At 41.9% G+C, this 55,820-nt stretch carries 64 protein-coding genes and 1 pseudogene (2 of these 65 cut by a window edge); 32 read left to right on the forward strand and 33 right to left on the reverse strand.

The window, feature by feature from the left end:
• Positions 1–433 carry the 5' portion of a YwqG family protein gene (locus tag AVJ20_RS02740; protein ID WP_162689717.1) on the reverse strand. Its footprint begins 401 nt before the window's first position, so the window shows 433 of its 834 coding nt (coding positions 1–433); the start codon lies at positions 431–433; its stop codon lies off the left edge, out of view.
• A 100-nt stretch (positions 434–533) separates the two neighbouring features.
• Here AVJ20_RS02740 and AVJ20_RS02745 point away from each other — a divergent pair, with 100 nt between their 5' ends.
• Positions 534–926, forward strand: a complete 393-nt coding sequence (locus tag AVJ20_RS02745; protein ID WP_111884057.1) for a hypothetical protein — start codon at positions 534–536, stop codon at positions 924–926.
• Positions 927–1,295: a hypothetical protein gene (locus tag AVJ20_RS02750; RefSeq protein WP_111884058.1), complete on the forward strand. Its 369-nt coding sequence runs from the start codon at positions 927–929 to the stop codon at positions 1,293–1,295.
• A 21-nt stretch (positions 1,296–1,316) separates the two neighbouring features.
• Here the strand turns inward: AVJ20_RS02750 and AVJ20_RS02755 are convergent, their stop codons facing one another.
• Entirely contained in the window at positions 1,317–1,829 is a 513-nt protein-coding gene (locus tag AVJ20_RS02755; protein ID WP_111884059.1) for a peptidoglycan amidohydrolase family protein, read from the reverse strand.
• A gap of 562 nt (positions 1,830–2,391) precedes the next feature.
• On the opposite strand from AVJ20_RS02755, the gene thyA reads away from it, so the two are divergent.
• From thyA to msrA, 5 genes are all read left to right on the forward strand, one after another.
• Positions 2,392–3,234, forward strand: a complete 843-nt coding sequence (gene thyA, locus AVJ20_RS02760; protein ID WP_111884060.1) for a thymidylate synthase — start codon at positions 2,392–2,394, stop codon at positions 3,232–3,234.
• Between the two features lie 100 nt (positions 3,235–3,334).
• Positions 3,335–3,847, forward strand: coding sequence for a dihydrofolate reductase (locus AVJ20_RS02765; RefSeq protein ID WP_111884061.1), 513 nt, complete (start codon positions 3,335–3,337; stop codon positions 3,845–3,847).
• 27 nt (positions 3,848–3,874) lie between these two features.
• Positions 3,875–4,945 carry a DUF4105 domain-containing protein gene (locus AVJ20_RS02770; RefSeq protein WP_111884062.1) on the forward strand — a complete coding sequence of 357 codons (1,071 nt, stop codon included), beginning with the start codon at positions 3,875–3,877 and terminating at the stop codon, positions 4,943–4,945.
• A gap of 84 nt (positions 4,946–5,029) precedes the next feature.
• Positions 5,030–5,488 carry an META domain-containing protein gene (locus AVJ20_RS02775; protein WP_111884063.1) on the forward strand — a complete coding sequence of 153 codons (459 nt, stop codon included), beginning with the start codon at positions 5,030–5,032 and terminating at the stop codon, positions 5,486–5,488.
• A 159-nt stretch (positions 5,489–5,647) separates the two neighbouring features.
• Positions 5,648–6,172, forward strand: coding sequence for a peptide-methionine (S)-S-oxide reductase MsrA (msrA, locus tag AVJ20_RS02780; RefSeq protein WP_111884064.1), 525 nt, complete (start codon positions 5,648–5,650; stop codon positions 6,170–6,172).
• Between the two features lie 83 nt (positions 6,173–6,255).
• On the opposite strand, the gene AVJ20_RS02785 is transcribed toward msrA, so the two are convergent.
• The 5 genes from AVJ20_RS02785 to AVJ20_RS02805 form a co-directional block, all read right to left on the reverse strand.
• Positions 6,256–6,660, reverse strand: coding sequence for an ExbD/TolR family protein (locus AVJ20_RS02785; RefSeq protein ID WP_078192724.1), 405 nt, complete (start codon positions 6,658–6,660; stop codon positions 6,256–6,258).
• The gene (locus AVJ20_RS02790) at positions 6,660–7,283 is read right to left on the reverse strand and encodes a MotA/TolQ/ExbB proton channel family protein (RefSeq protein WP_078192725.1); all 624 of its coding nucleotides are present in this window, start codon (positions 7,281–7,283) and stop codon (positions 6,660–6,662) included. Before AVJ20_RS02790 ends, AVJ20_RS02785 begins: the two co-directional genes overlap by 1 nt.
• A gap of 30 nt (positions 7,284–7,313) precedes the next feature.
• Positions 7,314–8,078, reverse strand: a complete 765-nt coding sequence (locus tag AVJ20_RS02795; RefSeq protein ID WP_111884065.1) for a TonB family protein — start codon at positions 8,076–8,078, stop codon at positions 7,314–7,316.
• 210 nt (positions 8,079–8,288) lie between these two features.
• Positions 8,289–9,155, reverse strand: a complete 867-nt coding sequence (purU, locus tag AVJ20_RS02800; protein ID WP_078192727.1) for a formyltetrahydrofolate deformylase — start codon at positions 9,153–9,155, stop codon at positions 8,289–8,291.
• A 79-nt stretch (positions 9,156–9,234) separates the two neighbouring features.
• Positions 9,235–9,936 carry a TetR/AcrR family transcriptional regulator gene (locus tag AVJ20_RS02805; protein ID WP_078192728.1) on the reverse strand — a complete coding sequence of 234 codons (702 nt, stop codon included), beginning with the start codon at positions 9,934–9,936 and terminating at the stop codon, positions 9,235–9,237.
• 116 nt (positions 9,937–10,052) lie between these two features.
• On the opposite strand from AVJ20_RS02805, the pseudogene AVJ20_RS02810 reads away from it, so the two are divergent.
• The 5 genes and pseudogenes from AVJ20_RS02810 (at position 10,053) to AVJ20_RS02830 (ending at position 14,357) form a co-directional block, all read left to right on the forward strand.
• Positions 10,053–11,500, forward strand: a pseudogene (locus AVJ20_RS02810) (coniferyl aldehyde dehydrogenase).
• A gap of 162 nt (positions 11,501–11,662) precedes the next feature.
• Positions 11,663–11,899 carry a 50S ribosomal protein L28 gene (rpmB, locus tag AVJ20_RS02815; RefSeq protein WP_000048256.1) on the forward strand — a complete coding sequence of 79 codons (237 nt, stop codon included), beginning with the start codon at positions 11,663–11,665 and terminating at the stop codon, positions 11,897–11,899.
• Positions 11,900–11,911: 12 nt separating this feature from the next.
• Positions 11,912–12,067 carry a 50S ribosomal protein L33 gene (gene rpmG / locus AVJ20_RS02820; protein ID WP_001205031.1) on the forward strand — a complete coding sequence of 52 codons (156 nt, stop codon included), beginning with the start codon at positions 11,912–11,914 and terminating at the stop codon, positions 12,065–12,067.
• Between the two features lie 141 nt (positions 12,068–12,208).
• A complete protein-coding gene (locus AVJ20_RS02825; RefSeq protein WP_111884066.1) occupies positions 12,209–13,927 on the forward strand; it encodes a cation:proton antiporter in 1,719 nt (572 codons plus the stop codon).
• 187 nt (positions 13,928–14,114) lie between these two features.
• Positions 14,115–14,357, forward strand: a complete 243-nt coding sequence (locus AVJ20_RS02830) for a hypothetical protein (protein WP_078192731.1) — start codon at positions 14,115–14,117, stop codon at positions 14,355–14,357.
• Between the two features lie 74 nt (positions 14,358–14,431).
• Here the strand turns inward: AVJ20_RS02830 and AVJ20_RS02835 are convergent, their stop codons facing one another.
• The 5 genes from AVJ20_RS02835 to AVJ20_RS02855 all read right to left on the reverse strand — a co-directional run bounded on the left by AVJ20_RS02835 (position 14,432) and on the right by AVJ20_RS02855 (position 18,126).
• Positions 14,432–14,710, reverse strand: a complete 279-nt coding sequence (locus AVJ20_RS02835) for a hypothetical protein (protein WP_078192732.1) — start codon at positions 14,708–14,710, stop codon at positions 14,432–14,434.
• A 105-nt stretch (positions 14,711–14,815) separates the two neighbouring features.
• Complete coding sequence (locus AVJ20_RS02840; RefSeq protein WP_111884067.1) at positions 14,816–15,319, reverse strand: DUF6586 family protein; 504 nt, start codon at positions 15,317–15,319, stop codon at positions 14,816–14,818.
• Between the two features lie 75 nt (positions 15,320–15,394).
• The gene (locus tag AVJ20_RS02845; RefSeq protein ID WP_111884068.1) at positions 15,395–15,757 is read right to left on the reverse strand and encodes an ASCH domain-containing protein; all 363 of its coding nucleotides are present in this window, start codon (positions 15,755–15,757) and stop codon (positions 15,395–15,397) included.
• 42 nt (positions 15,758–15,799) lie between these two features.
• A complete protein-coding gene (locus AVJ20_RS02850; protein ID WP_078189697.1) occupies positions 15,800–16,051 on the reverse strand; it encodes an RNA recognition motif domain-containing protein in 252 nt (83 codons plus the stop codon).
• An 86-nt stretch (positions 16,052–16,137) separates the two neighbouring features.
• Positions 16,138–18,126 (reverse strand): ATP-dependent helicase, encoded by a 1,989-nt coding sequence (locus tag AVJ20_RS02855; RefSeq protein WP_111884069.1) that lies wholly within the window; start codon positions 18,124–18,126, stop codon positions 16,138–16,140.
• Between the two features lie 97 nt (positions 18,127–18,223).
• Between AVJ20_RS02855 and AVJ20_RS02860 the strand changes: the two genes are divergently transcribed.
• Positions 18,224–18,607, forward strand: a complete 384-nt coding sequence (locus AVJ20_RS02860; RefSeq protein WP_111884070.1) for a hypothetical protein — start codon at positions 18,224–18,226, stop codon at positions 18,605–18,607.
• A gap of 65 nt (positions 18,608–18,672) precedes the next feature.
• On the opposite strand, the gene AVJ20_RS02865 is transcribed toward AVJ20_RS02860, so the two are convergent.
• Positions 18,673–19,803, reverse strand: a complete 1,131-nt coding sequence (locus AVJ20_RS02865) for a glycerate kinase (RefSeq protein ID WP_111884071.1) — start codon at positions 19,801–19,803, stop codon at positions 18,673–18,675.
• Positions 19,804–19,886: 83 nt separating this feature from the next.
• On the opposite strand from AVJ20_RS02865, the gene AVJ20_RS02870 reads away from it, so the two are divergent.
• The gene (locus AVJ20_RS02870) at positions 19,887–20,336 is read left to right on the forward strand and encodes a carboxymuconolactone decarboxylase family protein (RefSeq protein WP_111884072.1); all 450 of its coding nucleotides are present in this window, start codon (positions 19,887–19,889) and stop codon (positions 20,334–20,336) included.
• A 76-nt stretch (positions 20,337–20,412) separates the two neighbouring features.
• On the opposite strand, the gene AVJ20_RS02875 is transcribed toward AVJ20_RS02870, so the two are convergent.
• The 6 genes from AVJ20_RS02875 to AVJ20_RS02900 all read right to left on the reverse strand — a co-directional run bounded on the left by AVJ20_RS02875 (position 20,413) and on the right by AVJ20_RS02900 (position 26,619).
• Positions 20,413–20,985, reverse strand: coding sequence for an HdeD family acid-resistance protein (locus tag AVJ20_RS02875; RefSeq protein ID WP_111884073.1), 573 nt, complete (start codon positions 20,983–20,985; stop codon positions 20,413–20,415).
• A 126-nt stretch (positions 20,986–21,111) separates the two neighbouring features.
• Complete coding sequence (locus AVJ20_RS02880) at positions 21,112–21,870, reverse strand: hypothetical protein (protein WP_111884074.1); 759 nt, start codon at positions 21,868–21,870, stop codon at positions 21,112–21,114.
• A 169-nt stretch (positions 21,871–22,039) separates the two neighbouring features.
• Positions 22,040–24,682 carry a type I DNA topoisomerase gene (gene topA, locus AVJ20_RS02885; RefSeq protein ID WP_111884075.1) on the reverse strand — a complete coding sequence of 881 codons (2,643 nt, stop codon included), beginning with the start codon at positions 24,680–24,682 and terminating at the stop codon, positions 22,040–22,042.
• Positions 24,683–24,719: 37 nt separating this feature from the next.
• Positions 24,720–25,169, reverse strand: coding sequence for a hypothetical protein (locus AVJ20_RS02890; RefSeq protein WP_078189705.1), 450 nt, complete (start codon positions 25,167–25,169; stop codon positions 24,720–24,722).
• 70 nt (positions 25,170–25,239) lie between these two features.
• Positions 25,240–26,241 (reverse strand): hypothetical protein, encoded by a 1,002-nt coding sequence (locus tag AVJ20_RS02895; RefSeq protein ID WP_111884076.1) that lies wholly within the window; start codon positions 26,239–26,241, stop codon positions 25,240–25,242.
• Between the two features lie 132 nt (positions 26,242–26,373).
• Positions 26,374–26,619: a SlyX family protein gene (locus tag AVJ20_RS02900; protein ID WP_078189840.1), complete on the reverse strand. Its 246-nt coding sequence runs from the start codon at positions 26,617–26,619 to the stop codon at positions 26,374–26,376.
• A gap of 34 nt (positions 26,620–26,653) precedes the next feature.
• Between AVJ20_RS02900 and AVJ20_RS02905 the strand changes: the two genes are divergently transcribed.
• The 4 genes from AVJ20_RS02905 to AVJ20_RS02920 all read left to right on the forward strand — a co-directional run bounded on the left by AVJ20_RS02905 (position 26,654) and on the right by AVJ20_RS02920 (position 31,674).
• The gene (locus AVJ20_RS02905; RefSeq protein ID WP_078192744.1) at positions 26,654–28,558 is read left to right on the forward strand and encodes an ATP-binding cassette domain-containing protein; all 1,905 of its coding nucleotides are present in this window, start codon (positions 26,654–26,656) and stop codon (positions 28,556–28,558) included.
• 186 nt (positions 28,559–28,744) lie between these two features.
• Positions 28,745–29,506: a 3-oxoacyl-ACP reductase gene (locus tag AVJ20_RS02910; RefSeq protein WP_111884077.1), complete on the forward strand. Its 762-nt coding sequence runs from the start codon at positions 28,745–28,747 to the stop codon at positions 29,504–29,506.
• Positions 29,507–29,593: 87 nt separating this feature from the next.
• Entirely contained in the window at positions 29,594–30,529 is a 936-nt protein-coding gene (gene lpxL / locus AVJ20_RS02915) for an LpxL/LpxP family Kdo(2)-lipid IV(A) lauroyl/palmitoleoyl acyltransferase (RefSeq protein WP_111884078.1), read from the forward strand.
• Positions 30,530–30,561: 32 nt separating this feature from the next.
• Positions 30,562–31,674 carry a glycosyltransferase family 4 protein gene (locus AVJ20_RS02920; RefSeq protein WP_111884079.1) on the forward strand — a complete coding sequence of 371 codons (1,113 nt, stop codon included), beginning with the start codon at positions 30,562–30,564 and terminating at the stop codon, positions 31,672–31,674.
• A gap of 166 nt (positions 31,675–31,840) precedes the next feature.
• On the opposite strand, the gene AVJ20_RS02925 is transcribed toward AVJ20_RS02920, so the two are convergent.
• On the reverse strand, positions 31,841–32,146 hold the full coding sequence (locus tag AVJ20_RS02925; RefSeq protein WP_228144755.1) for a hypothetical protein: 306 nt from the start codon (positions 32,144–32,146) through the stop codon (positions 31,841–31,843).
• A 371-nt stretch (positions 32,147–32,517) separates the two neighbouring features.
• Positions 32,518–33,645: an endonuclease/exonuclease/phosphatase family protein gene (locus AVJ20_RS02930; protein WP_111884080.1), complete on the reverse strand. Its 1,128-nt coding sequence runs from the start codon at positions 33,643–33,645 to the stop codon at positions 32,518–32,520.
• Between the two features lie 183 nt (positions 33,646–33,828).
• On the opposite strand from AVJ20_RS02930, the gene asd reads away from it, so the two are divergent.
• From asd to truA, 5 genes are all read left to right on the forward strand, one after another.
• A complete protein-coding gene (gene asd, locus AVJ20_RS02935) occupies positions 33,829–34,947 on the forward strand; it encodes an aspartate-semialdehyde dehydrogenase (RefSeq protein WP_111884081.1) in 1,119 nt (372 codons plus the stop codon).
• A gap of 143 nt (positions 34,948–35,090) precedes the next feature.
• Complete coding sequence (locus AVJ20_RS02940; protein WP_111884082.1) at positions 35,091–36,524, forward strand: hypothetical protein; 1,434 nt, start codon at positions 35,091–35,093, stop codon at positions 36,522–36,524.
• A gap of 75 nt (positions 36,525–36,599) precedes the next feature.
• On the forward strand, positions 36,600–37,910 hold the full coding sequence (locus tag AVJ20_RS02945; RefSeq protein WP_111884083.1) for a fimbrial protein FimV: 1,311 nt from the start codon (positions 36,600–36,602) through the stop codon (positions 37,908–37,910).
• Positions 37,911–37,959: 49 nt separating this feature from the next.
• The gene (locus tag AVJ20_RS02950; protein ID WP_111884084.1) at positions 37,960–38,922 is read left to right on the forward strand and encodes an asparaginase domain-containing protein; all 963 of its coding nucleotides are present in this window, start codon (positions 37,960–37,962) and stop codon (positions 38,920–38,922) included.
• Between the two features lie 16 nt (positions 38,923–38,938).
• The gene (gene truA, locus AVJ20_RS02955; RefSeq protein ID WP_078189716.1) at positions 38,939–39,736 is read left to right on the forward strand and encodes a tRNA pseudouridine(38-40) synthase TruA; all 798 of its coding nucleotides are present in this window, start codon (positions 38,939–38,941) and stop codon (positions 39,734–39,736) included.
• A 129-nt stretch (positions 39,737–39,865) separates the two neighbouring features.
• Here the strand turns inward: truA and AVJ20_RS02960 are convergent, their stop codons facing one another.
• Positions 39,866–40,873 carry an AraC family transcriptional regulator gene (locus tag AVJ20_RS02960; RefSeq protein ID WP_078189717.1) on the reverse strand — a complete coding sequence of 336 codons (1,008 nt, stop codon included), beginning with the start codon at positions 40,871–40,873 and terminating at the stop codon, positions 39,866–39,868.
• 231 nt (positions 40,874–41,104) lie between these two features.
• On the opposite strand from AVJ20_RS02960, the gene infA reads away from it, so the two are divergent.
• The 3 genes from infA (at position 41,105) to AVJ20_RS02975 (ending at position 42,410) form a co-directional block, all read left to right on the forward strand.
• On the forward strand, positions 41,105–41,326 hold the full coding sequence (gene infA / locus AVJ20_RS02965; RefSeq protein WP_001284370.1) for a translation initiation factor IF-1: 222 nt from the start codon (positions 41,105–41,107) through the stop codon (positions 41,324–41,326).
• 148 nt (positions 41,327–41,474) lie between these two features.
• Positions 41,475–41,849 carry a hypothetical protein gene (locus tag AVJ20_RS02970; protein WP_111884085.1) on the forward strand — a complete coding sequence of 125 codons (375 nt, stop codon included), beginning with the start codon at positions 41,475–41,477 and terminating at the stop codon, positions 41,847–41,849.
• Positions 41,850–41,963: 114 nt separating this feature from the next.
• Complete coding sequence (locus AVJ20_RS02975; RefSeq protein ID WP_306669366.1) at positions 41,964–42,410, forward strand: hypothetical protein; 447 nt, start codon at positions 41,964–41,966, stop codon at positions 42,408–42,410.
• A gap of 74 nt (positions 42,411–42,484) precedes the next feature.
• Here the strand turns inward: AVJ20_RS02975 and leuB are convergent, their stop codons facing one another.
• From leuB to AVJ20_RS03000, 5 genes are all read right to left on the reverse strand, one after another.
• Positions 42,485–43,564 (reverse strand): 3-isopropylmalate dehydrogenase, encoded by a 1,080-nt coding sequence (gene leuB, locus AVJ20_RS02980; RefSeq protein ID WP_078189719.1) that lies wholly within the window; start codon positions 43,562–43,564, stop codon positions 42,485–42,487.
• A gap of 41 nt (positions 43,565–43,605) precedes the next feature.
• Positions 43,606–44,169 (reverse strand): hypothetical protein, encoded by a 564-nt coding sequence (locus AVJ20_RS02985; RefSeq protein WP_111884086.1) that lies wholly within the window; start codon positions 44,167–44,169, stop codon positions 43,606–43,608.
• 109 nt (positions 44,170–44,278) lie between these two features.
• Positions 44,279–44,929 carry a 3-isopropylmalate dehydratase small subunit gene (gene leuD, locus AVJ20_RS02990; protein WP_111884087.1) on the reverse strand — a complete coding sequence of 217 codons (651 nt, stop codon included), beginning with the start codon at positions 44,927–44,929 and terminating at the stop codon, positions 44,279–44,281.
• Between the two features lie 24 nt (positions 44,930–44,953).
• A complete protein-coding gene (gene leuC, locus AVJ20_RS02995; protein ID WP_111884088.1) occupies positions 44,954–46,402 on the reverse strand; it encodes a 3-isopropylmalate dehydratase large subunit in 1,449 nt (482 codons plus the stop codon).
• A 157-nt stretch (positions 46,403–46,559) separates the two neighbouring features.
• On the reverse strand, positions 46,560–46,760 hold the full coding sequence (locus AVJ20_RS03000; RefSeq protein WP_111884089.1) for a hypothetical protein: 201 nt from the start codon (positions 46,758–46,760) through the stop codon (positions 46,560–46,562).
• Here AVJ20_RS03000 and AVJ20_RS03005 point away from each other — a divergent pair.
• Positions 46,759–46,995: a DUF2061 domain-containing protein gene (locus tag AVJ20_RS03005; RefSeq protein WP_111884090.1), complete on the forward strand. Its 237-nt coding sequence runs from the start codon at positions 46,759–46,761 to the stop codon at positions 46,993–46,995. The genes AVJ20_RS03000 and AVJ20_RS03005 overlap by 2 nt on opposite strands.
• Positions 46,996–47,124: 129 nt before the next feature.
• Here AVJ20_RS03005 and AVJ20_RS03010 read toward each other — a convergent pair whose 3' ends face one another.
• Positions 47,125–47,334, reverse strand: a complete 210-nt coding sequence (locus tag AVJ20_RS03010; protein ID WP_111884091.1) for a hypothetical protein — start codon at positions 47,332–47,334, stop codon at positions 47,125–47,127.
• A gap of 469 nt (positions 47,335–47,803) precedes the next feature.
• Here AVJ20_RS03010 and AVJ20_RS03015 point away from each other — a divergent pair, with 469 nt between their 5' ends.
• Positions 47,804–48,667 carry a LysR family transcriptional regulator gene (locus AVJ20_RS03015; RefSeq protein WP_078189725.1) on the forward strand — a complete coding sequence of 288 codons (864 nt, stop codon included), beginning with the start codon at positions 47,804–47,806 and terminating at the stop codon, positions 48,665–48,667.
• A gap of 197 nt (positions 48,668–48,864) precedes the next feature.
• Here AVJ20_RS03015 and AVJ20_RS03020 read toward each other — a convergent pair whose 3' ends face one another.
• From AVJ20_RS03020 to AVJ20_RS03030, 3 genes are all read right to left on the reverse strand, one after another.
• A complete protein-coding gene (locus AVJ20_RS03020) occupies positions 48,865–49,107 on the reverse strand; it encodes a DUF2789 family protein (RefSeq protein WP_078189726.1) in 243 nt (80 codons plus the stop codon).
• Positions 49,108–49,203: 96 nt separating this feature from the next.
• Positions 49,204–49,677, reverse strand: a complete 474-nt coding sequence (locus tag AVJ20_RS03025) for a DUF2628 domain-containing protein (RefSeq protein ID WP_111884092.1) — start codon at positions 49,675–49,677, stop codon at positions 49,204–49,206.
• A 93-nt stretch (positions 49,678–49,770) separates the two neighbouring features.
• Entirely contained in the window at positions 49,771–50,427 is a 657-nt protein-coding gene (locus tag AVJ20_RS03030; RefSeq protein ID WP_111884093.1) for an HAD family hydrolase, read from the reverse strand.
• Positions 50,428–50,608: 181 nt separating this feature from the next.
• On the opposite strand from AVJ20_RS03030, the gene AVJ20_RS03035 reads away from it, so the two are divergent.
• The 4 genes from AVJ20_RS03035 (at position 50,609) to AVJ20_RS03050 (ending at position 54,221) form a co-directional block, all read left to right on the forward strand.
• Complete coding sequence (locus tag AVJ20_RS03035; protein ID WP_078192761.1) at positions 50,609–51,088, forward strand: RNA pyrophosphohydrolase; 480 nt, start codon at positions 50,609–50,611, stop codon at positions 51,086–51,088.
• 77 nt (positions 51,089–51,165) lie between these two features.
• Positions 51,166–53,463 (forward strand): phosphoenolpyruvate--protein phosphotransferase, encoded by a 2,298-nt coding sequence (gene ptsP, locus AVJ20_RS03040; RefSeq protein WP_111884094.1) that lies wholly within the window; start codon positions 51,166–51,168, stop codon positions 53,461–53,463.
• Between the two features lie 31 nt (positions 53,464–53,494).
• Positions 53,495–53,971, forward strand: a complete 477-nt coding sequence (locus AVJ20_RS03045; RefSeq protein WP_162689714.1) for a hypothetical protein — start codon at positions 53,495–53,497, stop codon at positions 53,969–53,971.
• Between the two features lie 67 nt (positions 53,972–54,038).
• Positions 54,039–54,221, forward strand: coding sequence for a hypothetical protein (locus AVJ20_RS03050; protein ID WP_111884096.1), 183 nt, complete (start codon positions 54,039–54,041; stop codon positions 54,219–54,221).
• Between the two features lies 1 nt (position 54,222).
• Here the strand turns inward: AVJ20_RS03050 and AVJ20_RS03055 are convergent, their stop codons facing one another.
• Both AVJ20_RS03055 and AVJ20_RS03060 read right to left on the reverse strand, forming a co-directional pair.
• A complete protein-coding gene (locus AVJ20_RS03055; protein ID WP_111884115.1) occupies positions 54,223–54,423 on the reverse strand; it encodes a hypothetical protein in 201 nt (66 codons plus the stop codon).
• 194 nt (positions 54,424–54,617) lie between these two features.
• A protein-coding gene (locus AVJ20_RS03060) for an acyl-CoA dehydrogenase family protein (RefSeq protein ID WP_111884097.1) crosses the window boundary here: on the reverse strand, positions 54,618–55,820 show its 3' portion. The gene runs 459 nt beyond the window's last position; the window shows 1,203 of its 1,662 coding nt (coding positions 460–1,662); its start codon lies off the right edge, out of view — the gene reads right to left on this strand; its stop codon occupies positions 54,618–54,620.

Genomic DNA, 55,820 nt, shown 5'->3' on the forward strand with positions numbered 1-55,820 from the left:
GTTCTTCATCTTCAGATAATTCAGTAAGCGCTTTAAAATTTTCAACCTGTTGTAAACAACCCTGCTCTTCAACGACTATTGGAAAATACAAAACACGATGATTTATTTGAACATTATCTCGGCTTTCATCTATTCCCAAACCTAAATCTTTCATATTTAAATAAAATTGTAAAATCCCTTGGTCTGGAAAATTTTCTAGATGAGGAATTTCACCAAAATTAATTTGACCTAAAAATTGTAAAGGTTGATCTGATTCTTTGGATTTCGGATATTCAAAACCCAATGGTAAATAAGGAGATCCTCCTAAATTACTATCCCAAGGTTTGAACTCATCGCTTCGCTCTTTATCAAACTCAATACAGGTTACTCTTGTTGACTTTATTTTTTCTAAAAAGGGATGAAATTGTTGAGGTAATTGTTCAAGTTCTGACATTATTATTTCCATTTTCTCTCATTAATCCGATATACAACTAAAACTTACATTCTACAAAAGATGATTTATACTTTTATTATCTAATAACACTCTTTCAATTATGCTTGAATTTTGGTTTAACCCCAGCGTTTCTGTACTTAAAAAAATCCTGTTTTTTATTGCGATGGTCGTACTGACCGGTGTTCTGTATTGGATGGAACCCCTAACACTTCAAGCCATTCTAATGTTCATGGGTACAGGCGTCATTTTCCTGATTTGTCGTTATTGCAAGATTCATTTTGCAGCAAAAAACCCAACAGGTTTGCTCTATCGTTTATTGACGTGGATACCGATTGCACTGCTGTTGGCATTGGTTTTTATCAACATGAATAGGGGTGAAATTCTGATCCCGGGTGCTCAAGGCATTGGCTTCATGGCTTTGGCAATCTGCCTACTCTCCCCGATTTCTCTACTGAATAAAAACGAGAAAACTTCACCCCAAGGTAAAATTTAAATGCTGACGTTTTGGTACTCTGAGCGCTGTAACCGACAAATCAAGCTCATCATTTGTATCAGTACCTGTGCGCTTATTTTTCTATGCGCTGAACAAAAACAACTAGATCCCCGCTTTGCGGGCATAAGTTTAGCCATTGGTTTGATGATTAATCTGCTTTATAAGCTCAGACAAGACAAACTAAAAACACTGTCTCCGTCATTAAAATGCGGTTTGGCTAGTTTGCCAATTTTATGTTTAGTGTGCTTAATTTATTTTCTACCCAATGAGCAACGCTGGATTTTAGCGCTACAATGTATGGGCTTTGCGGCAATTGGATTATTTATCGTCTCGATCTACAGTCAGCGTGCAAAAAGGTTTGAAGACTAACCTTTTTGCAGCCATGGGCTGTTAATCTGCTAAGCGGTAATAGCTGTATTTCACATTTGGAGTTCGATAGACCGCATAACCCGCTTGACGATAATCAGATACCCAGTCCTTACCTGAATATGCTGCGATATGACCATAACGGCTACTTTGATTGCGGTCGATAATATAGATATCGCCTTTCTTAGGTCGATCAAACGCTAAATTAATTTTTTTATAACCAATTTTTTGTAATGTGCTGCCCCAATCTGCTGCGGCAACGGGGTGACCGTTAAAACGTGCCCCAGCGGACTCAAGTGCTAGACGAACACTGCGGGCACATTTCTGAGTACTGCTTTGGCGGGTAATGCCTTGTAAAAATCCAGTCAAACGATCGATATCGATACGCTGACCATTTCGGGATACCACATTTTTAGTCGCTGCTTTTTGAGTGGTATTGGACTTGCCCGTATTTTTACTCGCCTGAGAACGAATTATGATATTTGCCTGAACTGGAGCATGCACTTCACTCAAGTTTACATTGTGATCATAAGCCATTCTTTAACCCACACTCCCGCCTATATTTAGGCATTCAAAAATTTTAACGAAGGTGATATTACCGCGTAAATCATGTTTTTTCATGTAAAAAATGTAAGATTTCTTAAACAAATCTTCACATTTAAATACGACCGTCTATTTTTAATTCAAATAGATTTATTTTTGATATCAAACTCTTAATCAAAAATAGTTATTCAAAATCACCTCTTCATAATGAGAAAAATCACGTGTATTTTTTAATCAAACTTATCTGTATTTTTTTTTCAACGCTGCGAATGTAACATCGCTTGGTATGTAAACAATAGAGCTTAAGTCTTCTAAACTCATGCTTGATTTAACAGAAATATTGTCTCCTTAACACTTCATGTAATTGTTATTAATAGACGTCTTCAAATCAGACAATTCAGCGCTTGTTGCCTGCAAAATTTTCTCATCACCCAATAAACACCGTATGATTTTGTTTTTTTAAACCTGACCATATTCAAGCGCCCATCGCAGTTCCTTCCTCACGCAAAACAAGCTAATATGTGCCACAAGAAATTTAGCAAATTATGAGAGAGACATGCGCCAGTATTTAGACCTTTTACAACACATTCTCGACAACGGCGGCGACAAGAGCGACCGTACGGGTACGGGAACACGTTCTGTATTTGGTCATCAAATGCGCTTCGATCTTTCTCAAGGTTTCCCTTTACTCACCACCAAGAAAGTTCATTTCCGCTCTATCGTGATTGAACTGTTGTGGTTCCTTAAAGGCGATACCAATGTTCAATATTTGCAAGACAATAAAGTCTCGATTTGGGATGAATGGTCTACAGCAGAACAAACTGCTCGTTTTGGTCGTCCTGCCGGTGAATTAGGTCCTGTTTATGGTCATCAATGGCGTAATTTCGGTGCAACCAAAAAAGCCGATGGCCTATATGAACAAGATGGTTTTGACCAAATTAAATGGTTGGTCAATGAAATCAAAACCAATCCTAACTCTCGTCGTCTAATCGTGTCTGGTTGGAACCCAAATGAGGCAGGTAATGTTGCATTGCCACCATGCCATACCTTGTTTCAATTTTTTGTCCAAAACGGAAAATTATCCTGCCAATTATATCAACGTAGTGCTGACGTTTTTTTGGGTGTGCCGTTTAACATTGCCAGCTATGCCCTGTTAACACACATGATTGCGCAAGTTTGTGGTCTTGGTGTGGGCGACTTCGTTTGGACCGGTGGGGATACACATTTGTATGCCAACCATTTCGAACAAGCGCAGTTGCAACTGACACGTGAACCAATGGGTCTGTGCCAATTAAAACTCAATCCTGAAATCACCGATCTTTTCGATTTTAAATTTGAAGATATTGAAATCGTAGGTTATGAATCACATCCTGCGATTAAAGCCCCTGTTGCGGTTTAATTTTTAGAAATCCCAAGTGAAAAGCAAAATCCCGCTTTACCTCAAGCGGGATTTTGCATTCTAATAGACGGCAAATATTTCGGCTATTTGAGTTCAAACTATGGCATTTCAAAATTTAGAAATCGTGCACGTTGTCGCTATGGATCAGCAGCGCTGCATTGGTAAAGGGAATGATTTGCCGTGGCATATTTCTGCAGATTTACAACACTTTAAAACCATCACCCAAGGTGGTGTGGTGGTTATGGGACGCAAAACCTTAGAGTCTATGGGACGTACCCTACCGAAGCGTGTCAATTGGGTCATTACACGAGATAGCAATTGGTCATTTGAAGGCACCAAAGTCGCATATAGTATCGACGAGGCGTTAACGCAAGCTGTTGCTGATGTCGCGAGTTCAGAAAAACCAACGAGTTTGTTTATTATTGGTGGTGGTGAAATTTTTAAGCAAACCATCGGCATCGCAGACCGTTTAGAACTCACGCATGTTGAACTCGATGTTCAAGGTGATGCGCATTATCCTGAAATTCCTGCGGACTTTCAAAAAGTGGCGTCAGAACAACATATCGACGACAAAACTGGGATTGCTTTTGAGTTCGCAACTTACCGAAAATAAAGAAAAATCTTAAGCTAAAAGAAAAATATGCAACAGAGTGACCAACAAGCAATGTTCAAAAAAATAGGGCGAAGTATTCTTCATGCTCTATTTAGTGTGTTTGTCCTCTGTTCTTCGATTTGGCTCTGTGCCGCCCTGTGGATACAGCAACCGGCAGGCTGGTTAGGCAGCCGCATTATCATTGGGATCTGGATCGCTTTTGCTCTTAGCATTTTAGGCATCTATATTACCCAACACTTTTTTAGCCGTCGTAAAGATGTCTTGATTTATATTGTGGGCTTTATCTGTGGTCTATTTTGGTATTTTGGCATGGAAGCACGCCAAGATCGTGAATGGAATCCTGAAGTGGCAGAAATTCTACATTATGAAAAGCAAGGCAATCTGGTCACCTTGCACAATGTGCGTAATTTCGACTGGCATGCCGATGGCAGCTATACCCCGCACTGGGAAACCCGCCAATATGACCTGAGTCAAATCAATGGCGTCAACATCATTACCTCGTATTGGATGGGGCCGCAAATTGCCCATACACTGGTCAGTTTTGATTTTGCTGACAGACCACCGCTGACATTTTCGATTGAAATTCGCAAAGAGAAAAATGAAGAATTCTCTGCAATTGGTGGTTTTTTCCGTAAATATGAACTGAGCCTCATTGCATCAGATGAAAAAGATATCATCTATACTCGTAGCAATACACGTGGTGAACAGGTCTATTTCTTCCCCGTAAACATGCCAAAATCTGAAATGCAGGCGCTGTTTATTGAATATCTACATAAGGCCGATGAACTGCGGACTCAACCTAAATGGTACAACACGCTCACTAGTAATTGTACAACACTGGTGTTTGATATGATTCAAGCGGTTTCCAAACATCAGCTTCCAACCGATTACCGCTTATTTGCATCGGGTTATTTGCCGAATTATTTGTATGACCTTCATGCCATAGACCAAAATTGGGATATGAAAACATGGTATCAAAAAGCCCATGTTAACCCTCGTGTCTCTCAAATCAAGCAACTGAGCAGTGAACAATATTCCAAATTAATTCGACAAGGTTTGCCGCATTCACATTCAAATCCAAGCGCCAATCAATTGTAATTCTTAAATAATGATACAAATATGGCTAGCTTATCTGTGCGATATTTGCTTAGATAGTTGAAATGCTTCCACGGGGAAATTCCGATGCTAAAACAAATATTTGTTGCTGCAACTTTGGTTTCAACTTTAGTGGTGACAGGCTGTGAAAGCATGCCTGCACAAGACAACACCATAACTGAAAATTTAAACCTATTACAGAATCGTACTTGGATTGCCACTCAGATTGGCAACACTCCAATCAAAACAGCACCCAATGCGCATAATATTCCAAGCATTCAATTCGATGCGGCTTCAAAACGTGTCTCAGGTGCAGACGGCTGTAATCGTATAATGGGTGGCTATAATGCTGGCAAAGATACCATAACGTTTGGCCCGATTGCTGCGACACAAATGGCTTGTCTCAATAACAATGGGCTAGAGCGACAGTACCATGCAGCACTCGAAAAGGTAACGCATTATCAAGTTTTTGGAAAAACCTTGAAATTGCTAGACCGTCACGGCAATTTATTAATTCAATATGAAAGCGCTGTTCAACCGCGTTAAATCATTAAAAAAGTCTGCTTCGGCAGACTTTTTTATTCACTGTTCAGTCATGCCAGAGACATTTAATGCACATAAACTAGTGATTAGTATACAGACGTACATTGCAGTTTTTAGCTATAACCCCATATTAAACATCAGGGAACAAGATAGGATTTCACTATGCAACAAGCGGTATTTGGTGGTGGGTGCTTTTGGTGTGTAGAAGCAGTTTTTCTACAACTAAAGGGCGTGCAAACAGTCGTCAGTGGTTATGCAGGGGGAGTTACTCAGCATCCGAGCTATGAGCAAATTTGTGAGGGGAATACCCAACATGCAGAAGTCATTCAGATCAATTTTGATGACAGCCAAATCAGTTTTAGCCAATTGCTAGATGTATTTTTCACAACTCACGATCCAACCACGCTGAACCGTCAAGGCAATGATGTCGGTACACAGTATCGCTCAGTGATTTTCTATCAGGACGAATCACAAAAGCAGCTTGCTGAACAACGTATTGAAGAATTAAAAGCTGAAGGCATCAATATCGTGACTGAACTGAGTCCAATGCCAACCTTCTACCCTGCCGAAGAATATCATCAAAACTTCTTTGCACGTAACCCAAACCAAGGTTATTGTAATTTTTCAATACCACCTAAACTCATGAAATTACGTAGCAAATTTCAAGACCTACTCAAGTCTGAGTGATCTAATTAAACGGCATCTATTTTCAAAATAGAGACATAAAAAAAGCGACATTTCTGTCGCTTTTTTCTATCTTAGCTCAGTGCTTAGTTATCACTGGCAAAGGCGATATCGCTGAGTCCGGCTCCACTCGCACGCGACATCACTTGTGCAACTGTGTCATAACGTGATTCTTTATCGGCTTTTAATACCAATGCAGGCTTACGTTCTTGCTGACCAGCTGTATTTAGACGACTTTCTAAATCTTCAAGCGTCACAATATCACCATTCCAAGCGATATCACCCGCTGAGTTAATGCTGATGGTTACGCTTTCAGTTGGCAGATCAATCACTTCTGCAGTCGTTTGTGGCAAGGTTAATGGAATTGATGGGTTGGCAACAGTCGCAGTCACCAAGAAGATGATCATCAATACCAACATAATATCGATGAGCGGAATGAGGTTCATCTCATTCATGCCAGCATCGTTGTCTTCACCCAATTGAAAAGCCATTAAGCTTGACCTCCAGCTAAACTTTGCTGTGCAGTTTTCACGTCTTCTTTCTTCGCTGCAGATTCTTGTTGCAACATAGTATCAATCAATAAACCATGCGCTTGATCTTGCAATTCATTCGACAGTGTACGGTTAAAACGAACACAGATGTTATAAGCCAAAACCGCAGGAATCGCCACAGCCAAACCAAGACCCGTCATGATCAAGGCTTCACCGACTGGTGTTGCTACTTGTGCAAGACCCGCTTGACCGCTTTTACCCACTGCTACAAGGGCATGGAAAATACCCCATACTGTACCGAACAAACCTACGAACGGTGCAATTGAAGCAATCGTACCCAATACAGATACGCCTTTTTCAGCATTAGCTTTTTCTACCGAAATTTGACGTAGTAATGCTTGTTCAGCCACAGCCTTACGTTGTTCAAAAGCCAAAGGAGCAAATTTCGCTTTCAGTTTGCTTAGTGCATCTGCAAGGTGGTTATACGCCACTTGTTTGAGCTGACGTGTGCCCATAATACGAAGAACGAAGATCGTCCAAGTCGCAATCGACATTGCAAGTAACACGAAATACAGTGTTTTGCTGACTGCATCTGCATGTTGCCAATAAACTGAAAAGTTCATATTCGAACTCCTAATGGGTTAGCCGGAATCTTAATTAAGTTTAAAGTTGAATGGTTGATCAACTCGCGTCGGAGTTGCCACACCATTATCAATATATTTGGATAAACGTGCACGCTTCACTGCAGCAGTCACTTTACGGTTTACAGCAGCGCCACAAGTCGAGTTTTTAATCGTTGCTGATTCGACTTTACCTTCAGCACTTGCTGCAATCGCAACTTCAACTGTACACGACGCTTTTAATTCACCATCTTCAAATTGAACATTAGGTTTCTTAATCCAACTGACACCATTACCAATGCTCACAGTTTTAGGTGTCGGTGGCGCAGGTGGTGCTGGTGGCGCAGGTGGTGGTGCAACAGGTGCCGGAGGTGTTGGTTCAACACGAACGACTTTCGTTTCAGAAACCACAGTTGAAACAACAGGTGTTGGTGGTACGTTTTTGACCGCTTCAACAGTTGGTTTCGGCGCATCTTTCTTTTTCACTTGTTCCACTTTTTCCACTTTCTTCGGTGGAGGTGGTAAAGGCTTATCTACAATTTTAACTTCTTTTGGCTTTGGTGGCTCTTTCTTCGGTTCTGGTTTTGGCTTCGGAGGTTCTGGTTTTTTCTCTTCAACAATCTTCACAAAGCGAACTTTAATCGGATCTTTTTCGATCGGTTTAAGTTCTGGTGCTTTCATATTGCTGACCGCCCATAATACTCCCATATGCCCTACCACAACAGCGAGAAGCGCAGTAATGATTTTCTTTTTCATCGGGTTAGGTGATTGCATCATTGGAGCGGGAGATTGACTCATTAAACTCAGTTACCTTGAAGAAGCGATTGCATTTATTTTGTCAAAAATACAATCATGCTCATCGGTTAGCACAATTAAAGTACGGCAATAATAAATGAGAAGTGTTTTCATTTGCAACTATTAATTCGTCAGTTTTAATGACTTTTTTTAATCATAATATAAAAAAGGCATACCTAAAGTATGCCCTTTTATTCAAAAATTTATCTCGTTTTATTGAAATACAACAGTTTTATTACCATCGACAATAATACGATCTTCAAGATGCCATTTGACTGCACGTGCGAGTACATTACGCTCTACGTCCTGACCTAACTCACGCAATTGTTCAACGGTAAAGTCGTGACTGACACGCTCTACGTCTTGCTCAATAATCGGCCCTTGGTCAAGATCAGCAGTCACATAGTGCGCTGTTGCACCAATCAGTTTCACGCCTTTTTCATGCGCTTGCTTATATGGGTTCGCACCAACAAAGGCTGGGAGGAATGAATGGTGAATGTTGATCACTTTCATTTCCCATTTTTGAACAAATTCTTCGTCTAAAATTTGCATATAACGAGCAAGAACGAGTAAATCATTGCCTTGCATCAACTGATCAATTTGCTCATAAGCTTCACGTTTGTTTTCTTTGTTTACAGGAACAACCTCAAACGGAATACCGAAATTTTCTACAGATTCACGTAAAGCATCGTGGTTAGACACGACTTTGGTGATTTCACATGGCAAACCACCACGTGCATGACGCCACAACAGTTCAAGCAATGCATGGTCAACTTTAGACACCAAGATACCGACTTTCTTCACATCACTGACTAAAGCTAAACGCCAGTGCATGTTGTAACGCTCAGCAACATTGCTCGCAAATGTTTGAGTTAGACTTTCTTTACGGCTTTGTAAATTGTCCAATTCGAACTCAACACGCATGAAGTATCGCCCCCCTTGAGCTTCAGTCGCGTATTGATCAAGTGCGGTAATATTTGCTCCCTGATGATACAAAAAGCTCGATACAGCTTGCACAATCCCTGGTTTATCTTCACAGGTAATGAGTAAGCGTGCTGTGTTAGCGGTCGACATATTCATGTTGGTTTATATCACTAATCAGTTAAATTGAAAAAAGAGCCGAGTATTCTAACGCTTTTTAAAGCCAGACTAAATAGTCTTATTCAGTAACCTGATGCTTTACGTTTGAAAGACTTGCAAATAAGTCCGACGGCCCTAAAGTTTCGAGCAGTCGCTCATAGGTTTCACGGCTTTCACCACGTAGATATGCGCCTTCTAAGAACACCATTTGTCGCAGTGCTTGCCACACCCACTTTTCTTCCAAAGTGTTGGAGTCGGTAATATGGCCCGACATATAAAGGAAGTTGGTCCAGTTGGTCAGCACAATCCACAAGTTAATGGTCAAGGCTTCAATTTCAGAATCGGTCATCTGCATTAAGCCTGCATCGACAAAAGCACGATAAATTTTCTGCCCTTGTTGCATAACTTGACCGGCAAAACGTGGATACATTTTGCGGAAATCTTCATTATTTTCGACCAAGTGATAAACATCACGATGTAAAAAGCGATAAGCCCATAATTGGCTACTTAACACTTGGAAATAGCGAATTTTATCATTGGCATCAAGCTGACGATCATCAGGAAGCGCTAACATTTCTAGCGTTTCATGCTGATATTGCTCCATTAATTCCTTAATAATTTCACTTTTATTTCGGAAATGGTAATACAAGTTACCTGGGCTCATTCCCAGTTCAGCAGCAATATGATTGGTTGTCACTGAACGCTCGCCACGCTCATTAAACAACTGCAAACTCAGCTGCAAAATACGTTCTTTCGTTTTTAAGGTTTTGGTGTGAGACATCCTAAAACAACCATTTATTTCAAAGCATTAGAACACTAACACATAAAGTAACTTGACTATTTAGAGTATTTGCTCTAAAAATTAATTAATCGCTAATTTGGATATGGTCGTGCGACATGAATAGTCAAACAAAAACAACTTCAATGACACCACATTCTTTTGATCACCAGCATCTCAACAATATGTTGGAACAGCAGAAACAAGCATATTTACGTTACCCATTGCCTACAGCGAAGGAACGTATAGACCGTTTGGCTCGGCTTAAGCGTATCTTAGTTAAGTATCAAGATCAATTTGCTGATGCAATTAATCAAGACTATGGTAACCGTTCTATTGGTGAAACCAAGATTGGTGAGTTGCTCACATGTCTTGAACACATCAAATATTATAGCAAGCATTTGACAGACTGGATGAAACCATCCAAACGCCATGTCGGAATTATTCACCAACCTGCAAAAGCATGGGTGCAATATCAACCACTTGGTGTCGTCGGCATTATTACGCCATGGAACTACCCACTGCTTCTTTCTATAGGCCCACTGATTTGTGCTTTGGCTGCAGGCAACCATGCCATGATCAAAATTTCGAGTGCCTCTGCGGCATTCGGTGATGTGCTCGAAAAAGCTCTCGCAGAAGCATTTCCTCAAGAATTGGTCGCAGTCGTCAACGGTGGTGGCCCAATTTCAGATGCGTTTAGTCACCTTGCCTTCGACAAAATGATTTTTACTGGCTCGACCAATGTCGGTAAAACCGTCATGGCTGCTGCGTCTGAAAACTTAGTTCCTGTGATTTTAGAATTAGGCGGAAAGTCACCTGTATTGGTTCATCCGTCTATTGACCTTGCGGATGTTGCACAGCGTCTTGCGGTTGGTAAACTTTGGAATGCAGGTCAAACTTGTGTTGCACCTGATTATGTGTTCTTACCTCGTGGTAAAACTGCTGAATTTTTAGATCACTATAAAGTGTGCGTTGAAGCTATGTACCCAAGTATTGCTCATAATCAGGACTACACCTCGATTATTAATGACAAGCAGTACAAGCGCCTACAAGGTTATTTAGAAGATGCACGTGATCAAGGCGCACAAATCATCAGTTTTAACCCACAAAATGAAGATGTGGCCGCTGTACGTAAAATTGCACCGACTGTGTTAACAGGTGTCACTCCAGACATGCAAATTATGCAGCATGAAATATTCGGTCCGATCCTTCCGATCATGGAATATGATCAAATTGACGAGGTTATTGCTTTTATTAATAGCCGTCCTCGTCCACTTGCTTTATACTATTTCGACTTTGATCAGGCACGTGCGACTATGTCGCAACACGTACCCATTCAGGACATTTCGGACAAAACACGGTATTAACCCATGTTGCTCAAGATGACCTGCCGTTTGGCGGTGTGGGGGCTTCGGGTATGGGTAAATATCATGGTCCAGAAGGTTTCTTCAGTTTGTCGCATGAACGCTCGGTGATGTCGAATCCAAAACTCTATAGTTTGAAATTCATTCTTCCACCGTTCAATAAGCCGATCCACAAACTGATTTCGAAGACACTTCTTCGATAAACGATCAAGGCATGAACGATCACACCAGGTGATCGTTCGTTTTATGCAAAATCGCTTGTCTTTTAAGCGCATTTTTGATATAAAACGCCCCTTGAATGAATTCAATGTTTTTTTTGACTGGCCATACAGATTTGCTGTTGGCTAAATCAATGGAGTTACACCATGTCTAAGGTTTGCCAAGTTACCGGCAAGCGTCCAGTCGTTGGTAACAACGTCTCACACGCCAACAACAAAACTAAACGCCGGTTCGAGCCGAACCTGCATCACCACCGTTTTTGGTTAGAAAGCGAAAAACGTTTCGTACGTCTTCGTCTAACTACTAAAGGTATGCGTATTATCGACAAATTGGGCATCGAAAAGGTTGTTGCTGACCTACGTGCTCAAGGTCAAAAGATCTAAGGAGCTACGAACATGCGTGATAAAATTCGCCTAGTTTCTTCTGCTGGTACAGGTTATTTCTACACTACCACTAAGAACAAACGTACTATGCCGGAAAAAATGGAAATCAAAAAATTTGATCCAAAAATCCGTCAACACGTAATTTTCAAAGAAGCTAAAATCAAATAATTTTAGTTTTTTGAAAAAAACGACCTGCTTAGGTCGTTTTTTTTTGCATTTTTTTTATTCGAATTGCTAAACTTTCAAAATGCTTTTGGCACTTTTTGTGCTTGTCTTTTTTACCCTTAACTTAGGCTTAAGGAGTTTTTAGTGCCTCATGATGTAGAACTCATAATATTACTTGCTGTTGGCTTTGGTTTTGCCTTAATTTTTGGCTATATAGCTGCGCGCCTGCGACTTCCTCCCCTCATCGGCTATCTGATTGCCGGTATTATTATTAGCCCAAATACGCCTGGAGTAGTTGGTGATATCCACCTTGCCAACCAGTTGGCAGAACTTGGTGTGATGTTTCTGATGTTTGGTGTAGGTATGCACTTCTCACTCAGCGACCTAATGCAAGTTCGACGTATTGCGCTTCCAGGTGCAGTATTACAAATTGCAGTGGCGACCTTACTGGGTATGGGAATTTCCATGCTTTGGGGCTGGAGCATGGGCTCAGCGCTGGTCTTTGGCTTAAGTTTGTCGTGTGCAAGTACGGTGGTTCTCCTCAAGGCTCTCGGTGACCGAGGCTTACTTAACTCCGTGAATGGTAAAATTGCTGTAGGCTGGCTCTTGGTTGAAGATCTGGTCATGGTCTTGGTTCTGGTCTTACTCCCTGCCACAGCAGTATTGCTTGGTGGACAGCCACTCACAGAAAGTAGTGCAGATGAAAATATCTGGCTCACCCTTGGTATTACCTTACTCAAAGTGGCAGGTTTTATTGCCTTTATGCTAATCATTGGTAAACGCTTAGTGCCAATGATTATGCAAGTGGTTGCACGCTTAGGCTCACGTGAATTATTCACGCTTACCGTGGTTGCAGCAGCTGTGTCTATTGCCTTTGGTGCCTACAAGGTATTTGGTGTATCCATGGCACTGGGCGCATTTTTTGCCGGTATGGTGGTCAAAGAGTCTGACTTTAGTCACCGTGCAGAAGAAGAAACCCTTCCGCTTCGTGAAATTTTTTCGATTTTGTTTTTCGTCTCCGTCGGCATGCTGTTTGATCCACGGATCTTGATTGAACAACCGCTTCACGTCTTAGCAGTAGTCGGCATTATCATGATTGGTAAGACCATCGCTGCAATGGCGTTGGTGTTGTTCTTCCGTTACCCTATCAATACCGCATTAACCGTTGGGGCGAGTTTGGCGCAGATTGGTGAGTTCTCATTTATTTTGGCGACCTTAGGTGTATCTCTAAATCTCCTTTCAATGGAAGGTCAAAATCTGATACTGGCAGGCGCTTTAATCTCGATTACGCTGAATTCATTTATATTTTCAGCCATCGAGCCTATGCAGCGACTCATCCGTGAGCGCTCGAATTTGGCCCGTTTACTGGAACGTAGTAGTGACCCATTGGCCATGTTGCCGGATGAGGTCTCACAGGATTATCTGCGTGATCAGGTGGTGCTGATTGGTCATGGTGAAGTCGGTCGTCGTATTACCCGCGAATTAATGAATGAAAACATTAAAGTGGTTATTGCTGAAGAAAACCGTGAAATCGTGGAAAACTTGCGGGAAAAAGGCATCGCTGCGGTATCCGGTGTAGCAACAGAACCTGGGGTTTTAATTCAAGCCCATATTCAACACGCACGCCTTTTGGTCATTTCACCTATGGATATTTTAGATATTCATAAAATTGTCGATATTGCCAAAATGCTGAATCCTTCTATCCAAGTATTGGTGTGTGCGGAAAGTAAAGAAGAAGCTGAAGTCATTCGTCGTGACAATATCGGTGAGGTTTATTATGCCAAAGAGGAAATGGCGAAAAATATGAGCAATCATATTTTAAATCAAATCCAAATTGCCCATCACCAAACTCCGACACACTAAACTAAGTACCTAATTAAGTTCTTATGAGCAAAACCCAAAAGGCGATGTATTAAAGCATCGCCTTTTTTTAATGGATATAATTCAGTAATTTTAAAATTACAACTAATTGAATTTAAAAAACATGTTGATAAAATGAGCATCAAACGAAGCATCATTTTAAAAACTTCAAACAAGAAACGAGAAAAACATGTACATACTCTATTTAGGCCTTGCCATTATTTTGATTGGCGGTCTGGGCTTTCTCATCGCTGCATTTAAAACCAGTATTTTATGGGGTCTAGGCTGTCTATTGTTTTATCCCATTTCCATCGTCTTTCTGATTTTGTATTGGCAAGATGCCAAAAATCCTTTTTTCTTACAGCTCATCGGGGTCTTTATTGTATTTTTAGGTTCGATACTGATCTCACCTACTGAACTGGGCACAGTCTAAGTGCCATTTTGGGTATAAAAAAACGCACCGAAAGGTGCGTTTTCATCATGATCTAAAAATCAGTGCCTATATGATTAGCTCATATATTTAGGTTTTTCATCGACCACTTCGGCATGCCATTCATCCACTTGTTTTTCTAACAAACCAAACAATGCAGCCTGAATCATTTGCTGAGCGATCACACTCATTTGATCGCCCAAAATATTGCGTAATTCTTCATTGAATTGGATAGTCACCAAAGGCTCTTTTTCTGAGCCTGCATTACGCAATGCCAACTCACCACCTTCCAATTGAACCAGCTCTAAAATTGCTTCCTGGTTCCCAAAGAGTTCTTTCAACTGTTCTATAGACATATATCCCTCCATGCGCAACATGGTGATAAAGGCATCTGCACTTTGTATTACTTAGATAATCTTATATCGGGTTAAATAAATTTATTTCAAGTAGCAATAGTCCGATTAGAATTCCACCATCTCGTTACGAAATCCATCAATCAATTGGGTTAGATCACGATGCCATTCACGCAAAATAGCGGTATCTGGCAACCATGCTTGCGGTGTTTGAGTGACTTTAATAATTAAATTTGAAGACGTTTCATCTTCTGGCTCTGGTGCAGACGGTTCAGGTGCATACTGACACATACGATGTGCGCGTTTCAGCTCTGCAATAAATCCCTGCTTTGCCAATTGCTGCATAACAGTCACTTCAGGTGATACCTGACCTTTTTCAGCCATCAGCGTTTCAATCGACTTTAACGTGGGCGCAGGCTCATTTAAACGATAGTAACGCACCAACTCTTGTAAAAACGCAAGTACTGCACCATGCAAATGAAAAACCGCTGCTTCGCGATAAGCCTGAGCTTGTTGAACATGATCGGTCTGCTCGGCTTGCTGACATGCAAGACGGCTAAAATATAACTTTTGATTGGTACGATCAGCATGAAAGCGAGCAACACGAGACATGAACAATTCCCTAAATTTTGGCGTTTTTCTACATGAATAAGCTTAAACGGATTTTTAGGAAATTCACAATAAATATTATGGATGATCGATTTCAATTAAATAAATGTCACGCTTTGCAGGAACAGGCATATCCCAATCAATCATCCTGATATTTTCTAGACGCCAAGCCCAGTACCCTGCGGCCCAATAGGTCGCCTGCGCTTGCTCTACCTCTGTTTCAGTCCATGCATGAACATCATATACATCGACCATCGCCACTGCACGTCCAATATCTTCATCTCCGCTTTCATGTAAGTAGCGTTGATTTTCCACGATCACTAAATCTTTTAAAGGCAAATGTTCGGGCTGCCATGAGCGGACTCCAAGCGTTTTAAGCCCACACGCAATGTTCGAACCAGATGGCGCAACAATGGACAAAGCCGAGTAGCGTTTTTTCATAGATCACCGATAAAAAAAGGAGCGTTACGCTCCTTTTTGAATTTATGCTTTAGGCTTATCTTCAGCCGCTTTTACTCGAATACCTGCACCTTTGACTTTCAAAGTATTCAGGCCTTTAATCGCTTTTACAGCTTCACGACCATTTGGCATTTCGACAAAACCAAACCCTTTCGATTTACCTGTGCTTGCATCCATAACAACAACAGCAGACTCTACTGCGCCAAATGGTTTAAACAGTTCAACCAATTCTGCTTCAGTAACTGAACGCTCTAAGTTACGTACTAAAATTTTCATTCAATCTTCCAAATAGACAGCATCATCAAAAAGCATTTGTCTATTTTGCTTTTTAACTTGCGTGTAAATCACGTCAAAAATCTATTTTAATCGAGATCGATACCAAAATCTAAATTAATCGATTTTCTTTCGATTAACGCACTTTTTACGGTTTGCTGACGGGTTTTATAATGTGTTTCCAAACTACATAGGTTTCGAGTTAAATCATTCATAAAGTAACTTTCTACTTTACGCCCTTGCTCATCGACAGTTTCACGCGCCCAGTGGTTCAAGTTTTGCTTAGTCAAAATCAGTTCATTTTGCGCACGTGTCAGCGCCACATATAACACGCGACGCTCTTCTTCCACTTCATCGAAATTGCCTTGGGCACGTGCATGCGGGTATTGCCCTGGCGTGACATTCGCCACATAACAGACTTTTTGCTCCGTTCCTTTTGCCGAATGAATGGTAATTAAAGTCACGACATCACTGTCAGATTGGCGTTCAATTTCAGAAATGGAAACTGGATCGAGCACATACTCTTCAAGAAATTCACTGAGCTGTGTATGTTTGGATGCCAGTTGTTTCACCAGATCAAAATCACCGACACGGCGGTTCCAATCTTTTTTATAGTTTTCTTCCAGCTGCTCAGAAATCGCTTGAACAGCCAAGCTTACACATTCTTTGACCTGATCTTTCAACACCGACATTTGCTTCATCATCAGAATCGCTTGGTCAGGTACTTTGCCAAACTTTTCCAACTTGGTTGCAATGGCTTGCATTTCTGGCTCGAGTAAAATCTGCTGCGATAACTTACTCGCACTTACATCACCCACACCATTCCACAAGGTTAAAAAACGCATCCATGCAATATCATCTAAAGGATTGGCCACTACACGCAGCACACTAAGCAAGTCTTTTACATGGGCTGTTTCAAGTAATTTCATGCCGCCGATAAAGCGATACGGCACATTTGCGGCAATACAGGCCGCTTCAATATGACGAGCAGCAAAGCTTGAACGCACAAGCACCATATGATCCGACCATTTGCTGCCTTCGAGGTAATGACGCTCTTTAATATCAATGGCAATCCATTTGGCTTCATCCAACTCATTCGGGAAAATATGCATTTTCGGCTTAATCCCTTCACCACGATAGGCATCTAAGCGTTTGTCATATTTAATTTCGCTTTCATCCAACAACCAATTCGACAGGTCTAAAATTTCTTGGGTTGAACGATAATTTTTTTCAAGTTTAAAAATCTGTGCGTCGGGTACCCGCTCTTTGAAATGATGAATATTTTCAAAGTCTGCACCTCGGAAGCCATAGATTGACTGTGCATCATCGCCGACACAGAACAAACTGACACGTTCCTTTAGTGGCTCAAGTAAGGCCCATTGCAGCGGATTGGTATCCTGCATTTCATCAACCAACATGTGGCGACAAATTGAAGCGACATAATCGACCAGTCCATCTGATTCCGCCAAGGCTTTCGCCACAATCGCCAAGATATCGTCATAATCTAAAAAACTACGCGCACGTTTACGAGCTTCGTATTCTTTCATGATATCCGCGATTTGATCTTTCAACGCAAAGTACTCAGGCATTTGCTTTTCCATGGCAATGCTAAGTTTTTGGCGCGTATTCCGCGCAAAGGAATACAGATCACAGAGTTCTTTCGGCTTGGGCAAGTGATTGGGGTTTTTCTTATCATCACGGCCACGAATCAGGCGGAACATCATGAGCTGATCATCACGATCAATAATCGAAAACTGTTCTAGGCCAAAGGCTTTTGGAATGCGGCGCAATAGGTACATACAAAAGGTGTGAAAAGTTGAAGCACGTAACCCTTTGGCTTGCTCACCCAGAGCCAACTCCACACGAGCGACAATTTCACTGGCCGCACGGCGAGTAAAAGTCAAAATTTGAATTTGATTGGCAGGCACGCCTTGATCAATTAAATAAGCTGCACGCGCTACGATGGTTTTGGTTTTACCACAACCTGCTCCTGCCAAAACCAAGCTATGCTGTGCTTCTGTTGTTGCGGCTTGTTTTTGTTGAGGATTTAATTCATCAATCAGGTTGGCTAAACTCATGTGTACTCATCATTTTATGGATAGGTATAGTTTAGCAGATTGAAAAAAAATACATGTTAATGTAGGATCAAAATTACAACTAGAAAAAGATAAGTTTATGAAAAATTTTAAGCTAATTAGCCATTTCCTTCAGCCAGTTTTATTACTTTTAATATTTACAAATCATCCATCTTACGCAAAAAAATTGACTCAAACTGAATTTGATCACTTGATAAGTAAAAATAATCAGAAAGGAATTCAACTCCATGATGATCTAGCTGTAGCTCTAATTTCTGGCAATCATAAGCTTATATCCGATAATTTATGTGCAACTTATAAAATGAGTAAAGCACAATATGAAATTGCTTCAGAGAATTCTGAATTATTAAAAGCGAAACGGGCAAAAGAAAATGCAATAGAAAATATAAAAAACATTGAAAATATAATTCCAAAAAATCAAAAACCAATGGAAAAATATTGCAAAGATTCTCAACCAAATTAATCATATTTTCTAACTATGATTATCTTAAAACTCACTAGATGCATGCATAAATTTTACCTTGATTTTTATTTCAAACATCTCATCACATTTCTACAGCAATGTTCCAAATTTAGTTCCGCATTTTTTAATGCATCCTCCAACTTACAATCTGGTGGATTAATCCCAACAATCTGTGTGAAACCTAAATCATAAAGTTCTGTTATTTCCTCACCCACTAGACCAGCAAAGGCGATCACGGGTTTATTAAACTTTTTTGCAACCTGCGCCACACCAAATGGTGTTTTACCGAACTTAGTTTGATGATCAATTTTCCCTTCACCTGTCAGCACATAATCTGCCTGTGCTATTTTTTCCTTCAACTGAGTTTGTTCAATAACCAATTCCACACCTGATTGCATCGATGCACCTGCAAAAGCCATCAACCCAAAACCTAATCCACCTGCAGCACCTGCACCTGCTACATCACGTAAAGTACAACCCAGTGTCGCTTCAACCACATCGGCATAATGACTGAGGTTCTGATCTAACTGACGCACCATCTCCTGCGTTGCACCTTTTTGCGGGCTAAAGATATGGGATGCACCATTTTCACCACATAGTGGATTAATGACGTCGCTGGCAATGATAATTTCTGTATGCGCTAAACGTGAGTCGAGCTGCGTCAAATCAAGACTGTTAATTTGATCGAGACAACCACCACAAACTGCTATTTCCAAGCCATTTTCATCTAAAAATTGTGCCCCCAAGGCCTGCGCCATACCTGCACCGCCATCATTGGTCACACTTCCGCCCAAGCCAATGATAATTTTACTTACTCCGAAGTCTAGAGCAGCCTGGATCATTTCGCCCGTACCATAAGTTGACGTCAGTAATGGATTTCGCTGAGCCATATCGACAAGATGAATACCATTGGCTTTTGCCATTTCAATCACTGCGGTTTTCCCACCGTCGATCAAACCGAAATATGTCGTCACACGTTGATTGGGCAAAGGACCTGTAAGCGCTATCGCCACTTTTTGACCGTCGCAAGCACTGAGTAACGCATCTACAGTTCCCTCACCGCCATCTGCCATTGGCACAGCGATGACATTTGCGTCAGGTATGAGCTTTAAAATTGCACGCCGCATCGCGTCACAGGCTTGTTGAGCACTCATACTTTCTTTAAATGAATCGGGCGCAAGAACAAAAGTGGTCATCTAAATGCTCAAAATAAAATTTATCCTCAACCATAACGGTTTTAAAATAGCAGGTATATCTAAAAACATCAGAAAGGTTCGAAATGTCACGAATCAACCTAGGTCAGTCTGCACCTGAGCTATATAAAAAAGTTGCAGAACTTGATGCACTGGCAATACAAAAAATAAATGAAGCTGGCCTAAGTGAAGGATTAGCTCATTTACTCAAATTACGTGCATCCCAAATCAACGAATGTGCGTTCTGTATTCGTATGCATGCACACGATGCACTGAAAACTGGTGAAAGCATTGAACGTATTAGCCTACTGACTGCATGGCGTGAAACTGCGTACTACGATGAAAAAGAACGTGCTGCTTTAAACTTGATCGAAGCGATCACGTTAATTGCTGAAGGCCAAGTTCCCGATGCAGTTTATGAAGATGCTTTGCCCTTTTTAACAGATGAGCAAATCAGTGCCGTGGAATGGTTGGCTATTGTGATCAACACATGGAATCGTATCGCCATTAGTAGCCGCTATAGCGTGAAACCTTAACGGGTTGTACATATTAAAAGTAAATAAAAAAGAGTGCCTCAGCACTCTTTTTTTATTTATCGAATCCGCAAGCCGCTTACTGCTCTGCCGAGCTTTTCGGCACTTCACGTCGAATATAAGAAGCCAAAGTAAGGTAGTTGACCCCTTGGAATAAAATATCAACCGCCAAGAATAATCCTAATACCCAAAATGGCGCATCAGGCGACATTAAAATGATCACACCCGTAATCAAGGTCAATAGACCTGAAAATAGTGTCCATCCCCAACCTTGAAATGCTCGAAATAGCACAGCATTAAAGATACGAATGACCCCTGCAATGATCAAAATAATCGCCAACAAATTGGTCAGGACAATGGCCGTTTTGACAGGCGTTGTAAATGCATAATAGCCTGCGACCAAATACAACACACCAAATAGTGCCCAGAACCAGCGGTAGCCGCCTTCAAAAATTTTAAATGCTGCGATGAAGTGAATTACGCCACCTAACATCATCAGCAAACCAAAAATATAAATGACAGTGATTGTCGCGAATGGCAAAGCTGCCAAAAGGACCAATCCGAAGACCACCAATAAAGCACCTAAACCGAGATACCACTTACGGTTTTCATGGAGCTGACTGCGAATTAAATCGTTGCCTACTGTTCTCATGTTTTTTCTCAAGTTATTCGTTATTCAATGGATTATGCAACTTTATGATGAAGAAAAATGAAAGAAAAGTCCAAATCTTATCCACACTGCTGACTTAGACTGTGGATAAGATAGGTTTTATCCACATTATTTTTTCCATCCCACTTCAATCGCTGTGACGTCATTCACCACAGTATCAGCTAAATCTTCAGGCATTTTACTTTGCGTCTGTGAGGTAGGAATATGCCCTGCCATCAGTTCAGCTTTGCTTTGTGGAAACAAAGGCTGCCGCTCAGGTTCTGCATAACCGACAGGGAAGATAGGCTGACCTGTGGCCAAATCATATTTATCAGTTGCACCAAAAGCGTGTAATAACTCATGGGCTAAAACGATTTTATTCTGCGCTGTCTGTTTATTCGATGCAAATAAATTCACCGATCCAATTCGACCATTTTCCAAGGCTGTGGAATGTTTAAGTTCTTTGGTTTGGGTCGGATCGTAATAATTTAAAAATAGCGTGACACTCGAAACACCATCTACATTTTCATGCTGCTGCCAAGCATAGTAGCGGAATTTCAAACTCCATAAGATAATGTCCAACATGCCAGCATCATTGGGTACTTTGGGAGGTAAAACTTTCAGCTCGCGACCTAACTTAAAATACACATAAGTCGGTTGTCCTCGGTATTTCTGTGCCGTCATTTGTAAATATTGTTGAACATCGTTTAAATCATTGACAGAGAGCTGCTGTATATACGCTTGTGTGCTCTCTCGACCATCTGCATTAATTGGATGTAACAATACAAAGATCGGTTTACTCCAGTCTTGGTTTTTGTCTTTATAGGCATTGACTGCGACAACCAATAAAATCAGCAATAAACACAGTACCCGAATTTTTTTCCACATTCCCCAAGATCTCAATTAATTTTTAGCGTTTATTTTCAGAATTAAAACAGAACATCCTTAGAATGTCTTGCTCAATTTAAAAGCTCAATCGATTACTTACTTTAAAAAATCCTTGATCAAAAGACATAAAAAATGCCGACCGAAGTCAGCATTTTATTGATTTTAAAGCTTAAGCCTCAACCCACTTACCATCTTGGTACACCAAAGACCATTTGGTTTGCTTGCCTTCAGCATTTTCAGAACCAATATATTGCGCTTGGCTTTTACGGCTGAATTTCACCAATGTTGGGTTTCCTTCAGGATCGACATCCGGTGCTTGTAAGATGAACTGATATTTTGCATCCAACTGATCTGCGACAGAACGTAGTTCAGCCACTTTCGGTGCACGAGTTTCACGTACTTTCGGGAACTTACTTGCAGCTAAGAATAAACCTGCTGCGCCATCACGAAGAACAAAGAAGTCATCATGTTTGGTTGAACGTAAGTGCTCCATTTTAATCGGATCTACACGTGGAGGTGCAGGCTGACCGCTCTTCAACACTTTACGTGTATTGTCACAGCTATTACATGCAAAGTAAGGACCGAAACGGCCTGTCTTCAATTGCATTTCGCCATCACATTTGTCGCACGGAATGGTTGGACCATCATAACCTTTGATTTTGAACTCACCTTCTTCAAGCTCAAAACCAGCACAGTCTGGGTTATTACCACAGATATGTAACTTACGACCGCCATCAATCACATAGCTGTCCATGGCTGTTTCACAGATTGGACAACGTTTTTTCGACATTAAATCTGCTGTTTCTGCCGAGTCATCGTCAGACAATGCAGCCAATGATTCTACAGGTGTCAGGTTTAAAGTTCCCTTACAACGCTCTTTTGGCGGTAAGTTATAACCTGAACAACCCAAGAACACGCCTGTAGTCCCTGTACGAATCTGCATCGGACGGTCACATTCTTTACAGTGCACCGCATCCACTTCTACAGGTAAATTACGGCGCATGCCATTTTCACCCTGAGCTGTGGTTAAGCGTGTTTTAAAATCACCGTAGAAGCTATTGAGTAACTCTTTCCAGTTACGATCACCATCGGCGACTTTATCCAGCTGGCCTTCAAGGTCTGCCGTAAATGCATAGTTCATCAAGTTATTAAAGTTTTCATCGAGACGGTCTGTCACGATTTCACCCATTTTCTCGGCGAACAAACGACGGTTATCGAGCTTCACATAACCACGGTCTTGAATGGTTGAGATAATCGCAGCATACGTCGATGGACGACCAATCCCTTTTTTCTCAAGCTCTTTGACCAATGATGCTTCAGTGAAGCGCGCAGGTGGTTTAGTAAAGTGTTGAGATGGATCTAATTTTTCAAGCTTGAGTACTTCCCCAACTTTTACAGCAGGTAGCAGTACATCATCATCCGATTTGTTTTGGCCACGCACTTTAGTGAAACCATCAAAGACCAATGTACGGCCTTTGGCTTTGAGTTCGACGCCATTGGCATTGACTAAAATCGTTGATGATAAATATTCTGCAGGGGTCATTTGACATGCAACGAACTGACGCCAGATCAGGTCATAAAGACGCTGCGCATCACGCTCTACACCCACCAAACTATCGCCTTTTAGCGCTACATTTGATGGACGAATCGCTTCATGGGCTTCTTGCGCACCAGCTTTATTGCCATAACGGTTTGGCTTCGCCGGCAGATATTTTTGACCAAATTCAGACTCAATATGACCACGAACCATATTTACAGCGTCATCACTCAAGAATGTTGAGTCTGTACGCATATAAGTAATAAAGCCGGCTTCATATAAGCGCTGTGCCAACATCATTGTTTTCTTCACAGAAAAACCTAAACGTGTACTCGCTGCTTGTTGCAGTGTAGACGTGATGTATGGCGCACTTGGATTGACCTTGGTTGGTTTGTCTTCACGTGCTGAAACTGTGTAGTCGGCATCTTTAATCAGGTTCAGTAAAGCATCCGTTTCAGCTTTGTTGTGCAGTTTTAAAGTCTTGCCATTTTGCTTCACCGCTTCTAAGCGGATATCGTCTTTCTGCGACTTGGTATCTGCAAAAACTTGCCAAAACTCTTCTGGAACGAAGGCACGAATTTCACGTTCACGCTCAACCACAAGTTTAACAGCCACAGATTGCACACGACCTGCCGATAAACCACGGGCGATTTTTTCCCATAAGAGTGGCGAGATCATAAAGCCCACAATACGGTCGAGGAAACGACGGGCTTGTTGAGCATTGACTTTATCTGTATCGAGGCGAGAAGGATGTTTAAACGCTTCTTGGATGGCATTTTTGGTAATTTCGTTGAACACCACACGTTGATAACGTGAGTCGTCACCGCCAATCACTTCTTTTAAATGCCAAGCAATTGCTTCTCCTTCCCTATCCATATCCGTTGCGAGATAGACCTCGTCAACTTGCGATGCAAGCTTTTTCAGTTCCGCAACAACATGTTCTTTACCCGGTAGGACTTCGTACTGTGCCTTCCAGTCATTTTCAGGGTCTACACCCATACGATTAACCAAAGCTTTTTGTGCTTTTTTGGCTTTTTCAGCTTCAGTTAATTTTGCACGAGTTACTGGCTTTTTCTCTGCTGTTTTACTCGAGCCGCCTGTAGGTAAATCACGGACATGACCCACCGATGATTTTACGATGTAATCAGAGCCCAAATATTTATTGATTGTTTTCGCTTTTGCAGGCGATTCCACAATCACTAACGCACGCTTTTTCCCAGCATCGGCAGATTTTGCTGTGGTACTTTTAGATGTGGACCGAGGAGCGTTCGCCATAGTTAACCATCATTCCTGTTTAATAGGTTTTTAAAATTTAAAGTTCAGCCAATGAATGTAAAAATGCTTTCATATCATCAAGCTGTGTGGCTCTTAAGTCAGATTCTTCGTTCCAATAGAGTCCTACACAGTTTGCCTGCATATCAATAGCATAAATGCCCTTTAATGTAATGGCTAAATCCTTGAACTTGTCATCACCATGCACCAGTTCAAGTTTGTCATCGACCACTAAAGCACGCATTAAAGGCAAACGCGCATCTGGAATCAGCACACTGTAATACGCCACCATACTGGCACGCTTTTCAGATGCCATTGGAATCTTGGTCCAAGCAGGTGCAGCCACTAAACGTGGGTGCAGCCCCATCTTACGCGCCTTCTCGCGCATAATGCCCAAGGCTTTTTCTCTAGGATTTACTCGAAGTCCAAAAATCGACCCAAGTACAAAGACCACAATAAAAACGGTAACCCAGATTCCAGTATTTTCCATAGCACCACCTTTATATTCCTTTATTAGAGTTGCATAAGCGCAATATAAAACGCAAGTTCACTCGATAAAATTAATTCAGGAACATCTCGTGGCTATACAGCACTTCGTGACCATTCCAGTAGATATATCCTTTTTCGATCAACTCTTTAAGTAATAATCGAACGTCAGATTGCGGGAACATTTGCTCCAATAAATCACGTAAGGCGTAGATATCTTTTGGTTTATCTGATTTTAATTCATGCAATTTTCGGATCACTTCCATTTGCACCGGGTCAATTTTATTGAAATTTTTAAATAAGCCTTGCTGTGCAGCCTGAATCATCGACGCCGTATCATCAGTATTTGAGGTTTGATCTTCGAGTGAAGCAGTAAATGCATTCAGGTCTGTTTTTATGGGCAATGCTGTTTCAGCAGTCGCATTTAAATCTAGCTGCACCCATTGTTTGAGTACTTTTTTTCGAATCGAAATCTGCTCATCAAAGCGTTTGACGATTTTTAGATTGATCAACATACCGACCAAATGCTGAGCTTTTTCGCTAGAGACTTGCAAAATATTCATCAGTGAGTTTTTCAGTTTATCCAAACTGTTGGGTTTGCCACTGAGTTTTTCCAGACCATCACAATAGTGTTTAATCAGTAATAATTCAGGTTTATTCCGAATGGTTTCTAGGTCAGGAATCTTATACTTCACTTTATGTGAAACTTCTTGTTCTGACTGAATTTGAATGAGATGTGCACTGAGTCCAGAGCCATCCAATTGTTCCATCAGTAATGCAATATCAGGCATCGCTGAAATGACTTCAATATGCGCATCTGGATCCATCAAGGCCATCAGTTGCCCCACAATCACCGCATATTCAAATTCTTTTTGCGGCGTTTCTGGAATATCCAAAACCACCAATTGACCAGTCGCGATCCACCCTGCAATTTCAGTCAAATCTTCAAGTGCATATTCAAATTTTCCGCTGCAGCTAAACACATACAAAGTACTGTAATGTTCAATGATATTGCGCAATAGATTTGCTGTGGGCGGGTTATTTTCCAAATCTAGCAGGACAACTTTTTGACTCATGAGATGAAATAATGGGTTTCGATCAGCAGATGCGGTGCATTAGACCTGTCACGCTGCAAAAGGTCAAATAAATTTACACCAATCCGCAGCTTTGGCGCTGATTCGTCATCTGCCTGTCATTCAATAGCGACATTAATAATGCGGTGGGCGGTTGGTCATCGGGTCAAATGCCGCGATGCCTTCAGATAAATCTGCCGATTCAATACGACGATACAACATCTGCATTTGTTTCTTTAAATCAGCGATTTCGGCGTTTTGACGCGCAACTTGATCATTCAGTTGGTCAACTAAATCATCTAAAAATGCAATTCGGACTTGCAAATCTTCAATGGGTGCGGAAAATGACGCCTGTTCATCAAGATTTTGTTGTGTAGTCAATTTACACTCCTCATATAAGATTTCAGGAAACATTATGGCCTATATTACTTTAAGGGACGTCCAGCTTGCATTTGGCGGACCTTCCCTACTCGACGGCGCGAACTTCAGTTTAGAACGTGGCGAGCGAGTATGTCTAATCGGTCGTAATGGTGAAGGTAAGTCTACTTTACTTAAACTGATTGAGGGAACTTTATTGCCAGATGGCGGTGAAGTTTCATTGCAAAACGGCATTACGATTTCAATGCTTGCTCAAGATGTACCCATGGATTCGGGCAAAGTTGCTGATATTGTTGCCGATGGTGCAGGTGAAGCTGCAACTGTATTACGTGCTTATCATGAAGCCAGCGAAGCCTGCGTACTCGGTGATATGGACGCCTGTGAGCGCATGGGTAACCTACAACATCAGATGGATCAAATGGATGGATGGTCACTTGAAACTAAAGTGAATGCCATCCTCAGTAAAATGGGCCTAGACCCAGAAGCTGACCTTGCAGATTTGTCTGGTGGTCGTAAGCGTCGTGTTCTATTGGCACGTGCTCTCTTAACGCAGCCCGATGTATTGCTACTCGACGAACCAACTAACCATTTGGACGTTGAAAGTATTGAATGGCTCGAAAAATTCCTGCTTGATCAAAACAACTTAACCCTGTTGTTTATTTCGCATGACCGTTCATTTGTCGATAGCATCGCAACCCGTATTGTGGAACTTGACCGCGGCATTTTGCGTAGCTATGAAGGTAACTATTCACGTTACCTCGAACTCAAAGCTCAGCAAATGGAAGCGGAAGAAAAGCAAAATGCGCTATTCGATAAAAAACTCGCTGAAGAAGAAGTGTGGATTCGTCAGGGCATTAAAGCGCGTCGTACCCGTAACGAAGGTCGTGTTCGTGCCCTAAAAGCATTGCGTGAAGAGTCTAAAGCACGCCGTTCACAACAAGGTAAAGTGAGCATGGCAACGCAAGATGCGCAGCGCTCAGGTAAAGTGGTTTTTGAAATTGAAAACTTAGCTGTGCAATTTGGCAACAGCGCACCAATCATCAAAGACTTCTCGGCACTGGTATTACGTGGTGACCGTATCGGCTTAGTCGGTGACAACGGTGTGGGTAAAACCACTCTTATCAAAGCTATTTTGGGTGAGCAAGAACATACTGGTACAGTAAAAACAGGTACACAGCTTGAAGTTGCTTACTTTGATCAGCTTCGAAATGCACTTGATCTTGAAAAATCAGTGAAAGATAACGTCTCTGAAGGCTCAGACCATGTCGATGTCAATGGTAGCCGTCGTCACATCTACAGTTATTTACAAGACTTCTTATTCTCTCCAGAACGTGCACGTACACCTGTTAAAGCACTGTCTGGGGGTGAGCGTAACCGTATTCTGTTGGCTAAGCTTCTACTAAAACCATCGAACCTTATCGTGATGGACGAACCGACCAACGACTTGGATATGGTGACGCTTGAACTGTTAGAAGAAATGCTCAGTGCTTACAAAGGCACACTGTTACTGATTTCGCATGACCGTGCATTTATGGACAACGTGGTGACTTCAACTTGGGTCTTTGATGGTAAAGGTCAAATCGATGAATACATCGGTGGTTATCAAGACTATTTGGAACAGCGTCCTGACCAAACTGTCGTGGATCAAAAAAGCGATGTGAAAAAAGCCATGGCTAAAGCCGAAGCAGCGGCTGCCGCTGCGGTGCCTAAAAAAGTCAAGCTCAGCTATAAAGACCAACGTGCCCTAGAACAACTGCCGACTGAAATTGAAGCATTGGAACAAGAGCAAGCTGAATTGTCTGAAAAATTAGCTGACGGTTCTTGGTTCATGACTGACGCCGATGCTGCGACCAAAGCATCACAGCGTCTAGCTGAAATTGATGACGAAATGCTAGAAAAAATGGAACGTTTAGATGAGCTAGAAACGCTCGCAAAAGGCTAAGCCTACAAATATTCCGCAAAGAAAAAGCCGTATTTCGATACGGCTTTTTCTTTGTCATATGACTCGGCTGAATTATTAGATCGGATAACTCAGTTTCAAATTGGAGTATACAGCGTCTGTAAAGATGATTCCGCTAATGCGAAAAGCTTGCTATGGTGACGTTCAATATAAGATTGAGTCACGAGCATGCAAATTTCAGATCAAATTGTCTTGGTTACAGGAGGCGCACGTGGCCTCGGTTTGGCAATTAGCCAAACTTTAATAGCTGAAGGCGCACGCGTGGTCGTGAACTATCTATCCAGTCAAACTGCGGCAGAACAGTTGGCGACCGCATTTCCTCAGCAAGTGTTTGCCTATCAAGCAGATGTCACAGATAAAGCTCAAGTAGAACAGCTTTTTGCCGCAGCAGAAGCACATTTTGGTACCGCGATCACCTCTGTCGTAAATAATGCCCTCATCCATTTTCAATTTAATGGCGATGCCCGTCCTAAAATTGAAGAACTGACTGCACAGCACTTACAGCAACAGTTTGATGGCGCAGTCGTCGCTGCACTCAACACCACGCAAGCGGCGCTTCCCAAGATGAAAGCACAGGGTTTTGGTCGCATTGTCAATATTGGTACCAACCTGGTACAAAACCCTGTCGTGCCTTACCACGACTACACTGCAGCAAAGGCAGCTCTGTTGGCCTTCACCCGCACAGCGGCGCATGAGCTGGGTGAGTTTGGGATTAATGTGAATATGCTTTCAGGTGGCTTATTACAAAGAACCGATGCCAGTAAAGCGACGCCCGATGCCGTGTTTGATTTAATCGCAGCATCGACACCTTTACGCACAGTGACCACACCTGAAGAATTTGCGGCGGCCATCATGATGTTCTTGTCCCCTTACTCACGTGCAGTCACCGGGCAGAATTTGATTGTCGATGGCGGTTTAGTCAAAGGTTAAGTCTAGCGCAGCATGAGTTTGAACTTTCTCTTTCAATTCAGCTTCATGCTAAACTGAACCCTATTTTTTAATCTTTGATTTAGCCCTATGAGTCAAAAGCCAACATATCAACCCGGAAAATTCCAATGGTCTTTCTTACTTCCTCAGTATTGGGGAATATGGATAGGGATTGTATTTCTTATGATTTTGGCGATTCTTCCATGGGCAGTTCAGTATCGACTTGGGCAATTCCTCGGTTCTGTTGCATTTAATAATCTCAAATCACGTCGTAAAACCACGATTCGCAACTTGGAAGTTTGCTTTCCTGAATGGACGGCAGAACAGGTTGAAGCCAATGCAAGACAGGTTTTTATCGACCAAATGATTGGTATTTTTGAAACCTTAAATGCATGGTACAGCCCGCAGTGGTTCAAAAATCGGGTGCAAATTGAAGGCTTAGAACATATTCAAAATGCACAAGCTGAAGGCAAAGGTATTTTACTCCTCGGCACACATTCTACCCTGCTCGATGCTGGTGGCTATTTATGCGCACAGTTCTTTGAGCCGGATGTGGTTTATCGTCCGCAAAATAATCCGCTGTTGGATATGTTGATTGTGCGTTGCCGTGCCACCATCTATGCCAACCAAATCGACCATGACGATATGCGTGGCTTGATTCGCAATCTGAAAAATGGCCATGCCATTTGGTACAGTCCCGATCAAGACTTTGGTTTAAAACAAGGGGTTATGGCACCGTTTTTTGGTACTCCCGCAGCCACTGTTACTGCACATCGTCGCTTATTAAAAATTGCTAAAGCCGTAGCGATTCCATTGTATTTTTATCGCGATGGCGACATCAGCAACCCTCAATATCATGTGCTGATTGAACCTGCTTTGGATAATTTTCCGAGTGAAGATGAAGTTTCGGATGCTGTTCGAACCAATAAAATTATTGAAAATCAGCTACGAATCGCACCGACACAATACATGTGGTTCCATCGCCGCTTTAAAACCCGCCCACAAGGCTATGACAAAATCTATTGAGTTCAACTCAGCACATAAAAAAGAGAAATGCTATGAAAGTAATGCAGCTTTTACCTGAATTGAACAGTGGTGGTGTCGAGCGAGGAACCTTAGAAATAGCTCGTGCTTTAGTGACCGCCGGTCATGAGTCCTTAGTGGTTTCAAATGGTGGCCGTATGGTGACTCAATTGGAAGCCGAAGGCTCAACTCATCTCACACTCGCAATCCATAAAAAAGCCTTATCAAGCTTATGGCAAATTCGTCCTCTACGTAAACTGATTGAGAAACATCAACCAGATATCGTGCATGTGCGCTCACGTGTCCCTGCGTGGCTCACGCATTTTGCCCTCAAAGGGATTCCTGCAAACAAGCGACCTCACCTGATTTCAACTGTACATGGTTTTTATTCGATTAATCGCTATAGTCAAATCATGACGCAGGCTGAAAAAGTCATTGCGGTCTCGGATAGTGTTGTCAAATACATCACGGACAACTACAAAAACTGTCCTACCAAGGACATTGTGCGTATTTATCGTGGCATTGACCCCGCTGCTTTTCCACATGGTTATCAACCCTCAGCACAGTGGCTCAATCAAACCCTAAAAGATTTCCCTGAACTAGAAAATAAGCGTCTGATTTGCTTACCAGGCCGTATCACCCGTTTGAAAGGTCATGAAACCCTGATCCATTTAATGGAACAGCTACAAACACAGTATCCCGACGTACATGCGGTGGTGGTCGGTGGTGCAGATCCGAAAAAAGCGGCTTATTTACAAGAAATGCAAGACAGTATTGCGGCTAAAGGGCTGAGTGATCGGATTACTTTTGTCAGTCATCGTTCAGATATCCGTGAATGGTTAGCTTTTAGCGATTTGGTTTTGTCTTTGTCGAGCCAAGCGGAAACCTTTGGACGGACTGTACTCGAAGCACTGTCTGTAGGTACACCTGTGATTGGTTGGAACCGTGGTGGTGTAGCTGAAATTTTATCCAATGTCTATCCGCAAGGTTTAGTCACTGTCGATGATGAAACACAATTACTCGACACCTTAAAGTTGCATTTAGACCAACCACAACACGTGCAGCCTATCAGCATGTTTAGTTTAAAAGAGATGTGTGATCAGACTTTGGAGTTGTATACGCAAGTGGTCTCTCAGCATTCAGCTTGATTGACTACACGCCATTGATCCTTACTGCTCAGGATGAAGCTCGGGAAATATTTTTAATTCGGCAACTCAATCATCATGTAGAAAGGATATTGTGCATTTCACAATATCTTTTTTTCTATTAGGATTTTTTAACTGGCGATTTAATCCTTCAATTTCGGGCTTCCACTTAGCCCTTCCATACACGGTATCGGGCCATCAACCAAAGGATCAGCGGCAACAACATGACATTTAGAATATGTTTCAAACTTTGCCCTATACGCCAAAAGCCTCTATCTAAAATATCATGGCGTGCATTAAACAATTCCAATCCCACTGCGACGACCACAACCGTCCAAATCGCATAAGGTGATTTCAATTGGCGGTGATGGCAAAAGGCCACAAAAAAGAACAGTATTAAGCCAAGGTAAATGGAAAGTGCATCGGTGGATAAGTGTGTAATCTGCAATATTTTTTGGTGCCATTCGGACAGCATAGAACGTCTCATACCTATATTTTTATTGGAAATTCATCGTTTTTTTCTTGGCACACTGTATAAAGAAATTGATCAAAAGAAAAGCAAAAAATTCTATATCACAAAAGCAAAACCCGAGTTCTGCATCCTGCAAAACTCGGGTCTATGAGGTTGTGCTTTCACAAGTATTCTTTTTATTTTTTATTGGCTTTCCTTTCCTGCATCCGTTCCGTGATGCTTCCATCGGCTTCGTCTTCCTTAGTGGGATGTTCCGTTCCCAGTTCCATGTGCCGATGAACAAAGAATAAGTCAATACACTTGACCTGACCATTCGTCAGAAGCCGAAAGCTGTGTAAGCTATTTCTTACACTTTTCTCTTAAATCAAACAAAATCAAGGTGCCTTCGTACCATCCTTATAATCACGGGCGATTTCATCAGTCACAATCTTCTCCTCTTCCTCAGCTTTTTCTATACCCTCCTGAATTGCCTCTTGCGCTTCTTGTTCATCTTCATCTGTTTGCTCTAATTCTTCTTGGATTTGCTCAAATACCCTTCCTGTTTGCAGCACCACATAGACTGGAAAATGGTCTGAACCGATATTGGGCAAGCGTTCCATATGTACCAAGGCAAAATCTGTACTATGAAAAATATGGTCGAGCGACCAACGCAGCAGTGGATAATTGGCATGAAAGGTATTTACGAAATGCCGTCCAACACGTGGGTCTAAAAGCCCACTGATTCGTTGAAAGAGTCGTGTAGTACGTGACCATGCCACATCATTCAGGTCCCCCATAACGATGCAACTTTCATCTAAATCTTTAATCTGATCGCCCACAATCAGCAATTCTGCATCGCGTAAAGTTGAATCTTTGGCTTCTGTTGGACTTGGCGGTTTGGGATGTAAACAATACAGTTGAACCTGATTTCCTGATGCTAAGGTGACTCGGGTATGGATCGAAGGAATTTCATCACTGAGAATAAATTTGACTTCAGTTTCACTAAGTTCTAACTTGCTATACAAATGCATCCCATACAAATTATCCAAAGGTACGGGTACGCGATAAGGATAATCAGCTTCAATCACTGCCAATTCATTTTGCCAAGTTTGATCTGTTTCTAGCGTGAGTACCAAGTCAGGTTGATGCTTTTGTATTTGTGCCAATAATAAGTGATATTGAGTATTCGGCGTAAGTACATTTGAGACAATGATTGAAATTTGTTTCTGTTTATCTAACTGGTCTGATCGAACTTTTTTGACTTGTTTTTTCCAAATAAAGGTATAAGGCAAAACCATTTTTAATTGATATGCCAAGGCAGCAATCAACCCAATTAAAATGATTTCACGCGCCAAGTCCCATTCAGCATTCCATAAAATTAAGCCTATGAAGGCAAATATGCCCAAAGCCAAGATTTGCAGACGCGGAAAATCTGCACCACGAAACCACCATTCATCTCGTGGTATGAGTGACCAAAATGTCAACCAAATGACGAAGCCAGCCAGTATTTCAATCCAAATCATTACGCCTCCCTTATATTCTTTATTTTTTATTGATTCATAAATTTATATCAGTTTTGCATGTAACATAAACAAGATATATTGCACAATATTATTGGTGTTTTCATTATGTAGCGCTTGCAGTTATGCGCCCTTTTGGTACACTCGAACCCCCTTTTATTTTTTAACGCACCGAGGCAAAGTGACATGAAAGTAGGTCTGGTCGGTTGGCGCGGGATGGTTGGTTCCGTCCTTATGCAACGTATGGTTGAAGAAAACGATTTCGCTCATTTCGAACCGTTTTATTTCTCTACCAGTAATGCAGGTGGTGAAGCCCCTGCTTTTGGTGGTAAGACTGCCCCAGCACTTATGGATGCAACGGACATTGATAGTCTGAAGCAAATGGATGTCATTATCACCTGCCAAGGTGGCGATTATACAACTGAAGTTTTCCCTAAGCTGAAAGCTGAAAACTGGAATGGTTACTGGATCGATGCTGCATCGACTTTACGTATGGATGATGAAGCGATCATCGTACTTGACCCAGTAAACATGAACGTAATCAAAGACGGCTTAGTGAAAGGCACAAAAACATTCGTGGGCGGTAACTGTACCGTTTCACTTATGCTGATGGGTTTAGGCGGTCTATTCCAAAATAATTTAGTGGAATGGGCAACCTCAATGACTTATCAAGCAGCTTCTGGTGCAGGCGCGCAAAACATGCGTGAACTGATTTCAGGTATGGGCTACTTGTACAACAATACCAAAGATTTACTAGATGACCCACGTTCACCAATTTTAGATATCGATTCTAAAATTGCACAATTACAACGTGGCGAAGGTTTCCCATCTGCAAACTTCGGTGTGCCTTTAGCAGGTTCGCTCATTCCTTATATCGACAAACAACTTGAAAGCGGTCAGTCGAAAGAAGAATGGAAAGGTCAAGTTGAAACCAACAAGATCTTAGGCAACCAGCAAATCGTTCCAATCGATGGACACTGTGTCCGTATCGGTGCGATGCGTTGTCACTCTCAAGCATTGACTTTAAAACTTCGTAAAGATGTTCCACTGGATGAAATCGAAGATATCATCGCAAGTGCCAACGATTGGTCTAAAGTGGTTCCAAATACGCGTGAAGCTTCAATGACTGATCTGACTCCTGTTGCTGTAACTGGCACCTTGTCTGTTCCAGTTGGTCGTCTCCGTAAGCTCAACATGGGTAAAGAATACCTAGGCGCATTCACTGTGGGTGACCAATTGCTTTGGGGTGCTGCTGAACCTTTACGCCGTATGCTAAGAATTCTCATTGATTATAAAACTGCTTAAGCATTTTTAAGTCTATGAACAGGAAGCCGATCACAATTGATCGGCTTTTTTATGTAACTGTCGTGTAAATATTTTACAATTCTTTGACAACTCGCTAATCTATAATTTTCGCCATGCGACATATATTCGAGCTAAAGATTAAGATGACCGTATATAACAAATTAAAGATCGCCATTTTAGCCGTTATTGCATCTCAAAACATTCACGCGATCAGCATTGATCCTGTACAAGTCCAGTCAGCACCCGGGGAATTGCTGTACGCTGAGATTCATTTTCGCCACTCAAACACATCTGTGCCGCTCAATGCAAGTTTAGCCACGGCAGAGGATTTGTTAAGTATGGGTACAGGGCATCAACCACCGGGACATTTAAACTTCTTTACGCGTCGTGATGGTGCAGGCAACGGGGTAATTACCATTACCTCTTCGCGTCCAGTAACCGATGCAGAACTTAATTTTATTGTTAATATTAAAGAAGGGAATGCTTCACGCCTGCAACAAATTCGCACACCATTAAAACGCAATCCAGCGCCGTCGAATGCGAATCAAACACGTGCCAATGAGCGTGCTTTAGCACCTGTCGTTATTGTAAATGAAAAAGATATTGCCTTAAATTTACCTGTCAGCACACTGTATACCGCAAAAGCACCCGTAGCTGCAGAACAACCCTTATTACTCAGTACCAAAGCACCTCCACAGTTAGCACAATTAGCAACGTCAACGCCTGTTGCGATTGAACCTGTCACGCATGTACAAAATTATAGTGTTACGCCTGCGGAGCAACATAGCGGAAGTACTTCATCAGGTGCTGAAACATCAATTTCGCAAGTTACAAAAACCAATTCGACCGGCTCTGTCAGTTCAGAAATGCAAGCCACACAAACTGCAACAGCATCAACTGCAAGATCTCAAGACCCATTGGCACAAAAATTTGCTGCGGAGCAGGCAGCACAAAAACGTGAAAATCCAACAACGACAGCTCAAAAAGCATCTACACCAAAACCAACAAGTACTTCAGCTGCATCGACAGCAACACCAGTGGCAAAATATGTGGTTCGCTCAAATGAAAGCCTTTGGGGGATTGCCTCACGTATTGCGACAGAACAAAACCGCCCTGTCTCTGAAGTCATGCAACAGATTAAAAACAGCAACGAACATGCATTCATTCAAGGCGATGTAAACCGTCTGCGCCGTGGTGCGGCTTTAAATCTGCATGGTATGCAGCAAGCAAAACAGCCTGTCAAAGTCTCTGCGGCAAAACTTGCCAAAGTGCCTTCGAAGCAGTCAGGCAAAACCAAATACCGCTTGAATCAAGCTGAAATGAGTCTGGTTGCAGAGAAAGCGCAAGATTCGGCACAATCTTCTGCCAACAGTGCAGCAGAAAAGAATAAAACTTCGAAAGAGTTGTCATTAAAAGTTATGACATCTCGTGAAAAAACCGTTAAATTACAGAGAAACGTAACTCAATTAGAATTGGCGCTAAATCAAAAGGATCACAGAATTCAATTATTAAATGCTCGTCTTGCTCAACTGCAACAACAGTTGAAAGCTCAACAAGCAGATAAAAGAAGCCAATAAACTAAAACGTTACCAATCAAGATTTTATAGGGATGAGTGCAACTGTATATCGCTCTATCTCCAAGGGGTTAAAACATGCTGATTTATGTGATTCCATTAGTGATCTTAGTGATCGTATTGGTTTTTTTAAACAAACGCCAAAAAGGTCAAGAATCAGATAAAGCCAAACCAACATCCACTAAAACCAAGAAATCGGGTGTTTCAGCCAAAGCGACTCCGAAGAAAACTCAAGTGGTTGAAAGCAGTGTCATTGAAAAAAAATCAATGACGCCATTAACGACCGATGCTCGTGGCAAAATTGAAAAATTAATTGCGGAACGTAATTTCTTTTCTGCTGAAGCGCAAATCAATCAATCATTAAAACGTGATAACTCACAACATGAGTTATATCTATATCTATTAGATATTCACATTTTACAAAAAGACGAATTTGCCATCAGCCAATTGCTGAGCCATATTCGTTCACTTGAACTCGATGAAATTTTAGAACAAGCTGAAGCAAAAAAAGTAGAGTTTGAAAATTCTCAAAATGTGAAAGATGATGCCATTAACTTTGTATCACCGATCACTGAAGAGGCTCCATCAAAAGCTCAAAATACCTCTGATTTTGATGCGTTAATGCAAAGTTCAACAGCTGCACCTGTTGAGCCCAAAGCAGCAGAAATTAAACCACTAGATTTTAATTTCACCACTGAAACACCTGCAAAAGCAGACATTTCTACCCCAGTTGAAAGTGCTCCTGCTGAAAAAATACAGCCGCTTGAATTTGACACGCTTTCAATTTCACCAGAACCTGCACTTGAAGCAACACCAAAAACCGAAGAGATTGCTCAGCCATCTCCTGCCGTTGAAGAAATCAAACCGATTGATTTTGTAATGGACTTTGCCCCAAGCACTGAAGCTGCGGCTGAAACCAAAACAAAAACTGTAGAAGAAAAAATCGAGCCTTTAGATTTTTCATTTACAACAGAAACACCAGCTGTAGAAGAAAACAAAGTTGAAGCTCCAACCTTAAACTTTGACTTAGGTGCTTTTGAAACAGCAAAAACAGAAGACGCGGTTGTCGCTCCTGCAACAGAGATTAACCTTGAGTCTACGCCTGAAGATAAACCTGCCGCACCTGCTTCAAGTGGTGTGAGTTTTGACATTAGCGGTTTAGGCACACCGTCAACCCCATCTGCTACAGACCAAAATGATCCATTGGTTCAATCATTCCCTGAACTGGTTGAAGTCAATGAAATTGAATTGAATCTTGAATTGGCAGCGCAATACATCAAACTGGGTGCTTATGACGCTGCACGTGAAATTTTAACTGAAAAAGAGGCTGAGTTTTCTTCAGCTCAACGTCAACAAGCAGATCAGTTACTGAATCAAATCGCATCTTAAACAAAAGCGATTTAAACTAAAGCAGTCTTTCAAGGCTGCTTTTTTTATGATGAAAAAAATTGCTCTTATTTATATGGGTGGTACTTTCGGTTGTATCGGTGAACCTTTAAGCCCCATGCCAGCGAATGTGTTTTTACCTAAATTACAGCATGTGCTGCCACTGCACCTTAACATTGAATGTTTTGTTGCACCTGTCATTCGTGACAGTAGTGCTTGTACTGCACCCGACTGGCTGGCACTGATCCAACAAATTCAAAGTTTACAATTACAACAATTTCAGCATTTCGTAATTATTCATGGCACAGACACGCTTAGCTATGCCAGCGCCATGCTTGCACACTTTATGGCACAGTCTGCTCATATCGTGCTTACAGGCAGCCAATATCCGCTGTTTAATGTGGCTGGTGACAACACCCGTGAATTTACCGATGCCATCGACAATTTAAATTTTGCATTGGAATCGGTACATCAATCGAGTGTTGGGGTTTATTTGGCCTTTCATCATCAACTGATGCATGCTCAATCCGCATTAAAAGTACATACAACCGATCTGAAAGCCTTTGATGGGCTGCCAGCCACACAGCCACTTTCAATGCTGACATCGCCGTATATTGTTCAAGCCAATGATTTAGACAAAGCAGCTCATTTCAATTGCCTGAATTGGATGTGGCAACCGATAGCAACTGATCTACACAGTCAAAATTTAGCCACCCTGCTTACACACACGCCAGATGTTTTAATTTTGCAAGGTTTTGGTACAGGCAATATTGCCGTTGATGCTGAATTACTCAATGTATTGAAAGCCATACAACAAAAAAATTGCAAAATTATCTTAAGTACACAGGTTGTTCATGGCGGTATAGATCAGCGCTATGCTGTGAGTGACTGGGTCAAAGATAGTGGAATATTACTGAGCAATTGTTTAGGTCATGCAGATCTTTATGCCAAATGTTTGAAAATGTATTTACAATACGGCAGTGCTGCAGACTGGACTGCGCATTGGAACGATTAAGTCATTTGAGGTAACTATGCAACGTTTTGCGATTGGGATTGAGTTTTGTGGCATGCAATACAAGGGCTGGCAAACTCAGCAACCGGGCGTACCAAGCGTGCAAGAAACCATTGAAACCGTCCTCAGCAAAGTAGCCAATGAGCCGATCATGTTGCACGGCGCTGGTCGAACAGATGCCGGCGTCCATGCAACCAATATGGTGGCACATTTCGATACTCAGGCTATTCGTCCCATTCGTGGATGGTTAATGGGCAGCAATAGCCAATTACCTCGTGACATCTCCATCCAATGGATTAAGGAAATGGATCAGGACTTCCATGCCCGCTTTAAAGCGCAAGCACGTCGTTATCGCTATGTGGTCTATAACAATCCACAGCGACCAGCTTTACTGCACAAGCAAGTGACCCATGTTTATGCAAAATTAGATGTGCTAAAAATGCAACGTGCCGCGGCCAAATTTGAAGGCACTCATAATTTCGAAAGCTTCCGTGCCGCAGCCTGTCAGTCCAATCAGCCTGTTCGTCATGTCAGCCATTGCCGTCTGATCCAACACGGATGCTACTTGGTCCTAGATATTCAGGCCGATGGTTTTTTACATCACATGGTGCGTAACATCATGGGCTGTTTGTTGGAAATTGGGCAAGGTATGTATGACGTTGACCATATTGACGATATTTTTGCTGCTGAAGACCGAAAAGCAGCAGGTGTCACCGCACCACCCGATGGACTATATTTTATCCATGCAGACTATCCAGCTCAGTTTGAACTTCCTCAAGTTCCGTTAGGACCACATTGGCTAAATATGCCTGAATAAACAATCCCTCCCAACCTCACTTTCACAGAGAGGGTGTTTCATTTCCGCCATTGCCAGATTCTAAAGATGAAAATCCCCCTTTGAAAAAGGGGGATTCTGTTTAGGGAAGGATTTTATCGAAGATCAACCTTAACGCTGCTTCCGCTTACGATATTCCACAGGCGTTTCATTGGTCCAGCGTTTAAATGCGCGATAGAACGTACTTGGCTCAGAAAAACCCGTTAAGTACACAATGCGCTCCACACTTTCATTGGTATTGGCCAATAATTTTTTAGCCAAACGACAGCGATAGTCTGACAAAATTTGCTGAAAACTGGTATTGGCTTCTGACAACTGAGTCCGTAAACGACGCGGAGTAATGTTGAGCTGCGCAGCGACCGTTTCGAGTGTGGTTTCACCGCTTTCTAGCGTTGAACCAATAGCACGGCGAACTTCACCGACCAAATCATAACGCGCCAACTCCTGAAGTTTTTCAATCGCCAACTGCTCATGCAATTGTAATAACTCAGGTTCTGCCTGCCACAATTGATACTCTAAAATAGCTGGATCAAAATATAATCGGGTTTCTTTTTGCCCTAAGCTCACAGGGCATTCATAAACACGGAAATACTCATCATCTGGCGCGCCCTGACTAAAGTTAAAGTCGATATAAATCGGCTGAAAACGCCCTTCAGTAATAAACTTAAAGAAACGCAAAACACCAGACATCGCGCATTCAGAAAAATGACGATTCACGATATTTTCTGCCCAAGGCTGATGACCATTGGTCAAATAGCAGCGGTCATCTTCAATCACCAATTGTGCATGAAAGGCATCGCTAATTAGGCGTTGATACGCCAAAGCTCGCTTTAAACCTTCACCAAAATTCTCAGATGAAATAAATAAGTGTTCAATCACTTGCCCTCGATATAAAGGCAAATGCTCTCCCAGATGCAAACCAATATCAGGATCCTTACTGACTTCTTCTGCAGCCACCCAGAACGCAAATTGCGCATTCAATGGGGTACGGTCATTGGTTTCAACCTGATTTAATGCCACACCCGCTTTTGTTAAAATTTCTTCTGTTGGCAATCCGGCACGACGAATCGCTTGATACCCTAAACGCAACACAACAGATGCATCAGTTAGCTGACCCACTCCAGAACCTTCCTTGTATGTACTTCATTTATACCTAAAAAGATTGATTTTAGATTAACTGCGATTGACCAAACTGACAACTGTTACTGCACATTTTTTGTTGAAAATATTTAACTGAATTGTTCGCTTATTTTACTGACAGTCGATCAGTTCAAAGCCTTTTACGGCTTGTATTCTGAAAAAAAATTGACTATAATTTGCGCCTTGCTAATTTATTCATTCAGGTAGGCTATGGCCAATAAAGAGGAACTCATCGAGTTCGAAGGCGTTGTCACCGAGACGCTTCCTAATACTATGTTCCGTGTACGTTTAGAAAACGGTCATGAAGTGATTGCTCACATCTCTGGCAAAATGCGTAAACACTATATCCGTATTTTGACTGGCGACAGTGTTAAAGTAGAAATGACACCTTATGATTTGACTAAGGGTCGTATCACTTACCGTGCGCGCTAAGTTTTAGCGAAGCGAAAAAGCCACTTTATCAGTGGCTTTTTTTGTATTTATTTCAATACAATGATAAAAATTGACTGCAAATTTGCTTTACAGTCTAAAAACATAAAAATTCGATTATAAAATTCAAAATATAAGGACATAAAATCATATGAAACATCTAGGATTAGTCGGTGCTATCTTTTGTGTGGCTTGCGCCACGACAGGCCAAAAGCAACTCAATCAATCCCTACAACACTATATTGGACAGCCAGCTGATCAAGTTCGTAAAGAGCTCAACTTGAGTCAATTGGGCTATAAAGTGATGGGAGCACCCGTACAAAGCAACGAAAAACTTAGCTATACCATTTTACGCTCGATGCCAATCCCGATTGGTACACCAAATATCGGCACCAGTATAGCCATGGGCGCCCCTATCCCAACGCCGTCTAAAGGTGGTGTCACTGTCGATATGGAATGTAAAATCGAGTTCAAATTACGCAATCAAATAGTTGAATCCATTGACTATGTTGGTAAAGCTTGTTGATCCTGCATGAGAATACTAGAGGCTAATCTTGCTCGGATGACCGTGTATCAAATGACTACAGTGTTATACAGAGCGAACTGACTAAACTGAATTTATTTCGTGAGGAACTGACCCATGGAATTTATTTTAGAACATCAGGTTTACAAAGATCAGCGTTTTATTCGTCCGATATTGAGCATGGGATGCGTTCTAAGCATTGTATGCTTGGCTGGCTGTAGCACGACATCAACGATATCCTCCGTTGAACGTGAACGCTATTTAACCTCATTTATTGGTCAATCGAGCCAAACGATTCAAGCAGAACTTAATCTCAGCAAACTCGGCTATCAAAGAACCTCTCCCGTAGAGGTCAGTTCTGACTACCTCCGTTATCGTGTCGCACGCCCGATCAGTATTCCTTTACCGATGGCTGAAAATCCCGCAATGGGCATGGGCAGCGGCGCTGCTGTGCCGATTCCCAGTGGAAATACACGCTATGAGGTTGAGTTAAACTGCCTTATTCAATTTCGCTTAAAGCATAATATTGCAACTGATGTCCGATTAACTGGTCGCACCTGTTAGCGCATCAATTCTAAGATTGATAATTTCTAGGCACAAAAAAACGCAGCATAAACGCTGCGTTTTTTGATTCGCCATTAGTTCAATGCAGAAACTACAGCTTGACCCATTTCAACAGTACCGACTTGAGTACTGCCTTCTGACATGATGTCACCTGTACGTAAGCCTTGATCTAAGACGTTACCTACTGCATCTTCAATCGCTTTTGCCGCCGCTTCTTCACGGAAGGTATAGCGCAGCATCATAGCAACAGACAGAATCGTTGCTAATGGGTTCGCAATGTTTTGACCTGCGATGTCTGGCGCTGAACCGTGGCAAGGCTCATACATACCTTTACCATTTTCATCTAAAGAAGCCGATGGCAACATGCCGATAGAACCGGTTAACATCGCCGCTTCATCAGACAAGATATCGCCGAACAAGTTACCTGTCACGATTACATCAAACTGTTTTGGCGCACGGACCAATTGCATGGCAGCATTGTCAACATACATATGAGACAAGTTAATTTCAGGATACTGCTCTTCTTTTAACGCAGTTACAGTTTGTTTCCAAAGCTCAGTCACTTCTAGTACGTTGGCTTTATCCACTGAACATACCTTACCACCACGTAAGTTCGCCATTTCAAAAGCAACTTTGGCAATACGCTTGATTTCAGATTCAGCATATACGTCAGTATTGAAACCTTGTTTTTCGCCGTTTTCGAGTTCACGAATACCACGTGGTTGACCGAAATAGATCCCGCCAGTTAACTCACGTACGATCAAAATATCCAAACCTGCTACGATTTCAGGTTTTAAGCTCGACGCATCTGCAAGCTGCGGATAAAGAATTGCTGGACGTAAATTGGCAAATAAATTTAATTCTGAACGAATTTTTAATAGGCCACGTTCTGGACGAATTGAACGCTCAATGGTATCCCACTTAGGACCACCCACTGCACCCAATAAAATCGCATCAGCAGTCTTCGCTTGTGCTGCTGTTACATCTGGATAAGGTGAACCGTGCGCATCGATCGCTGCACCACCTAAAAGACCTTGTTCCCAAGTCAAACCTAAGTTGAATTTCTCGTTTACACGTGTCAGCACTTGTTCAGCCGCTTTCACGATTTCAGGACCAATACCATCACCTGGTAAAATCAAAATATGTTTTGACATGAGTCTTTCCATTTATACGCTGGCTTGATTACCAGTCAGATTTAAAGTTTCTTTTCTACAAACTCACCAAGTCCTGTGAGGACATTGTACGGTCGGCAGAAACGTCGAATCGTTTTTGCACCTTGCTTTAAGTCTACACAGAGCGGATCAGGCGCAGATTTATCCAGTAAACTGCCTCTGTTTTTTGAACGCTCACGGTACATTTTAAAGGTGTACTCGTGTTTGGACCTAAAGTTGTGAATGACATGCAAGCGCTCTGCTTTTTCCTGAGAAATTGGATAATAGCGAATCACGATTTCATGCTGACCTGTAGGTACAGACAAATACAAAGGATTAGGTTCAGACAATGAACGACCATTCAACCGTACAATGCCTGCTTTAATCGCAGCACGTTGTACACGTTGATTATTTGGATCAACCACTTGTATTTGATCAAAACGCTCAAATTCACAGTGCGCTGTACCTGCACAGTAAATCAAAGCATTATTGTTTGTACTTTCAGTTTCTTTCACATTTTTAATGCGTGCCGTGTCAAAGCTTTGACAGGCAGAGAGCGTTGCAAACAGCGCTCCCGTTACAACCAGCTGACCGAAGAACTTTTTCATTTTTCGAACCCAACCTGATAAATTCTGGCTAACGTATAAATTTTGTTTCGCCTGATATTAACAAGACTTAAGCCGACTGACTACTAAGAAGTTCTACAGTGACACTGACTTAAGCTTTAATTTCTGCAAATACCCAAGGGCGAGATGCTTTGGTTTTTTCTTCATAAGCACGGATATCATCGGCTGCTTGTAAAGTTAAACCGATATCATCCAAGCCATTCAATAGGCAGTGTTTACGGAATGGATCGACATCAAATGTAAATGCTTCACCACTCGGTGTACGTACTTCTTGCGCAGCCAAATCAATGGTTAATTGATAGCCTTCAGATGCAGCACATTCTTTAAATAACTGATCGACGATCTCTTCAGACAAAATCACTGGCAACATGCCATTTTTAAAACTGTTATTAAAGAAAATGTCCGCATAGCTTGGTGCAATGACGGTACGGAAACCATATTCTTCTAATGCCCAAGGCGCATGCTCACGGCTCGAACCACAACCAAAGTTTGCACGAGAGATCAAAATCGACGCACCTTGATAACGCGGTTTGTTCAATTCAAAATCTGGGTTGATTGGACGTTTTGAAATATCTTGACCTAAATAGCCTTCATCCAAATAGCGCAACTCATCAAATAAGTTGGCACCAAAGCCTGTACGCTTAATAGATTTCAAAAACTGTTTTGGAATAATTAAATCTGTATCCACATTGGCACGGTCTAATGGTGCAACGATACCTTGTTCAACGGTATATTTTTTCATGCGATTTGCTCCTATTAGCCCTGATTAGAAGGTACGAACGTCAACGAAGTGACCAGCGATTGCCGCAGCTGCTGCCATTGCTGGACTCACCAAATGCGTGCGACCACCATTACCTTGACGACCTTCGAAGTTACGGTTAGACGTTGATGCACAGTGCTCTCCCGGTTGCAATTTGTCGGCATTCATTGCCAAACACATTGAGCAACCCGGCTCACGCCATTCAAAGCCTGCTTCAATTAAGATTTTATCTAAGCCTTCTGCTTCTGCTTGTGCTTTGACTAAACCTGAACCCGGCACCACCATGGCTTGCTTAATTGATGCCGCCACTTTTTTGCCTTTGACCACTTCAGCCGCTGCACGAATATCTTCGATGCGTGAGTTGGTACATGAACCAATAAATACACGGTCTAATTGAATATCAGCCAATGCCTGACCCGCTTCTAAGCCCATGTAGTTGTATGCACGTGTCCAGTCATTACGCTGTACGTCATCTTTAGCTTGTTCTAAAGTTGGCACTGCTTGAGATACAGGAATCACCATCTCAGGAGAAGTCCCCCAAGACACTTGTGGCTCAATCTCTTCACCTTGCAACACCACAACAGTATCAAAATGCGCGCCTTCATCAGACACTAAAGTCTTCCAATATTCTACTGCAGCATCCCACTGTTCGCCCTTCGGTGCATATGGACGGTCTTTTACATAGGCAATGGTTTTGTCATCGACAGCCACCATACCCACGCGCGCGCCACCTTCGATCGCCATGTTACACACCGTCATACGACCTTCGATCGACATATCACGGAATACTTGACCACCAAACTCAATTGCGTGACCTGTACCACCTGCCGTACCGATTTTACCGATAATTGCTAAAACCACGTCTTTAGGAGTTACGCCTTGACCCAAGTGACCGTCAACACGCACCAACATGTTCTTCATTTTCTTTTGAACTAAGCATTGAGTCGCCAACACGTGTTCAACTTCAGATGTGCCAATACCATGAGCCAAGCAACCAAAAGCACCATGCGTTGCAGTATGTGAGTCACCACACACCACGGTCATACCTGGCAAGGTTAAACCTTGTTCTGGCCCAACCACATGCGCAATACCTTGACGCACATCGTTGATGTCAAACTGGGCCACATCAAAAGTTTTACAGTTGTCATCTAAAGTTTGCACTTGGATACGTGAAGTATCATCTTCAATACCTGCAATACCTTCAGCACGCTCCTTAGTAGAAGTAGGTACGTTATGGTCTGGCGTTGCCACGTTAGCGCTTAAACGCCATGGTTTACGACCTGCAAGCTGTAGCCCTTCAAAGGCTTGTGGAGAAGTCACTTCATGCAATAAATGACGGTCGATATACAATAATGAAGAGCCATCATCTCGTTGTTTTACTAGATGGTCATCCCACAATTTGTCATACAAGGTTTTTTTTGTTTGGGTTTCCGCTATTTGGGTTTCGCCTGCCATGTCGATTTGCTCCACTGGACTGGGTAAATTCTTTCGTTAAATCGATTATAACCACGTATTCACATAAATCTAATTTATCATTTTTATTAGTTTAAAAACTTATAGGAATGATATTTAACTGCTGATTTCCGCTGCATTTTAAAGACCATTAATGCGTTTAAAACACGCTCACTTCAATACTTTCAGTAGATGAAACTTTAGAATTTTCTCCGACTTTTTGTTCACTTTCTGCCATTTTTAAACAGTAATTTAAAAATTCAATGATCATAAATTGAATTTTCTCTTTTACATTGCAAATAAGAATCATTATTATTAACTCATTGCCAAGATTTATCAATTTAACAAGGAGCATTTTCATGGCACACATTAACAAGTTCGTCGAAAATAATCAGCGCATGTTCAAAAAAACCTTGAGCTATTACATTATGCATATCACGGTTGCGATGTTGGTTGGTTATTACGTGACAGGCAGTATTGCAATGGCTATTACCTTAAGTTTACTTGAACCAACTGTTCAAGCGGTTGCCTTTTTCTTCCACGAAAAAGTCTGGGAAAAGAAAGATAAAGCTGTAGAGGAAAATATCCCCGCTTAATCCAACCCTGCTCCTTGTAAAAAAACCACCATCACGATGGTTTTTTTAATGATCTTCAAACGTTTTTTTACTCCATCTACTTTAACTTTTTATCGACTTCATCCTATAGATTCAAATGTAGACAGATCATCAAAGCTTGGTTTTTTGCTGTAAGGCCAGCTGTTCATGCGCCTCAACCAATTGTTCTATCGCAAGAATCAGTTTATTTTTTGCCGCATTACACTCAGCAGCTGCACGGTTTTCGTCGTCTTCATCATCTGCGATTTCATATATCGCACAGCGCTTTTCGACTGTCCCTTCAAAAATATCCAATAAATTTTTAATGTGTTTAATATCCATCGCCTTCTCCCTGTGAGCTACAACATCGCTAATCGATGCAGCCCTAACTGTACCTGTTGCTTTAATTATTCACTGAAAAGTATGTTCCCCAAGCCATCAAAACTTGAGTTCATTTTTTGTTTTAGTTCAATGCTGAATTAAAAAGAAACGCCATCTCTCCTCTTTAATTCAAACGGTTAACAATACTTTTCAGCCCTATATTTTTTATATTATGCATAACTGTGGTTTCTGTTTAAAAAACAACTTTGTAACAGCGCATTTGAGCTGAAAACGTCACAGCTCCATCTCGAATCATACAACAATCAAGCACTCGAATAACGCTATAGAACTCGGAAAATCCCCTCAGATTTAACGCGTAGTATGGCTTGAACGCCTAGTTTTAAATCAAAAGATACAACTTTCCCTTTGATTTATTCTTAAAATATTATAACAATTAGACTAAGCATAAAAATTCTTTATAGGAATGAAGATGAATCTCGCAGCCTTTGAAGCCTTTGTAAAAGTTATGGAAACTGGTTCGATCTCCTTGGCAGCAGATCAGCTCTTCATTACGCAACCTGCTGTGACCAAGCGTATTCACAGTTTAGAAGAATACTTCGGTGTCAAACTTTTTGAATCAGCGGGTCGTGGTGTTCAAGCGACGCATGCAGCAAACTCTCTCTTGCCAAAAGTGAAAAGCTGGCTGAATGAATTGGGCGATATTCACCATACGCTCAGCCATGAGCAAGGTCAGGTTCAAGGTAAACTGAAAATTGGCACCAGCCATCATATCGGCTTACACCATTTACCGGCGCATTTGCGTCAATATGTACAACAGTTTCCAGAAGTGACCTTAGATGTACACTTTGTTGATTCTGAACAAGCCCATGAGCAAGTTTTGGCTGGCGACTTAGAATTGGCATTTTTAACTTTACCGCCACAAGGTGACAGCCGTTTAAAATACATCACGACATGGAATGATCCACTGGTATTCGTGGTTGCACCTTTCCATCCTTTGGCGCAAGTTGAGCATTTAACCTTAGAAGATTTGATCCAATACCCAAGTCTATTGCCTGCGGCGCAAACCTATACCAGTCAAATTACCTTAGCTGAGTTTGAAAAGTATGGACTCAAGCCCAAAGTCACCATGAGCAATAACTCACTTGAGTCGATTCGTATGTTGGTTTCCATTGGTCTTGGTTGGTCAGTCCTTCCTAAAACCTTATTGAACCAAGATTTAAAACAACTGAATTTACCTTCAAACATGAATCGTCAATTGGGCATGGTATGGCACCCAGGCCGTACTCAGTCACTTGCTGCACAAAAGCTGGTTGAATTGATGAAACACATCTAATTCATTTTTTTGCCTACAAAATTCAATTATTAATCAAGCCACCGCTATGGTGGCTTTTTATATTCATCTGTTTAAGCATTTAGAAAAAGCGAATAATTTTCTATATGTTGAATGGTCGCTTAAATTTATTTGCATTAAAAATGGGATCGCCTATTTCAGCCGATCCCATTAAAAAAACCAAGGAAGACCCGTCAGTTTTACTTCGTCAACGAATCTTCATGTAATGATTCATTCAATTGATCGACAATAATCGCCCATTCACCATCTGACTTAATTTTTTCGGCCAAGAACTGACGCTGAGCATCTGTCCAATAATCTGCTTCGGTGATTTTAGTTTGGGCACTGAGTTGATGCGTCACGATAAATAAAGCAATCGCGTCTTCACTCGAATCTAAACCCAGTTGTTCAAATAGATGAGTCATGCGTGGACGTACACTCATTGTCATTCTCCGTGTTAAAACTTATTGTTTATGGATACAAAATTATTCTGTTTTAAGGATATAACACGGAACGGACACGCACTCAATTACAGAATTCTACAGCGGTGAAAATTGAATAAAAGGCAAACTGAGCATAATCATCACGACCGATTGAATAAATACCAACAACAAAGGCAGCCCCCAGTTCACTCCGCCTTCTTCAGCAAACACCTGCTCACTATATTTCGGCTGCTGCATATAGGCTTTGGTCTTTTGCACCGCAAAATCGCTATAAAGCCGCTTTCCGATGCCAGCGAGTATGAGGTTAGTAATCAATGTTAGCCCCATCAAGACTTGTTCAGGCACTCCGATGATGAGTGCCAACATACTAATCAAAAAACCAACCGCAAAGAATAAGAAGAAATAGCGATACATCTTCCGATAGAGTAACCAATAGGGCCCAAAAATTAACCCCGCCCAACTCAGGCCATTGTTCTGTCCAACTTGTTGTTCAATGAAATTTAAATAAGATTGAGCACGTGGCCCTATAAAGATTTGAATTAAATGTTTAAAAGAAGCTTCTGTCTGCATATAGAGCGATAGTTCAAATTAGTGAGCTGAAGTTTAATCAAAAGGACGTCAAATAAAAAAGCATCTAATGATGCTTTTTTATCATATCTATTTTTAGGCTTGAATTGACCAGTCTTGAATGTCCCAACCTTGTTCTTTTGCAAGGACTTCTAAACGGTCATCTGGGTTAATTGCAAAGGCATGATCGGCATATTCCAATAGGAAGCGGTCATTAATCGAATCTGAATAGGCCCAAGATTCTGTCACATCACGACCTTCTAACCATTGATTCAAACGGACTAATTTGCCCTTTTGGTAGCACGGAGTATTAATCACTTTACCCGTATATTTACCATCCACAACTTCGGCATTGGTCGCAATGATTTCAGTAATGCCGAATTCACGAAAAATCGGTGCGGTAATAAAATCAGACGTTGCGGTGATCCCGACCAATTGATGCCCTGCATCTTGATGGCGCTGAATGGCAGCAAAGCCCTCTGGACGCATTTGCGCACGAATAACTTTTTTCATAAACAACTGATGTAACTCAGTTAAGTAGGCATTGTCATGTTGGGTTAAAAACTCAAATACAAATTCGTTATAGGCAATCGGGTCAAGCTGGCCTTTTTTATAATCATCATAAAATTTGTCATTCATGGCACGATGACGAATTGGATCAACCAAGCCTTCATTGACCAAAAACTCCCCCCAAGAATGGTCTGAGTCGGTATTTAATAAGGTGTGATCAAGGTCAAACAGTGCCAATTTCATGAAAATACTCGTAAAAGCTGAAATTTAAGAAAAAAATTGTAAATCTATCTCCGCTAGTCGATAGAAATTCGTTAAGATCATAACAATTTTAACATTTTTACACTTTGCTTTTTCGAGATGGACACAGAAATAAACGTCCCCGTGAGCAAAGTCATAAATTACACAATATTTAGGTAGCCAAATGATCGATTCAGAAGGTTTCCGACCCAACGTCGGGATCATTTTGGCAAACGACATTGGACAAGTTTTATGGGCAAAGCGCATTGGTCACAATGCCTGGCAATTTCCACAAGGAGGTATCCAACATGGAGAAACCCCCGAACAGGCACTTTACCGTGAGCTGAGAGAAGAAGTTGGCTTACTGCCCGAACACGTCCAGGTGATAGCACAAACCCAAGGGTGGTTGCGCTATCGTTTGCCACATCGGTATATACGTACCGATTCAGCCCCCGTTTGTATTGGTCAAAAGCAAAAGTGGTTTTTATTGAAACTGACAGCTTCAGCGCAGCATATTCAGCTTGATTTGTCAGATCCACCTGAGTTTGATCAATGGCAATGGGTCAGCTATTGGTACCCACTAGGACAAGTGGTGAATTTTAAACGCGATGTATATCGTAAAGCCATGGTGGAACTTTGCAGTCAGCTTCCACAAAAGCCGTAAAAATTTGCTGAATGGATGCAGATTTTTAGGATGAGTGTTGTTATAAATAAAGCAGAATAAATTTTGGAGCAGACACGATGTCGAACATGCAGCTGGATACATTAAGACGCATAGTCCAAGAGATTAATGCGTCAGCCAGTTTGCATGAATCTTTAGACATAATGGTCAATCAAGTGGCAGAAGCCATGCATGTGGATGTCTGCTCAATCTACTTGCTTGATGAACGAAACCATCGTTATTTACTGATGGCTTCTAAGGGTTTAAACCCTGAAGCCGTTGGGCATGTCTCTTTGCATACCAGTGAAGGTTTGGTTGGCTTAGTGGGGCAACGTGAAGAGATCGTCAACCTTGATAACGCACCGAAGCATGAACGCTTTATGTATCTGCCAGAAACGGGGGAAGAAATTTACAATTCCTTCCTCGGGGTTCCGGTAATGTATCGCCGTAAAGTTATGGGTGTCTTGGTGGTTCAAAACAAAGAACCTCAAGACTTTAGCGAAGCTGCCGAATCCTTCCTCGTGACCCTATGCGCTCAACTTTCAGGGGTGATTGCCCATGCACATGCCGTCGGCAATATCGAAGTCTTTCGTAAGCCGAATAATCTGCCAGCGTACAAAACCTTCCAAGGCATTTCAGGTTCAGGCGGTATTGCCCTAGGTCGAGCAGTTATCCTATATCCACCTGCTGACTTGGCGTCAGTCCCTGATCGTGAAGCCGATGACATTAGTGAGGAACTCGAATTACTCGACAATGCCATAGACGCAGTTCGCCAAGAAATTCAGTCGCTTGATGAAAAAATGCAAGATGCCCTCATGGCTGAAGAACGCGCATTATTTAGCGTGTTCTTACGGATGCTCGATGCCAATGCCCTCCCCGCGGAAATCAAAAGTGAAATTCGCGATGGTAACTGGGCACAAGGTGCTGTTCGCATTGTCATTGATAAACACATTGCGCTCTTTGCACAGATGGAAGATGACTATCTCCGTGAGCGTGTTTCAGACTTAAAAGATCTGGGGCGTCGTATCTTGGCCTTTTTGCAAGAAGCAGATGCTAGTCACCGTGAAATCACCGATGAAAGTATTTTAATTGGTGAAGAAATTTCTACAGCTGCCTTGGTTGAACTCCCAGTCGATAAAATCGCAGCGATTGTGACCACTGAAGGTGCCATGAACTCACACATGGTGATTGTGGCGCGTGCCCTCGGCATTCCAACTGTAGTCGGTGTGACTGAACTGCCAATTAACACCCTCGATGATGTCGAAATGATTGTCGATGCACATCAAGGTCGTGTATTCATCAATCCACCTCGTCGTTTACGCACACGTTATAAAGAGATTCAAAAAGAAGAAGAGCAAATTGCCAAAGACCTAAAACAATACGAAACAAAAGATGCCATCACGCCAGATGGCGTCGCTGTTCGATTGTTTGTAAATACCGGCTTGATGATCGATGTAGTTCGCGGTGTACAACGTGGCGCCAAAGGTGTCGGTCTATACCGTTCTGAAATTCCATTTATGTTGCGTGATCGCTTCCCAGGTGAAGAAGAACAGCGCGCGATTTATCGTCAACAGCTCAGTCATTTTGCCAATAAACCAGTGGTGATGCGTACCCTCGATATTGGTGCAGATAAAGACCTACCTTATTTCTCGATTGAAGAAGAAAACTCTGCACTGGGTTGGCGTGGGATTCGCTTTACCCTCGATCATCCTGAGATTTTTTCAGCCCAAATTCGCGCCATGCTCAAAGCCAGTATTGGCCTGAACAACTTGCATATTTTACTGCCGATGGTGACCAGTGTCAGCGAAGTCGAAGAAGCGTTGTATTTGCTCGATCGTGACTGGCAAGCGGTGCAAGAAGAAGAACAGGTGAAAATTACCAAACCCAAAATCGGCATCATGGTCGAAGTGCCGAGTGTGCTGTTACAGATCGATGAATTTGCTGAATTGGTTGACTTCTTCTCAGTGGGATCAAACGATTTAACCCAATATTTACTTGCGGTTGACCGTAATAACCCACGTGTTGCCAATGTCTATTCACACTCACACCCAGCCGTACTTCGTGCGCTGACTCGTTTGGTGCAAGAATGTCATAAATACGACAAGCCGATTAGTATTTGTGGGGAAATGGCTGGTGATCCACTCACCGCTATTTTATTGATGGCAATGGGCTTTAATACCCTATCGATGAGTTCGAGCAATATCCTGAAAGTTCGTAAAGCCATCTGCCATGTGCCGATGCCAGATGCAAAAGAGCTCTTGGATCGTGCCTTAAGCATGAATAATCCACTGATGGTGAAAAGCTTAATGGAGTATTACTTTAAGACTCATGGTCTAGGTGATATGGTGAAATCTGCCACACGTATCGTGAGTGCTTAAGACCACTCATGTAAAATAATAAAATGAGGTGATGATGGATTTTTTATTTTTTCTGGCTTTTGTCGCAATTGCCTTTTATATAACAAAGATCCATCCGCAACTCAAACAAAAAATGTTAGAGCTGCAACATGACACACCGATTGAAAAAGCATCCTCAACTCGACCTAGACCGTCCCAAGCACAACAAATCAATACACGCCCAACTAAGCCAACAAAATCCAAAGCTCCAGTCAGCCGCTCTCGTATTCCCCCTTTACTCGGTATAGAAATTACTGCGTCACAGCAGCGCCGCTTAGGTAAAAATGATCCTTCTGTACTGGCTGCACAGCGCGCCAAACAGCTGAATCAGACGCAGCACAGCGACTCAACATGGTTTGAGCAATTGACCAGTCAAGTGGAACATGTACTCCAGCAACCCAATGATGCTGCAAAACATCAAAGCACAGCGTCTAGACCGCAACAAAAATCCACATTCAACAAAATGTTTGAGGACTTATTTTCAAAATAAGACATGTTTCATAGCCCTATATTGCAACTCAAAATCCATACGTTCAATCCCGCATGGAACCATTTGAATGAACGTCAGTATCTTATTATTCAACAAGGTTGAAGCCTTAGATGCTACGGGGATTTCTTCGGGAATCAATGCATCGCTTTATATTGTGGCCAAATTGCATGGCCTAGAGATTGCGAAGCAAACAGCAAAACGTATGGAATATGATGTGGAATTTGTTGAAGCAATTGTTGAAACAGAATAGTTCAGCAGACTAAAAACTGAGAAAACACACTGAAATAAAAAGGGAGATAATCATTCGAATATCCCCCTTTTTTGTGCTTTGCATAGCCGCGTTTTGCATTTTTCTTTCGATCTACAAAAGTTTGGCTTTTGTTAAAATCGTTCATGTGTTTTGCCACAAAGTTGCGAACTTCAACTTCAGGCAGGACTTTTTTCTTTGCCATTTGCATTCACCTTTTCGCCTATACAGCACCCTCGTGCTGTAGTGCATATATTGGTCTATTTTTAGATTTTTTCAAGCACTTTCCTAGGTTTTTTTGATACAGCGTCGTTAGTCCCATGTCCATAAAAAATTGTTTTCCCACATTATTCCCATCTCCAAAACCCTCTCCCATTAAGAGAGGGAAATACATTGTATTTAACTTGCGAAAGCCCGTTCCAACAAACGCTCTACATCGACCATTTTGGCATCCAACATCCCCACCACTTGCCCGTGTTTAGCGCTATAACGGCTTTGAATAAAACCATTTGCTACATAATCAGGCGCATAGCGTTTCAATAACACCGCTTGTGCAAGTACCGTTAAACGACTGACCAAACTGCGCCCCATAAATTGTAAATCTTCAGGCGATTGATGGAACAACCTGAACAAGTCCTGCAATTCTGTTTGCAAGCTTTCATCTGTACTTGCTGTACTGGCCAAATCTTTAAACAGCACCTCAATAGATTCAGGATCACGCCCAATCGCGCGCAGCACATCTAGGCACATAACATTGCCTGAACCTTCCCAAATGGTATTCACAGGTGCTTCTTTAAAAATGCGCGCCATGATGCCGTTATCAACATAGCCATTGCCGCCAAAAACTTCCATCATCTCACCAGTTAGTTCGACTGCACGTTTACAAATCCAAAACTTAGCTGCTGGGGTCATAATGCGTTTCCATGCCACAGACAAGGCATCATCTGATTCATAGCACTGCGCCAAATGGAAACTGAGCTGCGTCGCTGCTTCACTCTCTAAAGCCAAATCTGCCAAAACTGCTCGCATTAGGGGTTGATCAATCAGATGTTTACCAAAAGCCTGACGCTGACGGGTATAGGCAATGCATTGCACCAAAGCTTGACGCAGCATGGCGCTCGAACCGACCGAACAGGTCAGACGGGTATAATTCGCCATTTCAATAATGGTTGGAATGCCACGCCCTGCCTCACCAATCATAATGCCCCACGCATTTTTGAATTCGACTTCCGAGCTTGAATTACTGCGGTTACCGACTTTTTCTTTTAGGCGTTGCACCTGAATATTATTCTTCGTGCCATCTTCCAACCAACGCGGCACAAAGAAACAAGCCAAGCCATCTTGTTCGGTTTTTGCCACCACCAAATGCGCATCACACATCGGTGCAGAGAAAAACCATTTATGCCCCGTGAGTAAATAAGCTTTGCCTCGTCCTGTTTCTGCCACAGGCACAGCTATAGTTTCATTAGCACGTACATCCGAACCACCCTGCTTTTCAGTCATGCCCATACCGAGCCAAATCGACTTTTTCTGCGCAATCGGTACATCGCGTTCATCATATTCAGTCGATAGTAGTTTCTCTCCAATTTTGGCCCACAGTTC

The sequence above is a fragment of the Acinetobacter sp. CFCC 11171 genome, from assembly GCF_003268405.1.
GTDB classification, from domain to species: Bacteria; Pseudomonadota; Gammaproteobacteria; order Pseudomonadales; family Moraxellaceae; genus Acinetobacter; species Acinetobacter amyesii.

Bases quoted from the DNA above. Each gene is read 5' to 3' on its own strand.
- AVJ20_RS02840 (WP_111884067.1), bottom strand. From the start codon at position 15,319: ATGTCTCGTGTTGCTCGCTTTCATGCTGATCGTACCAATCAAAAGTTA.
- AVJ20_RS03000 (WP_111884089.1), bottom strand. From the start codon at position 46,760: ATGAAAATGCTCCTTGTTAAATTGATAAATCTTGGCAATGAGTTAATA.
- AVJ20_RS03010 (WP_111884091.1), bottom strand. From the start codon at position 47,334: ATGGATATTAAACACATTAAAAATTTATTGGATATTTTTGAAGGGACA.
- leuB (WP_078189719.1), bottom strand. From the start codon at position 43,564: ATGTCAAAACATATTTTGATTTTACCAGGTGATGGTATTGGTCCTGAA.
- AVJ20_RS03020 (WP_078189726.1), bottom strand. From the start codon at position 49,107: ATGAGTGTACGTCCACGCATGACTCATCTATTTGAACAACTGGGTTTA.
- AVJ20_RS02950 (WP_111884084.1), top strand. From the start codon at position 37,960: ATGAAAAAAATTGCTCTTATTTATATGGGTGGTACTTTCGGTTGTATC.
- rpmB (WP_000048256.1), top strand. From the start codon at position 11,663: ATGTCTAAGGTTTGCCAAGTTACCGGCAAGCGTCCAGTCGTTGGTAAC.
- AVJ20_RS02790 (WP_078192725.1), bottom strand. From the start codon at position 7,283: ATGAACTTTTCAGTTTATTGGCAACATGCAGATGCAGTCAGCAAAACA.
- AVJ20_RS02805 (WP_078192728.1), bottom strand. From the start codon at position 9,936: ATGTCTCACACCAAAACCTTAAAAACGAAAGAACGTATTTTGCAGCTG.
- AVJ20_RS02775 (WP_111884063.1), top strand. From the start codon at position 5,030: ATGCTAAAACAAATATTTGTTGCTGCAACTTTGGTTTCAACTTTAGTG.
- AVJ20_RS02835 (WP_078192732.1), bottom strand. From the start codon at position 14,710: ATGTCTATAGAACAGTTGAAAGAACTCTTTGGGAACCAGGAAGCAATT.
- AVJ20_RS02930 (WP_111884080.1), bottom strand. From the start codon at position 33,645: ATGATTTGGATTGAAATACTGGCTGGCTTCGTCATTTGGTTGACATTT.
- rpmG (WP_001205031.1), top strand. From the start codon at position 11,912: ATGCGTGATAAAATTCGCCTAGTTTCTTCTGCTGGTACAGGTTATTTC.
- infA (WP_001284370.1), top strand. From the start codon at position 41,105: ATGGCCAATAAAGAGGAACTCATCGAGTTCGAAGGCGTTGTCACCGAG.
- AVJ20_RS02920 (WP_111884079.1), top strand. From the start codon at position 30,562: ATGAAAGTAATGCAGCTTTTACCTGAATTGAACAGTGGTGGTGTCGAG.
- AVJ20_RS02890 (WP_078189705.1), bottom strand. From the start codon at position 25,169: ATGGAAAATACTGGAATCTGGGTTACCGTTTTTATTGTGGTCTTTGTA.
- AVJ20_RS02770 (WP_111884062.1), top strand. From the start codon at position 3,875: ATGCAACAGAGTGACCAACAAGCAATGTTCAAAAAAATAGGGCGAAGT.
- AVJ20_RS02745 (WP_111884057.1), top strand. From the start codon at position 534: ATGCTTGAATTTTGGTTTAACCCCAGCGTTTCTGTACTTAAAAAAATC.
- topA (WP_111884075.1), bottom strand. From the start codon at position 24,682: ATGGCGAACGCTCCTCGGTCCACATCTAAAAGTACCACAGCAAAATCT.
- AVJ20_RS03025 (WP_111884092.1), bottom strand. From the start codon at position 49,677: ATGCAGACAGAAGCTTCTTTTAAACATTTAATTCAAATCTTTATAGGG.
- AVJ20_RS02865 (WP_111884071.1), bottom strand. From the start codon at position 19,803: ATGACCACTTTTGTTCTTGCGCCCGATTCATTTAAAGAAAGTATGAGT.
- AVJ20_RS02975 (WP_306669366.1), top strand. From the start codon at position 41,964: ATGGAATTTATTTTAGAACATCAGGTTTACAAAGATCAGCGTTTTATT.
- AVJ20_RS02855 (WP_111884069.1), bottom strand. From the start codon at position 18,126: ATGAGTTTAGCCAACCTGATTGATGAATTAAATCCTCAACAAAAACAA.
- AVJ20_RS03055 (WP_111884115.1), bottom strand. From the start codon at position 54,423: ATGGCAAAGAAAAAAGTCCTGCCTGAAGTTGAAGTTCGCAACTTTGTG.
- AVJ20_RS03035 (WP_078192761.1), top strand. From the start codon at position 50,609: ATGATCGATTCAGAAGGTTTCCGACCCAACGTCGGGATCATTTTGGCA.
- AVJ20_RS02985 (WP_111884086.1), bottom strand. From the start codon at position 44,169: ATGAAAAAGTTCTTCGGTCAGCTGGTTGTAACGGGAGCGCTGTTTGCA.
- AVJ20_RS02925 (WP_228144755.1), bottom strand. From the start codon at position 32,146: ATGCTGTCCGAATGGCACCAAAAAATATTGCAGATTACACACTTATCC.
- AVJ20_RS02970 (WP_111884085.1), top strand. From the start codon at position 41,475: ATGAAACATCTAGGATTAGTCGGTGCTATCTTTTGTGTGGCTTGCGCC.
- AVJ20_RS02895 (WP_111884076.1), bottom strand. From the start codon at position 26,241: ATGAGTCAAAAAGTTGTCCTGCTAGATTTGGAAAATAACCCGCCCACA.
- purU (WP_078192727.1), bottom strand. From the start codon at position 9,155: ATGAATATGTCGACCGCTAACACAGCACGCTTACTCATTACCTGTGAA.
- AVJ20_RS02795 (WP_111884065.1), bottom strand. From the start codon at position 8,078: ATGAGTCAATCTCCCGCTCCAATGATGCAATCACCTAACCCGATGAAA.
- leuC (WP_111884088.1), bottom strand. From the start codon at position 46,402: ATGGCAGGCGAAACCCAAATAGCGGAAACCCAAACAAAAAAAACCTTG.
- AVJ20_RS02940 (WP_111884082.1), top strand. From the start codon at position 35,091: ATGACCGTATATAACAAATTAAAGATCGCCATTTTAGCCGTTATTGCA.
- ptsP (WP_111884094.1), top strand. From the start codon at position 51,166: ATGTCGAACATGCAGCTGGATACATTAAGACGCATAGTCCAAGAGATT.
- AVJ20_RS02880 (WP_111884074.1), bottom strand. From the start codon at position 21,870: ATGTGGAAAAAAATTCGGGTACTGTGTTTATTGCTGATTTTATTGGTT.
- asd (WP_111884081.1), top strand. From the start codon at position 33,829: ATGAAAGTAGGTCTGGTCGGTTGGCGCGGGATGGTTGGTTCCGTCCTT.
- AVJ20_RS03030 (WP_111884093.1), bottom strand. From the start codon at position 50,427: ATGAAATTGGCACTGTTTGACCTTGATCACACCTTATTAAATACCGAC.
- truA (WP_078189716.1), top strand. From the start codon at position 38,939: ATGCAACGTTTTGCGATTGGGATTGAGTTTTGTGGCATGCAATACAAG.
- AVJ20_RS03005 (WP_111884090.1), top strand. From the start codon at position 46,759: ATGGCACACATTAACAAGTTCGTCGAAAATAATCAGCGCATGTTCAAA.
- AVJ20_RS02755 (WP_111884059.1), bottom strand. From the start codon at position 1,829: ATGGCTTATGATCACAATGTAAACTTGAGTGAAGTGCATGCTCCAGTT.
- msrA (WP_111884064.1), top strand. From the start codon at position 5,648: ATGCAACAAGCGGTATTTGGTGGTGGGTGCTTTTGGTGTGTAGAAGCA.
- AVJ20_RS02845 (WP_111884068.1), bottom strand. From the start codon at position 15,757: ATGAAAAAACGCTACTCGGCTTTGTCCATTGTTGCGCCATCTGGTTCG.
- AVJ20_RS02765 (WP_111884061.1), top strand. From the start codon at position 3,335: ATGGCATTTCAAAATTTAGAAATCGTGCACGTTGTCGCTATGGATCAG.
- AVJ20_RS03045 (WP_162689714.1), top strand. From the start codon at position 53,495: ATGATGGATTTTTTATTTTTTCTGGCTTTTGTCGCAATTGCCTTTTAT.
- AVJ20_RS02830 (WP_078192731.1), top strand. From the start codon at position 14,115: ATGTACATACTCTATTTAGGCCTTGCCATTATTTTGATTGGCGGTCTG.
- thyA (WP_111884060.1), top strand. From the start codon at position 2,392: ATGCGCCAGTATTTAGACCTTTTACAACACATTCTCGACAACGGCGGC.
- AVJ20_RS02905 (WP_078192744.1), top strand. From the start codon at position 26,654: ATGGCCTATATTACTTTAAGGGACGTCCAGCTTGCATTTGGCGGACCT.
- AVJ20_RS02750 (WP_111884058.1), top strand. From the start codon at position 927: ATGCTGACGTTTTGGTACTCTGAGCGCTGTAACCGACAAATCAAGCTC.
- AVJ20_RS02860 (WP_111884070.1), top strand. From the start codon at position 18,224: ATGAAAAATTTTAAGCTAATTAGCCATTTCCTTCAGCCAGTTTTATTA.
- lpxL (WP_111884078.1), top strand. From the start codon at position 29,594: ATGAGTCAAAAGCCAACATATCAACCCGGAAAATTCCAATGGTCTTTC.
- AVJ20_RS02910 (WP_111884077.1), top strand. From the start codon at position 28,745: ATGCAAATTTCAGATCAAATTGTCTTGGTTACAGGAGGCGCACGTGGC.
- AVJ20_RS03050 (WP_111884096.1), top strand. From the start codon at position 54,039: ATGAACGTCAGTATCTTATTATTCAACAAGGTTGAAGCCTTAGATGCT.
- AVJ20_RS02785 (WP_078192724.1), bottom strand. From the start codon at position 6,660: ATGGCTTTTCAATTGGGTGAAGACAACGATGCTGGCATGAATGAGATG.
- AVJ20_RS02850 (WP_078189697.1), bottom strand. From the start codon at position 16,051: ATGAAAATTTTAGTACGTAACTTAGAGCGTTCAGTTACTGAAGCAGAA.
- AVJ20_RS03015 (WP_078189725.1), top strand. From the start codon at position 47,804: ATGAATCTCGCAGCCTTTGAAGCCTTTGTAAAAGTTATGGAAACTGGT.
- leuD (WP_111884087.1), bottom strand. From the start codon at position 44,929: ATGAAAAAATATACCGTTGAACAAGGTATCGTTGCACCATTAGACCGT.
- AVJ20_RS02870 (WP_111884072.1), top strand. From the start codon at position 19,887: ATGTCACGAATCAACCTAGGTCAGTCTGCACCTGAGCTATATAAAAAA.
- AVJ20_RS02945 (WP_111884083.1), top strand. From the start codon at position 36,600: ATGCTGATTTATGTGATTCCATTAGTGATCTTAGTGATCGTATTGGTT.
- AVJ20_RS02875 (WP_111884073.1), bottom strand. From the start codon at position 20,985: ATGAGAACAGTAGGCAACGATTTAATTCGCAGTCAGCTCCATGAAAAC.